Origin of the sequence: Actinopolymorpha sp. B9G3 (assembly GCF_040120725.1) — a bacterium.
Classification (GTDB): domain Bacteria; phylum Actinomycetota; class Actinomycetes; order Propionibacteriales; family Actinopolymorphaceae; genus Thermasporomyces.
On the sequence record NZ_JBEEAB010000006.1, the window covers coordinates 113,982 to 169,859 of the forward strand.

General features: G+C 68.1%; 56 protein-coding genes and 1 tRNA gene (1 of these 57 cut by a window edge). 32 read left to right on the forward strand and 25 right to left on the reverse strand.

What is annotated here, in order from left to right; translation table 11 throughout:
* Positions 1-85: 85 nt before the first annotated feature.
* Entirely contained in the window at positions 86-790 is a 705-nt protein-coding gene (locus ABNF93_RS13005) for an alpha/beta fold hydrolase (protein WP_349328233.1), read from the reverse strand.
* 127 nt (positions 791-917) lie between these two features.
* Positions 918-1,295 (reverse strand): HAD family hydrolase, encoded by a 378-nt coding sequence (locus tag ABNF93_RS13010; RefSeq protein ID WP_349328234.1) that lies wholly within the window; start codon positions 1,293-1,295, stop codon positions 918-920.
* A gap of 40 nt (positions 1,296-1,335) precedes the next feature.
* Between ABNF93_RS13010 and ABNF93_RS13015 the strand changes: the two genes are divergently transcribed.
* Positions 1,336-1,599 carry a phosphoribosylaminoimidazolesuccinocarboxamide synthase gene (locus tag ABNF93_RS13015; RefSeq protein ID WP_349328474.1) on the forward strand — a complete coding sequence of 88 codons (264 nt, stop codon included), beginning with the start codon at positions 1,336-1,338 and terminating at the stop codon, positions 1,597-1,599.
* Positions 1,600-1,740: 141 nt separating this feature from the next.
* Here the strand turns inward: ABNF93_RS13015 and ABNF93_RS13020 are convergent, their stop codons facing one another.
* Complete coding sequence (locus tag ABNF93_RS13020) at positions 1,741-2,319, reverse strand: TetR/AcrR family transcriptional regulator (protein ID WP_349328235.1); 579 nt, start codon at positions 2,317-2,319, stop codon at positions 1,741-1,743.
* 99 nt (positions 2,320-2,418) lie between these two features.
* Between ABNF93_RS13020 and ABNF93_RS13025 the strand changes: the two genes are divergently transcribed.
* The gene (locus ABNF93_RS13025) at positions 2,419-3,291 is read left to right on the forward strand and encodes an NmrA/HSCARG family protein (RefSeq protein WP_349328236.1); all 873 of its coding nucleotides are present in this window, start codon (positions 2,419-2,421) and stop codon (positions 3,289-3,291) included.
* Between the two features lie 680 nt (positions 3,292-3,971).
* Here the strand turns inward: ABNF93_RS13025 and ABNF93_RS13030 are convergent.
* On the reverse strand, positions 3,972-4,265 hold the full coding sequence (locus tag ABNF93_RS13030; RefSeq protein ID WP_349328237.1) for a DUF6247 family protein: 294 nt from the start codon (positions 4,263-4,265) through the stop codon (positions 3,972-3,974).
* Positions 4,266-4,622: 357 nt separating this feature from the next.
* Here ABNF93_RS13030 and ABNF93_RS13035 point away from each other — a divergent pair, with 357 nt between their 5' ends.
* Complete coding sequence (locus tag ABNF93_RS13035; RefSeq protein WP_349328238.1) at positions 4,623-5,588, forward strand: phosphotransferase family protein; 966 nt, start codon at positions 4,623-4,625, stop codon at positions 5,586-5,588.
* A 231-nt stretch (positions 5,589-5,819) separates the two neighbouring features.
* Positions 5,820-6,884, forward strand: a complete 1,065-nt coding sequence (locus ABNF93_RS13040; protein ID WP_349328239.1) for a three-Cys-motif partner protein TcmP — start codon at positions 5,820-5,822, stop codon at positions 6,882-6,884.
* Here ABNF93_RS13040 and ABNF93_RS13045 read toward each other — a convergent pair.
* The 3 genes from ABNF93_RS13045 to ABNF93_RS13055 form a co-directional block, all read right to left on the reverse strand.
* A complete protein-coding gene (locus tag ABNF93_RS13045) occupies positions 6,820-7,626 on the reverse strand; it encodes a DUF5131 family protein (RefSeq protein WP_349328240.1) in 807 nt (268 codons plus the stop codon). The two genes, ABNF93_RS13040 and ABNF93_RS13045, sit on opposite strands and share 65 nt — an antisense overlap.
* Positions 7,627-7,754: 128 nt before the next feature.
* A complete protein-coding gene (locus tag ABNF93_RS13050; protein WP_349328475.1) occupies positions 7,755-8,282 on the reverse strand; it encodes a GNAT family N-acetyltransferase in 528 nt (175 codons plus the stop codon).
* Positions 8,282-9,010 (reverse strand): GntR family transcriptional regulator, encoded by a 729-nt coding sequence (locus ABNF93_RS13055; RefSeq protein ID WP_349328241.1) that lies wholly within the window; start codon positions 9,008-9,010, stop codon positions 8,282-8,284. Before ABNF93_RS13055 ends, ABNF93_RS13050 begins: the two co-directional genes overlap by 1 nt.
* Before the next feature lie 220 nt (positions 9,011-9,230).
* Here ABNF93_RS13055 and ABNF93_RS13060 point away from each other — a divergent pair, with 220 nt between their 5' ends.
* The 10 genes from ABNF93_RS13060 to ABNF93_RS13105 all read left to right on the forward strand — a co-directional run bounded on the left by ABNF93_RS13060 (position 9,231) and on the right by ABNF93_RS13105 (position 19,711).
* Positions 9,231-9,512, forward strand: a complete 282-nt coding sequence (locus tag ABNF93_RS13060) for a DUF6284 family protein (protein WP_349328242.1) — start codon at positions 9,231-9,233, stop codon at positions 9,510-9,512.
* Positions 9,512-9,871: a hypothetical protein gene (locus tag ABNF93_RS13065; protein WP_349328243.1), complete on the forward strand. Its 360-nt coding sequence runs from the start codon at positions 9,512-9,514 to the stop codon at positions 9,869-9,871. The genes ABNF93_RS13060 and ABNF93_RS13065 overlap by 1 nt, the downstream gene beginning before the upstream one ends.
* Positions 9,871-10,947, forward strand: a complete 1,077-nt coding sequence (locus ABNF93_RS13070) for a DUF2637 domain-containing protein (RefSeq protein WP_349328244.1) — start codon at positions 9,871-9,873, stop codon at positions 10,945-10,947. Before ABNF93_RS13065 ends, ABNF93_RS13070 begins: the two co-directional genes overlap by 1 nt.
* A complete protein-coding gene (locus ABNF93_RS13075; protein WP_349328245.1) occupies positions 10,947-13,244 on the forward strand; it encodes a cell division protein FtsK in 2,298 nt (765 codons plus the stop codon). The genes ABNF93_RS13070 and ABNF93_RS13075 overlap by 1 nt, the downstream gene beginning before the upstream one ends.
* A 166-nt stretch (positions 13,245-13,410) precedes the next feature.
* On the forward strand, positions 13,411-13,716 hold the full coding sequence (locus ABNF93_RS13080) for a hypothetical protein (protein ID WP_349328246.1): 306 nt from the start codon (positions 13,411-13,413) through the stop codon (positions 13,714-13,716).
* Between the two features lie 62 nt (positions 13,717-13,778).
* On the forward strand, positions 13,779-14,714 hold the full coding sequence (locus tag ABNF93_RS13085; RefSeq protein WP_349328247.1) for a bifunctional DNA primase/polymerase: 936 nt from the start codon (positions 13,779-13,781) through the stop codon (positions 14,712-14,714).
* A gap of 181 nt (positions 14,715-14,895) precedes the next feature.
* A complete protein-coding gene (locus ABNF93_RS13090; protein ID WP_349328248.1) occupies positions 14,896-15,963 on the forward strand; it encodes an AAA family ATPase in 1,068 nt (355 codons plus the stop codon).
* A 115-nt stretch (positions 15,964-16,078) separates the two neighbouring features.
* Positions 16,079-16,351 carry an excisionase family DNA-binding protein gene (locus ABNF93_RS13095; protein WP_349328249.1) on the forward strand — a complete coding sequence of 91 codons (273 nt, stop codon included), beginning with the start codon at positions 16,079-16,081 and terminating at the stop codon, positions 16,349-16,351.
* On the forward strand, positions 16,352-17,689 hold the full coding sequence (locus ABNF93_RS13100) for a tyrosine-type recombinase/integrase (protein WP_349328250.1): 1,338 nt from the start codon (positions 16,352-16,354) through the stop codon (positions 17,687-17,689).
* 357 nt (positions 17,690-18,046) lie between these two features.
* Positions 18,047-19,711 (forward strand): nucleotidyltransferase domain-containing protein, encoded by a 1,665-nt coding sequence (locus ABNF93_RS13105; protein WP_349328251.1) that lies wholly within the window; start codon positions 18,047-18,049, stop codon positions 19,709-19,711.
* Between the two features lie 198 nt (positions 19,712-19,909).
* On the opposite strand, the gene ABNF93_RS13110 is transcribed toward ABNF93_RS13105, so the two are convergent.
* Positions 19,910-19,983, reverse strand: a tRNA-Gly gene (locus tag ABNF93_RS13110).
* A gap of 286 nt (positions 19,984-20,269) precedes the next feature.
* On the opposite strand from ABNF93_RS13110, the gene dcd reads away from it, so the two are divergent.
* On the forward strand, positions 20,270-20,845 hold the full coding sequence (dcd, locus tag ABNF93_RS13115) for a dCTP deaminase (protein WP_349328252.1): 576 nt from the start codon (positions 20,270-20,272) through the stop codon (positions 20,843-20,845).
* A gap of 90 nt (positions 20,846-20,935) precedes the next feature.
* Here the strand turns inward: dcd and ABNF93_RS13120 are convergent, their stop codons facing one another.
* A complete protein-coding gene (locus tag ABNF93_RS13120; protein ID WP_349328253.1) occupies positions 20,936-21,538 on the reverse strand; it encodes a DJ-1/PfpI family protein in 603 nt (200 codons plus the stop codon).
* A 56-nt stretch (positions 21,539-21,594) separates the two neighbouring features.
* Between ABNF93_RS13120 and ABNF93_RS13125 the strand changes: the two genes are divergently transcribed.
* Entirely contained in the window at positions 21,595-22,269 is a 675-nt protein-coding gene (locus ABNF93_RS13125; RefSeq protein ID WP_349328254.1) for a class I SAM-dependent methyltransferase, read from the forward strand.
* A 32-nt stretch (positions 22,270-22,301) separates the two neighbouring features.
* Here the strand turns inward: ABNF93_RS13125 and ABNF93_RS13130 are convergent, their stop codons facing one another.
* On the reverse strand, positions 22,302-24,248 hold the full coding sequence (locus ABNF93_RS13130) for a heparinase II/III family protein (RefSeq protein ID WP_349328255.1): 1,947 nt from the start codon (positions 24,246-24,248) through the stop codon (positions 22,302-22,304).
* A 226-nt stretch (positions 24,249-24,474) separates the two neighbouring features.
* Here ABNF93_RS13130 and ABNF93_RS13135 point away from each other — a divergent pair, with 226 nt between their 5' ends.
* Positions 24,475-25,374 carry an endonuclease/exonuclease/phosphatase family protein gene (locus tag ABNF93_RS13135; protein ID WP_349328256.1) on the forward strand — a complete coding sequence of 300 codons (900 nt, stop codon included), beginning with the start codon at positions 24,475-24,477 and terminating at the stop codon, positions 25,372-25,374.
* 85 nt (positions 25,375-25,459) lie between these two features.
* Here ABNF93_RS13135 and ABNF93_RS13140 read toward each other — a convergent pair whose 3' ends face one another.
* The 5 genes from ABNF93_RS13140 to ABNF93_RS13160 form a co-directional block, all read right to left on the reverse strand.
* A complete protein-coding gene (locus ABNF93_RS13140; RefSeq protein ID WP_349328257.1) occupies positions 25,460-25,726 on the reverse strand; it encodes a hypothetical protein in 267 nt (88 codons plus the stop codon).
* A gap of 175 nt (positions 25,727-25,901) precedes the next feature.
* Positions 25,902-26,741, reverse strand: coding sequence for a DUF4097 family beta strand repeat-containing protein (locus ABNF93_RS13145; protein ID WP_349328258.1), 840 nt, complete (start codon positions 26,739-26,741; stop codon positions 25,902-25,904).
* Positions 26,742-26,912: 171 nt separating this feature from the next.
* Positions 26,913-27,464, reverse strand: a complete 552-nt coding sequence (locus ABNF93_RS13150) for a toxin-antitoxin system HicB family antitoxin (RefSeq protein WP_349328259.1) — start codon at positions 27,462-27,464, stop codon at positions 26,913-26,915.
* Between the two features lie 152 nt (positions 27,465-27,616).
* A complete protein-coding gene (locus tag ABNF93_RS13155; RefSeq protein WP_349328260.1) occupies positions 27,617-28,177 on the reverse strand; it encodes a dihydrofolate reductase family protein in 561 nt (186 codons plus the stop codon).
* Between the two features lie 59 nt (positions 28,178-28,236).
* Positions 28,237-28,920, reverse strand: coding sequence for an alpha/beta fold hydrolase (locus ABNF93_RS13160; RefSeq protein WP_349328261.1), 684 nt, complete (start codon positions 28,918-28,920; stop codon positions 28,237-28,239).
* Between the two features lie 119 nt (positions 28,921-29,039).
* Here ABNF93_RS13160 and ABNF93_RS13165 point away from each other — a divergent pair, with 119 nt between their 5' ends.
* Complete coding sequence (locus ABNF93_RS13165) at positions 29,040-29,567, forward strand: winged helix-turn-helix transcriptional regulator (RefSeq protein WP_349328262.1); 528 nt, start codon at positions 29,040-29,042, stop codon at positions 29,565-29,567.
* A gap of 218 nt (positions 29,568-29,785) precedes the next feature.
* Here the strand turns inward: ABNF93_RS13165 and ABNF93_RS13170 are convergent, their stop codons facing one another.
* Positions 29,786-31,981 (reverse strand): (Fe-S)-binding protein, encoded by a 2,196-nt coding sequence (locus ABNF93_RS13170; RefSeq protein ID WP_349328263.1) that lies wholly within the window; start codon positions 31,979-31,981, stop codon positions 29,786-29,788.
* Positions 31,982-32,469: 488 nt separating this feature from the next.
* On the opposite strand from ABNF93_RS13170, the gene ABNF93_RS13175 reads away from it, so the two are divergent.
* The 4 genes from ABNF93_RS13175 to ABNF93_RS13190 all read left to right on the forward strand — a co-directional run bounded on the left by ABNF93_RS13175 (position 32,470) and on the right by ABNF93_RS13190 (position 36,085).
* Positions 32,470-33,663 (forward strand): ABC transporter ATP-binding protein, encoded by a 1,194-nt coding sequence (locus ABNF93_RS13175; RefSeq protein ID WP_349328264.1) that lies wholly within the window; start codon positions 32,470-32,472, stop codon positions 33,661-33,663.
* Positions 33,660-34,307: an ABC transporter permease gene (locus tag ABNF93_RS13180; RefSeq protein ID WP_349328265.1), complete on the forward strand. Its 648-nt coding sequence runs from the start codon at positions 33,660-33,662 to the stop codon at positions 34,305-34,307. Before ABNF93_RS13175 ends, ABNF93_RS13180 begins: the two co-directional genes overlap by 4 nt.
* Positions 34,304-35,056 carry an ABC transporter permease gene (locus tag ABNF93_RS13185; RefSeq protein ID WP_349328266.1) on the forward strand — a complete coding sequence of 251 codons (753 nt, stop codon included), beginning with the start codon at positions 34,304-34,306 and terminating at the stop codon, positions 35,054-35,056. Before ABNF93_RS13180 ends, ABNF93_RS13185 begins: the two co-directional genes overlap by 4 nt.
* Positions 35,057-35,155: 99 nt before the next feature.
* A complete protein-coding gene (locus ABNF93_RS13190; RefSeq protein ID WP_349328267.1) occupies positions 35,156-36,085 on the forward strand; it encodes an ABC transporter substrate-binding protein in 930 nt (309 codons plus the stop codon).
* 334 nt (positions 36,086-36,419) lie between these two features.
* Here the strand turns inward: ABNF93_RS13190 and ABNF93_RS13195 are convergent, their stop codons facing one another.
* The 3 genes from ABNF93_RS13195 to ABNF93_RS13205 form a co-directional block, all read right to left on the reverse strand.
* Complete coding sequence (locus ABNF93_RS13195; protein WP_349328268.1) at positions 36,420-37,553, reverse strand: winged helix DNA-binding domain-containing protein; 1,134 nt, start codon at positions 37,551-37,553, stop codon at positions 36,420-36,422.
* A 7-nt stretch (positions 37,554-37,560) separates the two neighbouring features.
* Positions 37,561-38,229: a maleylpyruvate isomerase family mycothiol-dependent enzyme gene (locus tag ABNF93_RS13200; RefSeq protein ID WP_349328269.1), complete on the reverse strand. Its 669-nt coding sequence runs from the start codon at positions 38,227-38,229 to the stop codon at positions 37,561-37,563.
* 88 nt (positions 38,230-38,317) lie between these two features.
* On the reverse strand, positions 38,318-38,740 hold the full coding sequence (locus ABNF93_RS13205; protein WP_349328270.1) for a DUF3224 domain-containing protein: 423 nt from the start codon (positions 38,738-38,740) through the stop codon (positions 38,318-38,320).
* A gap of 354 nt (positions 38,741-39,094) precedes the next feature.
* On the opposite strand from ABNF93_RS13205, the gene ABNF93_RS13210 reads away from it, so the two are divergent.
* Complete coding sequence (locus ABNF93_RS13210; RefSeq protein ID WP_349328271.1) at positions 39,095-40,258, forward strand: helix-turn-helix transcriptional regulator; 1,164 nt, start codon at positions 39,095-39,097, stop codon at positions 40,256-40,258.
* A 123-nt stretch (positions 40,259-40,381) separates the two neighbouring features.
* On the opposite strand, the gene ABNF93_RS13215 is transcribed toward ABNF93_RS13210, so the two are convergent.
* Positions 40,382-41,536 (reverse strand): pyridoxal phosphate-dependent aminotransferase, encoded by a 1,155-nt coding sequence (locus tag ABNF93_RS13215; RefSeq protein WP_349328476.1) that lies wholly within the window; start codon positions 41,534-41,536, stop codon positions 40,382-40,384.
* 297 nt (positions 41,537-41,833) lie between these two features.
* Here ABNF93_RS13215 and ABNF93_RS13220 point away from each other — a divergent pair, with 297 nt between their 5' ends.
* The 6 genes from ABNF93_RS13220 to ABNF93_RS13245 all read left to right on the forward strand — a co-directional run bounded on the left by ABNF93_RS13220 (position 41,834) and on the right by ABNF93_RS13245 (position 47,013).
* Positions 41,834-42,379, forward strand: a complete 546-nt coding sequence (locus tag ABNF93_RS13220) for a hypothetical protein (protein ID WP_349328272.1) — start codon at positions 41,834-41,836, stop codon at positions 42,377-42,379.
* A gap of 85 nt (positions 42,380-42,464) precedes the next feature.
* A complete protein-coding gene (locus ABNF93_RS13225) occupies positions 42,465-43,238 on the forward strand; it encodes an SDR family NAD(P)-dependent oxidoreductase (RefSeq protein ID WP_349328273.1) in 774 nt (257 codons plus the stop codon).
* A gap of 249 nt (positions 43,239-43,487) precedes the next feature.
* Complete coding sequence (locus tag ABNF93_RS13230; RefSeq protein WP_349328274.1) at positions 43,488-44,423, forward strand: M23 family metallopeptidase; 936 nt, start codon at positions 43,488-43,490, stop codon at positions 44,421-44,423.
* 363 nt (positions 44,424-44,786) lie between these two features.
* Positions 44,787-45,314 (forward strand): orotate phosphoribosyltransferase, encoded by a 528-nt coding sequence (gene pyrE, locus ABNF93_RS13235; RefSeq protein ID WP_349328477.1) that lies wholly within the window; start codon positions 44,787-44,789, stop codon positions 45,312-45,314.
* 106 nt (positions 45,315-45,420) lie between these two features.
* A complete protein-coding gene (locus ABNF93_RS13240) occupies positions 45,421-46,113 on the forward strand; it encodes a hypothetical protein (protein ID WP_349328275.1) in 693 nt (230 codons plus the stop codon).
* 213 nt (positions 46,114-46,326) lie between these two features.
* Positions 46,327-47,013 (forward strand): LemA family protein, encoded by a 687-nt coding sequence (locus ABNF93_RS13245; protein ID WP_349328276.1) that lies wholly within the window; start codon positions 46,327-46,329, stop codon positions 47,011-47,013.
* A gap of 62 nt (positions 47,014-47,075) precedes the next feature.
* On the opposite strand, the gene ABNF93_RS13250 is transcribed toward ABNF93_RS13245, so the two are convergent.
* Positions 47,076-47,774 (reverse strand): DedA family protein, encoded by a 699-nt coding sequence (locus tag ABNF93_RS13250; protein WP_349328277.1) that lies wholly within the window; start codon positions 47,772-47,774, stop codon positions 47,076-47,078.
* Between the two features lie 168 nt (positions 47,775-47,942).
* On the opposite strand from ABNF93_RS13250, the gene ABNF93_RS13255 reads away from it, so the two are divergent.
* Positions 47,943-48,623 carry a TrmH family RNA methyltransferase gene (locus tag ABNF93_RS13255; RefSeq protein WP_502877582.1) on the forward strand — a complete coding sequence of 227 codons (681 nt, stop codon included), beginning with the start codon at positions 47,943-47,945 and terminating at the stop codon, positions 48,621-48,623.
* A gap of 78 nt (positions 48,624-48,701) precedes the next feature.
* Here ABNF93_RS13255 and ABNF93_RS13260 read toward each other — a convergent pair whose 3' ends face one another.
* The 3 genes from ABNF93_RS13260 to ABNF93_RS13270 all read right to left on the reverse strand — a co-directional run bounded on the left by ABNF93_RS13260 (position 48,702) and on the right by ABNF93_RS13270 (position 52,485).
* Positions 48,702-49,442: an HAD-IIA family hydrolase gene (locus ABNF93_RS13260; protein WP_349328478.1), complete on the reverse strand. Its 741-nt coding sequence runs from the start codon at positions 49,440-49,442 to the stop codon at positions 48,702-48,704.
* A 783-nt stretch (positions 49,443-50,225) separates the two neighbouring features.
* Positions 50,226-51,146, reverse strand: coding sequence for a ribosomal RNA small subunit methyltransferase A (locus ABNF93_RS13265; RefSeq protein WP_349328279.1), 921 nt, complete (start codon positions 51,144-51,146; stop codon positions 50,226-50,228).
* A gap of 295 nt (positions 51,147-51,441) precedes the next feature.
* On the reverse strand, positions 51,442-52,485 hold the full coding sequence (locus tag ABNF93_RS13270) for an SIS domain-containing protein (protein ID WP_349328280.1): 1,044 nt from the start codon (positions 52,483-52,485) through the stop codon (positions 51,442-51,444).
* A gap of 322 nt (positions 52,486-52,807) precedes the next feature.
* On the opposite strand from ABNF93_RS13270, the gene ABNF93_RS13275 reads away from it, so the two are divergent.
* Together ABNF93_RS13275 and fbaA are read left to right on the forward strand one after the other, a co-directional pair.
* Positions 52,808-53,575 carry a GntR family transcriptional regulator gene (locus ABNF93_RS13275; RefSeq protein WP_349328281.1) on the forward strand — a complete coding sequence of 256 codons (768 nt, stop codon included), beginning with the start codon at positions 52,808-52,810 and terminating at the stop codon, positions 53,573-53,575.
* A 297-nt stretch (positions 53,576-53,872) separates the two neighbouring features.
* Positions 53,873-54,901, forward strand: a complete 1,029-nt coding sequence (gene fbaA / locus ABNF93_RS13280; RefSeq protein WP_349328282.1) for a class II fructose-bisphosphate aldolase — start codon at positions 53,873-53,875, stop codon at positions 54,899-54,901.
* Positions 54,902-55,473: 572 nt separating this feature from the next.
* Here fbaA and ABNF93_RS13285 read toward each other — a convergent pair.
* On the reverse strand, positions 55,474-55,878 hold the final stretch of the coding sequence (locus ABNF93_RS13285; RefSeq protein WP_349328283.1) for a vWA domain-containing protein. It continues 1,416 nt past the right edge of the window; only the last 405 of its 1,821 coding nucleotides appear in the window; the start codon falls outside the window, past its right edge — the gene reads right to left on this strand; its stop codon occupies positions 55,474-55,476.

Here is a 55,878-nt window from a genome sequence, read left to right on the forward strand (position 1 = left end):
CTTCTCTGCCGTTGGCGGCGCCGGCCGGATGGCTGCCGATCAGGATGTTTCTTGTCCGGCAAGCTGCACCCTTCGTAGGCGCTGGTTAGCCATGGTTGCGGCAAGCCTTCGTTACGACGTTGACCCAGACGTCCGGGTCGGTCCACCACATGTCGTGCGGAACGTCGGGGGCCACGACGAAGGCGCCTCGCTGGACCAGGGCTGCGAGCTGACGCAGCGGCCACGATGGGCGGATGTCGTGCTCGGCGGCGACGATCGTCATCGGGACCCGGCAATCAGCGAGGCGTCGGAGCAGGTCGGTCTCGTGGATCCACTCCAGGAAGGACTCGCTCAGTGCTTGGTGGACCGTAGGGTTCCAGTCGATGTCGATCTTGGGTTCGGTGTGTTTCAAGGACTCGTAGGTTTGGGACCAGCTGCGGTCCTTGTGAAGGCCGTGACCAGCTACACCGACGACCGAGCGGACACGTGAGGGGTGGTCCAAGGCGTAGCGGACTGCCAGGTCCGCGCCCCAGGAGTGGCCGAGCACCACCCAGCTATCGATCCCCGCGGCTCGTCTGACTGCTTCGAGGTCGGCGACTGCCTGACCGAGGGTGTGCGGGCCGCCGGCGGAGCGCCCCACGCCGCGTGGTTCGGGATACCAGGCCCGCATTCCGCGCGGTGCGATGTCGTCGTGCTCGAGGTAGTGGACGCAACCCGGGCCACCTGACAAGACCACGACGTCAGGACCGTTTCCCGTCACGCCAACGTGTAGGCAGGTCTGGTCATCGGCTCGGACAGTCACTGAGCGCATTCCCTGATCCTCCCAGCTCGCCTTGCTCAGGACCCGATCCAGTCGTCGGCCAGGTTTGGACGAGTGCGCATCGCGGGCTCGAGCGTGCGACCCTGAGCCGATGGAGAGGCAGGCTGCGGCCGCGTGGTCAAGGGTCACCTGGCACACGACCGCCAGAGACTGGTCGCTCGTCCAACTCGCTCAGTGTGGCCGGTAGCTCGCTCAAGGTCGTGACCTCGGGAACCTCAGGATGGCTGCCACTGCGGGACCGGCCGAACCGATTTACCCATACCGCGCCGAGACCTACGGCGCGAGCTCCCTCGACGTCGCGAGCAAAGTTGTCGCCGACCATCACGGCTTGGGGCTTGCGCGCGCAGGCGCGCGCCCCGGATGCCAGCGCCGAAGTCTCCACTTCGTAGCACGCGTCCGCGACGGCGGCGGTTGCCTCGAAGGCCGCCACCGCTGCCGCCTCCTCGGCGACAAGCGTGTCATCGAGGTCGAACAACAGCGCGCCGGTCCGCAGCAAGGTCCGGGACGTCTATTCCGATGGCGACGATGTGATCTTGGTGGCGTCGGATCGGGTTTCGGTCTATGACGTCGTCCTGCCGACGCCGATTCCTGACAAGGGCAAGCTGCTCACCGCGCCCTCGGTCTGGTGGTTCGAGCAGCTCAATGAGCTGATAACGAACAATCTGCTGAGCGCCACGGATGTCCCCGAGGACTTCGCCGGCCGGGCCATAAGGTGTCAGCGGCTTGAGATTCTGCCTGTGCAGTGGGTCGCCCGCGGGTACCTGGCCGGCATGGGTTGGGACTCGTACAGGGAGGGCTGATCTCCGGGTAGACGATGACGTCGAACATTGGCCGCGTGCCGATCCACCGATGGCATGTTCATATGGACCGGCGCCACGACACAAACTGCTTCGACGGCGCGAGCTCCGTGAGTTCCTTCTTCACGCCGTACGGACGCATGCTCATGTCCTTCCCCTCTCGGTGGCGAGACCGTCATTGGCAAGCGTCAGCAGTCGGTCGACGAGCGCGGCGCCTCCGGGCGACTGCTTGCTGACCCAAGCGACGCCCGCCGCGAGCGCCAGCAGTTCGTCGGCGGTGACATCCGCTCGCACCGCACCTGACCGCTGGGCACGATCGAGGAGCTGCGCTCCCGCCGTACGCATCGCCTGGCAGGAGGCGTGCAGTTCGGAGTCCTCGTCGTGGAGCGCGGCCATGACGGATTCGGGGAGTCCGCGGAAGGTGGCGGAACCGGCGGCAAGCTGACGCAGCCAGGTGAGCAGGGCGTCGCGCGGCAATTGCGCGCCCAACAGCTCCTGCGCGCTGGTACGCAGATTGTCGAATCCGTCGCGCACTATCGCCTCGAGCAGGGACTCCCGCGTCGGGAAGCGCCGGTAGAGGGTGCCTATACCCACGCCAGCACGCCGCGCGACGTCACGCAGCGAAGCATCGGTGCCGTGCTCGGCGAAGACGTCCCTCGCCACCGCCAGCAGGCGTTCGTAGTTGCGGCGCGCGTCCGCGCGCATCGCCTCCGCCATACGCATGCCACCTTGAACCTTGACAATCGGAGCCCCGCTCCGAATACTCCCTTACCGGAGCACCGCTCCGAATAGTGGTCGACCACGCTACCAGCAGGAGAAGACATGGCCCCGGCAGACACCAGCCGCGCAGATCAGACCGTCCTCGTCACGGGCGCCACCGGCCAGCAGGGTGGCGCGACCGCCCGGCGAATGTTGGCCGACGGCTGGCCGGTGCGAGCCCTGGTCCGGGATCCTTCGAGCCCCGCCGCGGAGGCACTCGTGCGGGCGGGCGCCAAGCTGGTGCGTGGCGACATGGACGATCGAGCATCACTCGACGCTGCCGTCAAGGGCGCGTACGGCGTTTTCAGCGTGCAGCCAGCAGGCGGCGCGCCGGAGCTGATCGAGGCAGAGGTACGGCTCGGCTGCAACGTGGCCGACGCGGCTCATGCGGCCGGCGTACGGCACTTCGTGTATTCGTCCGTGGGTGGCGCCGATCGGGATTCCGGCATCAGCCACTGGGAGACCAAGTGGTTGATCGAACAGCACATCCGGAAGCTCGGCTTGCCGGCCACCATCCTGCGGCCGGTCATGTTTATGGAGAACCACGCCGACCCGGACCACGGGGTGCTGGGTGAGACCGCGCTTATCCGAAGAATCTCACCGCACGCCACCGTTCAGATGATCGCCGTCACCGACATCGGGGCGTTCGCCGCCCTCGCCTTCGCCCACCCAGCCACCTACCTCGGCAAGGCCATCGAGATCGCAGGCGACGAGCTGACGGGACACGAACTCGTCGCCGCCATCAGCCAAGCGACGGGACACCCCATCACCGGCGACGCACTTCCACTCCCACCCGAGACCCAGTCATTCGGCGGTTGGCAGGCCGACATACCGGCCTTGCGCACCCTCCACCCGGGCCTGATGGACTTCGACAGCTGGCTAGCCACTGAAGGCAAAGCGAAGCTCAAGGCTCTCTTCGCCACCCGCCCCGCCTGACAACCGCTACGCACAAACGGATGTGCCGTGAATAACGCGCCAGGCCCCGGTCCAGTCGCGCCGTTCACACGTGTGCCGTCCGTCCGGCGTTCTCACCGAGGTCGGCTAATGGCCCGCCCATGGCCCGCCGGTCACTATCCGTGCCTCATGACGAAGGCGAGCCGAACATGGCTCTGAACTGGGCCTTTGTCGTGGAGCGGGTGAGGAGAATCGAACTCCCACTGTCAGCTTGGGAATTAAGAGGAGCCCAGCCTTCGATGCCTCTGACGAGCGCTACGGGTCTGCCCACGAGTAACCCCCGTTGACCCCTGTTCACCCTGGCTAGTTGCACGCTAATTGCACGCCGCGGATGACCTGGGCGCACGGCAACGCGGCCAACTCCGAGGAACGCGCAAAAGCCGTGCTCGACGTGTTCAACCACCGTTCATACGGTGGTCAACCGGCCCATGTGACGTCGTGGACGGTGATGAGGTTGGCAGCGTCATCAACCCAGTATGTGACAAGTCCGTGGCCCCCGAAGATCGCTTGGCGCTCCTGGGGGTGATCAGTCGGGAATGTGCGGAGTGGGTCGTCAGGACTCTCCGATACCTCGCCCATGGTCGCGATCAGGGCGTCGAAGGCCGCATCAGGTAAGCCGTCAAGCTGCCCCAGGGCCTTCCCGGCAAGCCGAACCCGGTAGATCACGACTTGCGCTGCCGCCTGGCGATGGCACCTTCCAAGGTCATGTACTCACCAATCCCCCGCCCGGCGTCCTCGCGCGCCTCGTAGTAGCCAGGGGCACTGACGGCGAGCGCGATCAGGCTCCACCTGTGGAGGAGTGCGGTGAGTTCCTTGTACCGCCAGATCTCGTGCGCAGCGGCTTCTGCTGCCTGGCGATACTCCCGAAGGAACCGCTCCCGCTCGCGCTGCGGCAGCTTGTGCATGATCTTCTCAGGGTCGTACGAGTCGTGGTAGTCGCTCGGCTGAGCGGTCATGGACTCTGGCCCCCTCGTGTCTGGTCCTCGTCGGCCCAGTGTAGACGCCCAGGCGCGTCCCTCAGGGTCGCGGTGTATCCCGGCTGTATCCCGTATCTCCGCAGGTCAACGGCGTCGGGATACGTGGGACACACCGGACACACCTTGGCACGGCCGTCCGCAACGAGGGGGTCGGACGAGTACAGGCGCTTGGCTGTTCATACCGACCGTATCGAAGCGCAACAATCGGGTTCGTCAGCCATGGACCAAGGTCGGCGCACGTCCTGGTAGTCCTCACCGGTGCCGCAACAGCTGTCTAGCGCGTCATAGCAAATATCGATTGGATCGCACGATGCGTCGCCGTACGCTGTGCCGGTCATGCCATCGTTGAGCGGTTACGGTCACGTATCGGATCCTGCAGAGGCACTCGCCTACCGGCTGTTGGAAAAGCACGGGTCCGATCCTGCGCAGGCGAGCCGGCCAGAGCACGGTTGGGCGAACGAGGTGTGGCTCGGCGAGACGGCCGTTGCTCGTATCAAACGTGCTGTCCACGGCGCATTCGCGCGCGAGGTTTCGCTTGCCGCCATGCTGCCACCTGATGTCGGCTATCCCAACGTGCTCGATCTGGGAGTCGCCGACGGGATGGAGTGGATGGTCACCAAGCGACTGCCCGGGGAGAATCTGAAGGTCGCCTGGCCAACGCTCGATGCGTCGGTGCGGGTGAAGGCGGCGACCGACCTCTGGGCCAGGTTGGAGGCGGTCCACCGAACCGACGTCGCTGCCGCTCGGACGCTCGGTTGTACATCCACGCCGTTCTATGCCCTGGACGAAGGGGACGCTCGGCAGCTCCTGGACTGGCTTCTCCAGAACGAAGCCATCGAGCCGACACTGCACGATCAGCTCAGCGACATGCTGGACCGGTTGTTTCGAGCCATCCCCGAGGTGCCCACAGTGCTCAGCCACACCGATGCGGGGCCGCACAACACGGTCTGGGACGGCACGAACGCCATCCCGATCGACTTCGAGACCGCCTCGGTAGCGCCGGCAGACCTCGACCTGGAGTGCATCCTTCGAATCATGGCCGAGCAGGGCGAGCCCAACCCGGCTTCAGCCCTCCTGGAGCAGGCTGCCGGGCTTCTAGCCCTGCCGGGTGCAGCGTCGCGACTCTGGGGCTACGCCGTCCTGCGCGACTTGTGGGGTCTCCGCGGATGGCTTCTCCACGCACGGTCCGGTGGCGACCTCCAAGAATGGGGAGCCGAGCCTCACGACCTGCGTACGTGGGAGCCCTGGCGCTACCTCCATGGCCACGCGTCCCGAACCAGCTGGCTTGCAGACCTCCTGTAGTAACCGGCGGAGAGCGTTGCACTCCGAAGCCCTGCAGGGAGCCGCCAGGTTCCGGCCTCCTCAGTCATGGCGACAGCGAGAGAGGAATGGCCGCACTCCCTCGATGGCCGATGATGGCCAAGGTGTGCGCCAGGGCCTGCAACGGAGCGGAGTCTTCGCGACGCTATACGTAAGGCTGGCGCACTAGAGAGGCTTGGGGGATCTACCGTGCCTGATACGACCGTTTGGCCGATGTATCCGCACACCCGAGCCAAGCATGACCTCCTCGTGAGATATCTGGGCGGCTGGTTCCCGGTATTGAGCAAGTACCGAGGGCGGATTCTCTTCTTCGATGGGTTCGCTGGGCCAGACATCTATGAAAATGGCGATCCGGGATCTCCGACCAAGGCGCTAAACACACTCCTAGAACATCGATTCAAGATGAGTGATTGCGAGTTTGTATTCGTATTCAACGAGCAGGATCCGGACAGGTTTGAATCTCTGAGAGAGCGGCACAAGGCCCTCACAGACTCCGTTGGAGAATTGCCGAAGAACGTGACCGTTCACTTTCTTAATGAGAACTTTGTTGACGTGGCAGAAGGCATACTGGAACAGTTGGAGAGAAACGGAAAACAGCTCGCACCAACCTTCGCCTTCCTCGACCCGTTTGGTTACAAGGACATTCCAATAAAACTGATTCAGCGATTCCTTGCTTTTGAACGGTGCGAGTTGTTTATCTACTTCGACTTCAATAGCACCATGCGATTCGCAACCGCAGGGAACGTAGACAAGCGGTTCGAGGAGTTGTTCGGAACTGACGAATTTAAGAATGCCCCACCCTCAGGTGATCCTCAGCGGGGCCCCTTCCTCCGGGACCTCTATGAGCGCCAACTCAAAGAAGTTTGCCAATTCCCGTACGTGCAAAGTTTTGAAATGGTGCGCCCCGACAACAAGGTTGGCCACTACCTTTACTTCTGCACCCGTAACATAAAGGGACTCGAAGTTATGAAGGAGGCGATGTGGAAGGTGGCACCTGGCGGCGACTTTAGGTTCTCCGACGTCCTTGCGGGTCAACCGATCCTCTTTGAGGAGAACCCCGACACATCTCCCCTTCAAGCGAATCTCTTGTCCCATTTTGCCGGGCGGCTAGTGAACATCAAAGAGGTGCAGGACTACACGCTGGTCTACACTCCGTTTGCGCTCTCACACCTCAAGGCACGGACACTCGCCCCTATGCAGCGCGAGGGCATGATCAGCTCGCCGAACCAGCAGAAAAAGAACACCTTTCCTGACGGGACGTTGATCCAGTTTCGTTAACAACAACTCGGGGCGGCATCTCATCCCATGTCCTGCCCTCAAGTAGCCTTCCGCCCGACTTGGCAGTTCGGCCACCCCATTGCTTGAAGAAGAAGGGAACGCCTGCACTCTGGCATCCATCTCGGATCTCCACTACCCAATGCGGTCGCATCGGTCGGCACCCGACTCCAGATTCGCCACCGACGATAATCCAATCGATTGCAGCGAGATCAAGGTTAGGTAACGGACCTAGTAGCGGTTCGCATGAAAGAAACTTGACAGCTGCAGGTAGCTGACTTAGGTCTTTCGCACGGTGAACCACACTCATGTCCTCGACGGAGCAGCCAACCCACAGATTCCTTGGCCAATCCAGCTTCCCTGCCAGCCGAAGGGCACGCCTTGGGCGCTTAGTCAACACTTGGTACGTGTGCCTTGGCGTATCTTCCATGACTTGAAAGACGTCCCTGATAAAACCCAACGGCACCTTGGCATGGAAGAGGTCGCTCATCGAGTTAACGAAGACGACGCGAGGAGATCGCCATCGCTTAGGTTGGTCTAGGGCCTGAGGATGAAGTGCAACGCCGAACCCAGGTCCGGACGTAGAAGGATTGCCGTCGCTCTGGTACTTCTGCGCACCCATCGACTTCAGGCGACTGGCAAGGGTTAGCGCGTAGCAGTTGTCACAGCCTCTTGAAATTCGATCGCATCCTGTAACAGGATTCCAGGTTGCTTCGGTCCATTCGATCTTGCTGTTTATTGACATCGCCTGCGTCCCCCTATGCCGCCTCGGGCCTGCCACCCACGATCGATCATCTGTTCGATCGTGTCAATGCGACACGCTACTCAAGGGCCTTCTTGGCCGGCCGGCCATGCCGGCTAGGGTTCCCCGACTCATCTAGCCCCACCGCGAGGCGAGTAGCCGGTTCGCAGTGCCCTCTGGAAAAGGGCGCCACTCATACGGCCGGGGATGTCGACGGTTCGTACGTGCTCGAAGCCGTGGGCTTCGTAGTAGGCGTGGAGCCGAGTGTTGGTCGTCCAGCAGTTGAGCCGAATCCAGCGGTCGCCACGCTCACGCCCCTGCTCGCCGACAGCATCTAGCAGGGCAGCCCCGTAGCCCTTCCCGTGCTGGTGCTCCGCGACCAGGAGGCGGCTGATGTAGGTCTGTGGCTCCTTGACTTCTTGTGGCGTCCAGAGTTCGGCGTCGGCCTCGATCAGGGCCACGATCGCGACGATCTGGCCGTCCACGCACCAGCCGACGAAGGCGCCGGTGTCGATCTGGTGGTCGATGCTTCGGCGTACGGCTTCTGGGTTGACCCCGCGCCGGTACTGATCCGTGCCCTTGTCCGCGAGCCAGCCTTCTGCGTGACTCCGTATCCGGTGGACGAGCTCGCGGTGTGTCTGGTCGAGCTTGACCAGCATCACGCCTCCAGGTTGTACGAGACCTGAACCTGGTCGGCGGCCATCCGCGTTACCAGGTAGCGCACGGGCCGGTCTTCGGCGTCGAAGCCCGTTCGGGTGTGCACGAGCAGCGGCGTTCCCAGTGCCATGCGGAGCTGTTGCGACTCCTCCGCGGTGGGCATCCGCGAAGTGATGGTGTCGTACCAGCGAGCCTGCTTGTGGCCGGTGGCGGCGAGCAGGCCACCTTGCACGCCGACGTCGCGTGGGTCCCAGAACAGCTCGTTGTCGTCGGTGACAAAGGGCGGGAAGTAGGACTCGCTCAGCTGGTGAGGTATCCCGTCGACGCTTCGGACTCGATACCGCGCCTGGATCGGGGTCCCCTCCGGGATCTGGAGAACTTTGGCTACGTCGGCGGGGGCCTCGATGGTGGTGATCCGCATCTCGTTCTTCGGCTCGCCGCCCTGGGCCCTGATTGTGTTCGCCCAGGCGTCGCCGTCGTTGGAGTGTGCGCGCTCCCACTCGCTCATGGGCCACTCCCAGCGGCGACCATCCCGCACGGTCCGCCGGTTGCCCTGACTGCTGGTGATCAGGCCCTCGTACTCCAGGGTCGCGAGAGCTTGCCTGATGGTTCCGCGACCGACTTCGTACTTCTCCACCAGCTGCGCCTCACTGGGGAGCGTCGAGCCCGGTGGACCCAGCGACTCCCGTATGAGCCTGGCGATTCGCTCGTGTTTGTGCTCAGTGGGCATTTTTCCTCTCTTTCGTACTTGACAAGCTTATCCACCTTGTTCGAACATGTCACCTATCCGGCTTGTTCGAACAAGCCGAATGAGATGGACAGTCGAAGAACGCTACCGGAGAGGCAGGGCCGTGCGAACGACCGGAGGAGACAGGAGGGGCCCCGCAGGTGCTGGCACACCCACGGGGCCCGGGATGAAACCGCGTACCAGACGAGAGGAACAACGGTTCATGTCCATCATCTCTCGCCGACCTTCGGGTTGGTACGAACGCGATGCAGGTGGCTCGGCTGAGGACCTGGAGCCGACCCCAGCCGAGCTGGCCGCGATCGAGGCCGAGTGGCCGCTGATCGAGGCTGAGCTGGCGCTGCTGGATGCCGAGATCGCTGCTCTGTCGGCCGCGGGCGGTCCGTCGCCGCTGGACTGGCGCCGGGTCGGTCGGGCCGAGGCCCACGTCACTCGTGTCGCAGCGAGGCTGGCGGCCGACGCCGCTGCCCGAAAGGGGGCAGCGTGATGGCACGCATCTGTCGCAAGCACTGTCCGGTGCCGAGCGGAGTGCCGTGGGGCTTGCTCCTTGCTGCCGCCGGCGTGTGGGGCACCGCCCAGGTCCTGATCGCGGCCGGCAAAACAGCCCTGATCGTCATTCTCGGCACCGCGCTGGCGGCGGTCGGCACGACAGTGACCGTCGCGATCTGTGGCGCGATCCGCAACCTCGGCACAGCCGCAACGGCGGCCGCGTCGGTTGCCGACGTGGTGCCTGAGCAGACGCCAGCGCATGAGCCGACGCCCGAGGCGCCAGCCAGCAACTCACCGTGTGAGCCGCCGTCGGAGCGACCGCAGCTCCGACTGGTACGTGACGAGGAGGCTGCCTGATGACCGTCTACGAACAGCAGCTGCCAGGCCAGCAGCGCAATGGGCAGGTGTCCGGTCTGACGGCGCCGTCGTCGTCCCTCCAGAACAACCAGGACGGCGGGAGCGGAGGCAGCGTACGAATCGATCCGCGGAGCCGGGCCCTGACGGCCCGCGAGGTTACGGCGGTCAAGGGCGTAGCGACCGCCACGCTACTGCTCGGCGTGATCGGGTTGGTGAACTCGTTCCACGCCGTTGCCGAGGCCGCGCAGGCCTCGTTCGGCGGCCTGGCGTGGACGGTGCCGCTGGCGGTCGACGTCGGCATCCTCGTGTTCTCCGCGCTGGACCTGGTGCTGGCGCGGCTGGACATGCGGGTCGCATGGCTACGGCTCCTGCCGTGGTCCCTGGTGGCGGTCACGATCTACCTGAACGTGGCGGACGAACGTACGTGGTTCGGCCGGATCGCCCATGCGGTCCTGCCCGCCCTGTGGGTGGTCGCGGTCGAGGTCGGCACGCACGCGGTACGGGTCCGTGCCGGACTCGGGTCTGTACGTCGGATGGACAGCATCCGTACGTCGCGCTGGCTGCTCGCACCGGTGTCGACGGTGGGCCTCTGGCGCCGGATGGTGCTGTGGGAGATCCGCTCCTACCCGGACGCCCTTGCGCGCGAGCGAGACCGGCTGCTCGCGCTCACCAGGTTGCAGGACGCGTACGGCCGGATCGGCTGGCGGTGGAAGGCACCCCGCCGGGAACGGGCCCTGTACCGGCTCGGCGAACACACTCCCACCGGCAACGAGCCCGCGACTACTCCACAGCGCCAGGCCGCAAACCGGATGGGCGACGCACCAGCTGCCCTGACGAAGACGAGCAAGTCGACGCGCAAGCCCGCAGGTCGGAAACCGGCGGTGCGCAAGCTCCTGGCCGACTACGTGACTGAGGCCCGCTCCGCTTGGACACCGGACACCGAGGTCACTCCGGCATGGGTCCGCAGCGTGACCGACTGCGCTCGCGGCACCAGCAAGGCCGTAGCCGACGCGCTTCGCGCCGAGCTGTCGACGCCAACTCCAGCCCGTTCGGAGAACGCGAAGGAGATCGGCTGATGAACACCAACGGCGAACACGGCACGAACGACGACTCTGGAGGGTTCGTGAACACCCCACACTCCGACAGCACGAACGGGCCTGAGGACCAGGCCGCGAACGGCGCCCACAACAGCGACGTGAACGGCTCGGATGCCACCGGCAACGTGGTGCCGTTCCGGCCAAACATCCCCCGGCAGGGCCGAAACAAGGGCGCGGACGTGAACGGTCCGGACCCATCCGGTTCGGACTCGGGAGATACGTCGGCGACATCGGCGGTGTCGTACGAGGTGGAGCTCGACGACTCACAGGAGACGAGCACCGGCCCGGTGCCGGTGGACGTACCTGCGTCGTCCGGCGAGCGTCGGCCGATCATCCCTCCGTCGCTGCAGCCTCAGAACCTCGGCACGACGGTCAAGCGGACGGCGGGGCGGTGGGCCTACAACGCCGGTTTCCACGCGGTGCGGTCGCCCTGGTACGGGCTGAAGATGGTCGCGTTCTCGGTCCGTGGCCTGGTCCGGCTGATCAAGCTGCAGCTGACCTGGTGGTGGGTGCACCACCACTTCCAGCTGCTGCAGAACGCCGCGAACGCCAACGACGCCAAGGAGTGGGCAAAGACCCTGATCTTGATCAAGTCCACCCGGCTGTGGCGCGGCATCGTCCTCACGGCCGAGCTCGTTGCCGTCGCTGTGGGCATCCCGGTTGCCTGGCACACCGTTCCGCACCCGTACCTGTGGACCGCTGCCGGCGTGGCGGCGTTCGGCCTTGCGCACTACGGCAGGCCGATCGGGCACAACATCCTCGGCACGGCAGTGGTGGCTCCGCGGTTCCGGAAGCTGAACTCCGACATCGTGTTGCGCGCCTACTACGCCGCTGGTCTCGGACGTGCCGACCGTCCGGACCAGGAGGTTAGGTTCGGGACGTCGATGTCCCGGGACGCCCGGAACACCGGATCCCAGGTCGTGATCGACCTGCCGTACGGCAAGGGTTGGTCCGACGTGCTTGCGGCGAAGGAGAAGATCGCCTCTGGCCTGGACGTTCACGTCAACCAGGTGTTCCTGACACCAGACAAGACGTCCTCGCGTCGGCATCTGTTGTTCGTGGCCGATCGTGACCCGCTCGCCGTGTCGGTGGGACGGACGGACATGTTGGACTGCAAGCCGCGCAACATTTGGCACCCAATCCGGTTCGGCAAGGACGAACGCGGCCGGCTGGTCACACTCGCCCTGATGTGGGTGTCGGTGCTCGTCGGCGCGCAGCCCAGGAAGGGTAAGACGTTCGCCGCCCGCCTGCTGGCCCTGTACGCGGCACTGGACCCGTGGGTGCTGCTCGTCATCGTGGACGGGAAGAACTCCCCGGACTGGTCGAAGTTCCGGCTGGTGGCGCACCGGATCGTGTTCGGCACCCACCCAAACCCCAACGATGACGACCCGATCGGCCACTTGCTGAACGTGCTGGACGAGATCCTCGCCCACATCGACCGGGTGAACGAGCAGCTCGCCAAGCTGCCCGTCACGCTGTGCCCGGAAGGCAAGCTCACCGAGCAGCTCGCTCGGGACCCCCGGTTCCCTGACCTGCGGGTGATGGTGCTGGTCATGGAGGAGTTCCAGGTCTACTTCGAGACCGAGGACCAGGCCGTGAACAAGGAGATCGCTGCCAAGCTCTCCCGCATCCAGGCGGTCGGACCGTCGGCCGGCGTCATCATTCTGTCCAGCTCGCAGAAGCCCTCCGGCGTCGGCGCGGGCGATGTGGGCCGGTTGTTCAACCGGTACCGGGACAACCACGCAGTCCGGTTTGCGCTGCGCTGCGGAAACCGGCTCGTCTCCGAGGCGGTACTTGGTGGCGATGCATACGCCGAAGGGTTCGACGCCTCGTCCCTGCCGGTCGGGGACGAATACCGCGGTGTCGGCTACCTGTACGGCATGTCCGACCACACACCCACGGTGCGGACGTTCCTGGCCGACCACGGCGACGCCGAGAAAATCCTCAAGGCGGCGCGAGCACACAGGGAACGCCACAACACCCTGACCGGTATGGCCGCCGGTGAGGACATCGCCCGCCAGGTCCGCGACGTGCTCGCCGACGTCGCCGACGCGATGGCCGGCGAGACCGGGCTGCAATGGCCCACTCTCGCCGCCCGGCTCGCCGAACGAATGCCCGAGCACTACGCCGATGTAACGGCCGACGCCCTGTCCGCACAGCTGAGGGCGCTCGGTGTCCCGTCGGTCGACGTCAAGCGGGACGGCCAGGTGCTCAAGGGCGCCAAGACCGTCGCCGTCACCGCAGCCATCAACCGCCGAAGGATCAACGGAGAGTAGCCGCCGGGCGGGGCGGGTGAGGTAGCGCCCGCCCCGCGACCGGTAGCGGCGGCGCTACCCGCCCCGCTACCACCCCACAACACACCTGATCAGGCCGCACGTCGCCAGGTAGCGGGTCGCGGCCTCAGCCGACCTCACCCAGAAACAGCCTCAGGAGGCGCCCCTCATGCTCCACAACGCCGCGACCGCAACCCAGCTCGCAGCTACGCACGGTTACAGCGCCGATGTCGGCGCCTGGCTCGTCCTCGCCCTGGCCGCATGGGGCGCTGGCTACCTGTTCCTGTGCTGGATCTGGCCCTTTACCAACTGTCGCCGCTGCCATGGCTGGGGCAAACGCCGCGCACCTATCGGACGCGGATTCCGGCACTGCCCCCGCTGTAGGGGCACCGGCTACCGACTCCGCATCGGTCGTCACGTCCTCAACCGCCTCCGTGACATCCGCGGCGCCAGCACCAGGAGGCGACTCCCATGACAGGCGCCACATCTGAGATCGGCGACGACACCCCGACATCCAGACGAACGAGGAGCACACCCATGGCCGCTCAAGCAGATGCCGCGCTGGGCGCCGCCGGGCGCGGCTGGCACGTCCTCCCACTACGCCCCGGCGTCAAGCTTCCGGCGTTCCCCGACCACACCGAGGACCGCTGCAACCAGCGCGACCCACGATGCCGGAACGGCCACACCGGATGGGAATCACGAGCGACCACCGACTTTGACCGGATCCACCGAGCCTGGCGGCATCGTTCGTACGGCGTCGGGATCGCCACCGGACCGTCCGGCCTGGTCGTCATCGACCTGGACGTACCCAAACCCGACGACCAGACGCCCGAAGAGTGGCGACTGCCCGGCATCGTCGACGGGCACGACGTGTTCGCCACCATCTGCCACCAGGCCGGCGAGCCGCTGCCCCTGGACACCTACACCGTCACCACGCCGTCCGGCGGAACCCACCTGTACTACCAGCACCCTGACGGACCACAGCTACGCAACACCACCGGAGGAACCACAGGTTCCCTCGGCTGGAAGATCGACACCCGCGCCCACGGCGGCTACGTCGTCGCCGCTGGCACCGGCCTCGCCAAAGGGCGCTACGCCGTCGCCCACGACGTCGACCCCGCGCCACTTCCCGACTGGCTCGCTGAACGCCTCACACCGCCCCCACTACCGCCACAGCAGCCCGTCCGCATCGAACTGGGTGGCGACCGGGGCGGACGTTACCTCGCCGCCGCGGTCAACGGCCAGGTCGACCACATCAGGAACGCGCCCGACGGAACCCGCAACACCGTCCTGTACCGATCCGCCGTCGCCCTCGGGCAACTCGCCGCAGGCGGCGCCCTCGGTACCGAGGAGGTCACCGCCGTACTCACCCGCGCCGCACTCGACGCAGGCCTGCGACCCCGCGAGGTGGACCGCACCATCGCCTCCGGCCTCAAAGACGGCGCCCAACGACCCCGAAGCGTGGCCGCATGAACGCCCTCGAGCGGTTCGCCGGGATCTGCCTCAGGTTGGAGCACGCAGCGATGCACGTCAAAACCCTGCTGAAGCAGAGCGATGGGTACATCGCGGCCGCTGCCTGCAGCCGAGCTGAGCCACGTTGCACCATCCGCTCCGGCCTGTGCGCAGGAGCTAAGCGGACAAAGGAGGTCGCCGTATGAACGCCATCCACGACTCCAACCAGCGTCCTAACCACTCCAGCGAGGAGCCCACTGTGCCTGCGATCAACCCGACTGACGCACCGTTCCTGCGACCCGTCCGTGACGGTCGCGGCGAGGCCTCCAAGCCCGACGGGCGGCTACGGACGCACTGGACGGCCGATGAGCTGATGGCGATGGAGTTCGTCCCACCCGTGTGGGCCGTCCCCGGAATCATCTGCGAAGGCGTCTCCCTGCTGTGCGGGCCACCCAAGGTCGGCAAGTCCTGGGCTTCCCTGGGACTGGGCCTTTCTGTGGCAGCCGGAGGCCAAGCCTTCCACGCGATTCCCGTGCAGGGCGGCCCGGTTCTGTACCTGGCGTTGGAGGACACGCCACGCCGGCTGCAGTCCCGTATGGGCAAGATCCTGGGTGACAGGTCTGCACCCTCGACGCTCACACTCGCCACCGCCTGTCCGCTGATTGGGCAGGGCGGGGACGACGCCATTGCCGGATGGCTTGACCGTAACCGTGGCGCCCGGATGGTCATCATCGACGTGTTCGCCAAGATTCGGGGAGCTGCCCCGCCGGGGGCATCCGCCTACGAGGCCGACTACGCCGCTGTCGGGGCCATCAAGCGACTTGCCGACAACTACGCGGTGCCGTTCGTGCTCGTACACCACGTCCGCAAAGCTGGCTCAGATGACTTCCTTGCGGAAGTGTCTGGCACTAACGGGGTCGCTGGAGCCGCCGACGCCACGCTCGTCCTCAAACGGGGCCGAGGACAAGCCGACGGCGTGTTGTACGTCACCGGCCGAGACGTCGACGAGGCCGAGTACGCACTGTCGTTCAACGCCGCATCGGGCGCGTGGATGCTGCTCGATGGCCCCGCCGACGAGCATCAGACCACTGACACTCGTGCGGCGATCCTGCGGTACCTGCGGGCCAACACTGGCAGCGGGCCACGCGCCATCGCCCAGGGCACCGGGCTCGGCGAACCTAACGTCAAGGCAACTTGCCGCCGGATGCTCGCCGCCGGGTTGCTCACTGCAGACGGCAAAGCCCGCTACAGCGTCCCGGACGGTGCCTGATGAGTGCCCGGCGTATCCCCTGTATCCCGTGTATCTCTGACCCGCTGACCAGTACGAACGCGAGACACGCCAGCCGCCGCATGTATCCCCGACCGCTACCACGGGGGAGCCGCCAGTGACCGCCCAGACCCGCCCGCCCTCTGTTTCAGCACGCTCGAAAGGAACCGAGAGCATGATCCAGCGCCCGGATGAAGATCCGCTCCTCGATGTGAAGCAAGCGGCGGCGTTGCTCGGAACGTCCGAGCGCTTTCCACGTCGTCTGATCGCAGACCGCCGCATCCGCTTCGTGCGGGTGGGTCGCTTCGTACGAATCCCCATGTCCGCCCTGACGGAATTTATGGAGCCGGTAGAACCCATGACCGCACACGACGCTTGGAGGGCAGCGTAAATGGCGCGCGGAAACAAGCACGGACATCGCCGGTTCGGACTGATCCGGCAACTGCCGTCCGGCCGGTATCAGGCGAGCTACCTCGGCCCGGATGGTCAGCGGAAGTATGCGCCTGAGACGTACGCCCGCAAGTCCGAGGCTGAGCGGTTCCTGTCACTCGCCGAGGTCGCGCTCCTCCGGGGTGACTGGACCGACCCCGAGCGGGGCAAGATCAGGCTCGGCGACTATGGCACCACCTGGATCGCTCAGCGCCCGAACCTTCGGATCAGGACTCGCGAGCTGTACGCCTGGCTGTTCGAGAAACACATCCGACCTGGCCTGGGCAACATCCCTCTCGGCAAGCTGTCCACTCAGGTCATTCGCGAATGGCGTGCTGAACTCATCAAGAGTGGAGTCTCGGAATCCATGGCCGCGAAGGCGTACCGGCTGCTTCGTGCCATCCTCATGACGGCCGTGGAAGAGGACGGCATCCTTCCCCGCAACCCGTGCCGCCTCAAGGGAGCGGGCACCGAGAAGGCCCCGGAGCGTCAAGTCCTAAACATCGCCCAAGTGATGGCCCTCGCCGATCTGATTGGCCGTCGCCCGGTCGGCAACATCCGCAAGATAGAAGGAGGATTCCGGCTCCGCTACCGGGCGACGGGTGGCCTGATGCAGGCCTTCCCGCAGACGTTTACCACCCGCGCCCATGCCGAACGATGCCTCTTCAAGCTCATGCACGACGGCCGGGCCGACCACACCCGCGATGATCGGCTGCACGCCCTTGTGCTGCTCGCGGCGATCGCGTCGCTGCGATGGGGTGAGGTCACCGCCCTTCACCGTCAGGACCTCGATCTCGCCAACGCCACCGTGCGCGTTCGGGTCGCCTTCACCGAGCAGAGCAACGGCACGATGGTCCTCGGTCGACCCAAGTCCCGAGCGGGAGTTCGAACGGTCAATATCCCGCGCACTCTCATTCCCCACCTGCAGGCCCACCTCGATCGGTACACGGAGAACAAGCCGAACGCCCTGGTCTTCACCGGCATCATGGGCGGGCCGCTGCGGCGAAGCGGTTTCAACAAGATCACCCGGTGGACCCATGCTGTCGCCGTCCTAGGCATGCCAGGACTGCACTTCCATGACCTCCGGCATACCGGCAACATGCTCGCCGCGTCGACCGGCGCGACGACGAGGGACCTCATGCGGCGCATGGGCCATGACAACGAACGGGCCGCTCTCATCTACCAGCACGCCACCAACAAGGCGGACCAAGCCATAGCGCAGGGCCTCGATGAACTCCTGAAGGCCCAGCACGACGACCCCGACGACGGCGTTGCGGGACGGCTGGTCCCAGTGGCGTAAGTACACGGAGGCACTCCAAGGCCCTTTGAACGATCAGGGCCCAGGTCGGGACTCAACGTCTGACCGGGCCCTGGTCGTGGAGCGGGAGCCGCTCGTCCGCGCACTGAAGGTCGTAGACGTGGTGCTCATCGTTGCCTGGTGTTGCAGCTCGTTGGAGTCAGACTGCGGTCAATTGGAGCTGCGTTAATGGGTGATCGTTGCTTACCTGCCGTGCTAGCCTGACCTGGATCTCGGGGCACGAACGGAGGTGGTCTCCATGCGCGATCTGTTCAGCGCGGTGACGCCTCCTAGCGACTCCTAGCCACCCCGGATCCCTTCGGGCTCACCGCGTCACATTCTTGCGGAGGAGTCCCTTCCATGCAGAGCCTCGTCGAAGATTCGACCCCGCTCGTCATCGTGCGTGACCTGTTCCGTTCCTACGCCCGCCCGTACTGGGTAGCTGGCGGATGGGCTGTCGACCTGTTTGCCCAGCGTGTCCGTCGACCGCACGGGGACGTGGACATCGCCGTCCTCTATCGCGATGTCGACTATCTGGCCGAGACATTCCGTGATCCGCGGCCCGTCCTGGTCCATCCTGCGACCGGTGAACGCCGTGAGTGGACGCCGGATGAGGAGTTGAGGCCCGGCCCCCATGGTTTCGTGATACCTGATGACTCCCATCCTTGCCCCATCACGATCATGCTCACTGCCTCCGATGGGGATGAGTGGGTGTACCACCGTGGGACCGGCAACGTCCGCCGCCCACACACGCGGATGACGCTCACCACTGAACGTGGTCTACCCTTCGTCGGGCCCGAGGTCGCGCTGTTGTACAAGTCGCCTATGTTGCGGCCCAAGGACTGGCAGGACTTCGATGACATCCACGAGATGCTCGACGACGAGCGTCGCGAATGGCTCATCGACAACATCGCGCACCGCCGCCCCGACCACCCCTGGCTGCCACGGCTTCGACGAACAGCCCAGCGACGTCGCAACAGCCTTACTGGTTCCGCTGTCTCAGCGTTCCCGCAACCAGCCCGGACGAACGGTGACGGCCCCAATCACACCGGCCGGGACAGTACGACCCCGCTAGCTGTGCCGGCGCCATCCAACGCGGAAACCGCCGAGCAGGCGACGGACGCGATGCAGGCTCGGGTCGACCAGATCCTTGCGCGGTTTGATACGAGTGTGGCACGCGCTTCCCGCGTCCCCTTTGCATGGTCCAACGAAGTATGGCTGGCAGAGGAAGTCGTCGTACGCGTGGGCAAGCTCGGGCGCAACTCACTTTCCAGGGAGGTCGCCCTCGCACGGCACATACCCGCCGGCGTCGGGTACCCCGCGGTGCTCGGCTACGGGATCATCGACGATCGCGAGTGGATGGCCAGTGCCCGCCTACCCGGCCGCAATCTCCACGAGACCTGGCCCGAGTTAGAGCCGGCGGTCAGGAAGGATGCGGTAGGAGATCTGTGGTCCCGGTTACAGGTCCTCCACGCCACCGACATCGCAGCAGCCCGAGCGGCTGGATGCACATCGACGAGGTACTACGACCTCGACTCGGCACAGGCTCACATCGGGCTCGCAGAACTAGTGGACCGTGGCGCCCTGGAGGTGAGCATCGGCAACCGTCTCGCCGCACTGCTCAGCGAGGCGTTCGAAGCGATACCCCTCGCACCACTCGCTCTCAATCACACCGACGCGGCGCCAGGAAACGCCGTTCTGACACCGAGCGGTCAGGCGATACCGATCGACCTGGAGTCCGCCTGCGTCGCCCCGGTAGATCTCGACCTGGAGAACCTGTTCCGCTACCTGCACTACATGGCAGACCAAGCCACGTCCAACCACATCGCCATGCTCGCAGCCGACTTGCTCAACCGCCCAGGCGCCGACGCCAGACTGCGGGGATACGCCATCCTCCGTGACCTGTGGGCATTACGGCGCTGGTTCCGCCAAACCCGCGACACCACCGACCTCTCGACCTGCGCACCGATCCAACGGCTACACAGCCACGCCACCGGCACGAGCTGGCTACACACCATCTTCTAACTGAGGTCCGAACAGATCCACTGCGAGGCACGTCATGAGGCCTCTAGAAGCCTCATACGGCGCATGGGCACGACGACGGGGCTGCGGGACGGCTGTCCCCGTGGCCTAATTGCACGCTAATTGCACGGAGGCACACCAAGGCTTCTCAAACGATCAAGGCCCAGGTCGGGACTCACCGCCTGACCTGGGCCTTTGCCGTGGAGCGGGTGAGGAGAATCGAACTCCCACTGTCAGCTTGGGAAGCTGATGTTCTGCCATTGAACTACACCCGCACGACGCCGCCCCACTCCGAGTCCGCATGGACCGGAACGGACGACGACCGGCTAAGGATACTACCCACCTCCGCCCGTTCGCGGACCGCAACCGACACGTTCGCTCCCAGCCGGCACCACCACCGCCTGCCACCAGTCGCCACGCCCGCGCCACGCCCGCGCCGCGCACCTCCGCGCCGCGCGCCCCCGCGGCGCGGACCCTGTGCCGCGGCCGCCACCCCGCGCCCGGCGCGCCGAGCGTCGCGCCGGGTCTACCCGGGCGGGTGGTGTTCGGTAGGTTGCGAATGTGCTCCTCTCCGATCGTGATATCCGCCTCGAGCTCGACAAGGCCCGGGTGGTGCTCGACCCGTTCGACCCGACGCTGGTCCAGCCGTCCAGCGTGGACGTACGCATGGACCGGTTCTTCCGGGTCTTCGAGAACCACCGCTACCCCCACATCGATCCCGCCGAGGAGCAGCCCGACCTGACCAGGCTCGTCGAGTGCGAGAAGGGCGAGGCGTTCATCCTGCACCCGGGCGAGTTCGTCCTCGCCTCGACGTACGAGATCATCACACTTCCCGACGACATCGCCGCCCGGCTGGAGGGCAAGTCGAGCCTCGGTCGGCTGGGCCTGCTCACTCACTCGACGGCCGGCTGGATCGATCCCGGCTTCTCCGGCCACGTCACGCTCGAGCTGTCCAACGTTGCCACATTGCCGATCAAGCTCTGGCCGGGCATGAAGATCGGGCAGCTGTGCTTCTTCCGGCTTTCCTCACCGGCGGAGTACCCGTACGGATCAACCCAGCACGGGTCCCGCTACCAGGACCAGCGGGGGCCGACGCCGTCCAAGTCGTACCGCAATTTCTACCGTGCCGACATCTGACCCTGCCTGACATCTGACCCGGCACGACATCTGACCCGGCCCGACATCTGACCCAGCCGAGATCTGACGCCCAGGGGCCGCGGCGGCACGTCAGACCGGAGGCGCCGGGTCGTACTGGATGCCGCGCCGGACCTGCCGGGCCCGCTCCACCCCGGCCAGCCGGGAGACCAGGTGGAGCGCCATGTCGATACCGGCGGAGACTCCCGCCGAGGTGATCATGTCGCTGTCGTCGACGAACCGTTCCTCAGCGCGAACCGTGACGCTCGGATCGAGTTCGCCCAGCTCGTCGACCGCGCCCCAGTGGGTGGTCGCCGGGCGCCCGGCGAGAAGTCCCGCGGCAGCGTAGACCAGCGAACCAGTACAGACACTCGTCATCAGCGCGACGTTCTCGCGCTGCCGCCGTACCCACGCCAGATGCGCCTCGTCCCGCACCAGCGGTCGGGTGCCGCGCCCGCCGGGGTGGAGCAGAACCTCGAACCCAGGAGCATCGGCGTACGAATGATGGGCGCGGACCGTCAGGCCCTTCGCACACTCGACCGTGCCGCCGTCGCGGGAGACGCAGGAGACGGCGAACCCGTCGTCGGGATATCGGCGGGTCCAGTGGGCGAGGACGTCCCACGGGCCGATGGCGTCGAGTTCCTCCACGCCGTCGAAGAGCACGATGCCGATGTGACGTGGTTCAACCGTGGCCATGGCGCCCATGACACCACACCTTTCGTCATCCGTACCCTGGCAGCCATGGAGTCAGCGTGACGACCCCGGAGCCCGACGCCGAGGCGCGACGCCTGGCCAGGGAGTCCCTCGCGGCCGACGATCCGACGGGCTGGTTCGAACGCCTCTACGCGGCGGCCGAGCAGGGCGCAGCGGTGGTGCCGTGGGATCGCGGAACGCCGCACCCGATGCTCGTGGACTGGGCGCGGGCGCGTGGCCTCGACGGCAGGGGCGGGCGCGCGCTCGTCGTCGGCTTCGGCCCGGGCCACGACGCCGAGTTCGTCAGCAGCCTCGGCTTCACCACGACAGCTTTCGACATCGCGGAGTCCGCGGTGCGCGCCGCCCGGGAACGCTTCCCTGACTCCACCGTGCGCTACCTCACCGCCGACCTGCTGGCGCCGCCGCCGGAGTGGTACGGCGCGTACGACCTGGTGGTCGAGAGCCTGACCGTCCAGTCCCTGCCGGACGCGTTCCGCCCCGATGCGATCCGGCAGGTCGCGCGCCTCGTCGCTCCTGGCGGCACGCTGCTCGTGATCGCCGCCGCCCGCGAGGAGTCCGAACCCGCTGTCGGCCAGCCACCGTGGCCGCTGACGCGCGCCGAGGTGGAGGCGTTCGCCCACGACGGACTCGAGGTCGTACGCATCGACGACCTGTACGATGCTGATCGACAGGTTCGTCGCTGGCGGGCGGAGTTCAGCGGGCCGGCGGCCTGACGGCCCGGACCGTTCAGCGTCGGCGTCGGCTGCTACGCGGGATCGAGGACGAGACGCACCGCGCCGGAAGCCCGGGGCGTACGCACGACCAGGGCGAGCCGCCAGAGGTACGACCCACCCCAGACCCGCTCGAGCCGCCGGTCGTCGAGCGCGATGCGTTCGGTCGAGACGTCGACGAGCGCAGGGTCGTAACCGATCGTCAATCCGCGCTTGACACCCGGCACGCGGACGACGCCGGATCCGGCCGTTATGTCCGGTTCGCCCGACGTGATGAAGTGCAGACGTACGTCGGACGGCGATCCGTCGAGCTCCCACGCGTCGGACAGCACGACCCGGCCGTCGCCGACCGACCGGTCCAGCGTGACCTCGCGTACCCATGACCGGCAGCCCGCCTCGGCCGGATAGGCGCCGGCGAGATCCAACCGCAGGCCCACCCGGCCAACGCCGTCGCGGGTCAGTTCGACGTCCCGCGCGGCGAACTCAGCACCGGGCGGCTGGTCGTGGCCGTTGATGAGCGGCACGTTGTGGTGGGTGCTGCGCAGGCTCCAGATCTCGTAGCGGCGAGCGGAGAACGTCTTCGCGGTGTACTCCCCGACACCGGCGTCAACCAGCACCGGATGCCCGTCGACCGCGACGAGCACCGTGCCCACGTCGTTGTGGTTGTGGTCCTCGGCGTTGTGCCCGCCCTTGATCGAGAGCAGCAGGCCGTCGTCGCGTCCGGCGTACGTACGGGCGACGAGCAACTGGGTGTCCGGCCACCATGTCTCGGCCACCAGTGGCGCGGGACGCGCCGGCTCGGCCCGCCACTCGGCGTCGGCGAGAGCGAGCAGGCAGCGCCCGAGCGGGGTTCCGGGTTCGACGACGGGGCCATCCGGCCCGCGCAGGGAACGCCCGTGCGCGACCACCTCCTCGTCGCCGATCCGTACGCCGTAGCGGTAGAGGACGTGCCCACACGCGGCCCGGCCGTCGATGCTGGCCGGGCCGTCGGAGACGTTGACGTACCACCGGTCGGCGATGTGGACGCCGTGCGGATAGCGGCCGATCTTCTGGACGAGCGGTACGCCGAATCCATCCAACGCACCGCCTGTCGCGGAGTACAGCGTCTCCAGGCACTCCGCGAGCGACGCACCTGCCCGCCACCAGTAGCTGTGCCCCTCGGTGCAGGCACCGTCGGGGAGGTAGCCGCCGACGAACACGTCCAGCCCTTCGACCGCGCGTTCCACGGTGAGCTTGATGTCGGCGGGATCGTCGTCGAGCAGCAGAGAACACGCGAGGACGTTGGAGTTGATCCACGGGTTCCAGTTGTTGACATGCGGGCGTACCCTGCCGAACCACACCCAGCTGTCAACCGTACGTTGCGGGACGAGGATGCGCGTGCGTACCTCGTCGACCATGCGCTGCACCGCCGAGTGGGAACGTTCCCGCAACCGGTCGGCGAGCACGGCGTACGTCCATGCCAGCAGCGAACCCGTCTCCGCCGCGAAGAGGTCCAGCGTCGGGTTCCCCGGATCCGGCAGATCCTTGCCGCGATCGGCGCCCTCGGCATTGTCCCCACTGTGGGAGAGGTCGTGCGCCGGGATGCACCACGACGTCTCCTCGCAGAGCAGCCAGACACCGTCGAGAACCTCCTCGTGCCAGCGGTCGTCGTCGGTGAGGCAGGCGGCGATGACGGCGGCGGCGAGCCGCGAACGCCTGGCAAAAGAGGGGTCCTGGTAGCGCACCCGGTTCCCGGTACGCCGGAAGTCCAGCCACAGTGTGGCCGGCAGCTCCGGCCACGGACCCCGGCAGAGCTCCTCGGCAGCGGCGAGGTGCGCGCGCCGGGTCGTGTCATCGATGCCGGACCAGAAGGCGCGGTCGTCGACGTCGGGCACCGGACGCCACCCTCCCGGCTCCGGCAGGTGGGTCGCGAGCGCGTCACTCGTGAAGATCTCGGTGAGCATGTCGGTAAGGCCCTTCGGCCGGCGACGAGGCAGGTTCACTGTTGACCTTGCCCACATCCGCGGGTCGCCGTGGAGTGCGCTAACCGGTCTCGGCCAGCCTGCCCACAAACGCCCGACGGGTGTGCCGACCGCGAAGCCGGCTGGCGGGACACGGCCGGCCCGAAGGTGTCCAGTTCAGGCGTTCGACCGCGTCGAGTCCACCTACGGTGTCCAATTGTCAGGCCTCGGCTGGCCGACAGTCGAACGACCTGGCTTGACTGGGATCGTGCCGAGACACCAGGAAACCACCCCGTCGACCGTCGACCCGGGCCCCTCCGCGGACCCCTCTGCGGACTCCGCCAACGGGCCACGTCCCGAGCCCCTCATCGGGCCAAGCGAGGCGCCCGCCGTGCACGTCATGTCGTTCAACGTGCGGGTGGGAAGCGACGGGCTCCACGATCCGTGGGCCGACCGGCGTGCCGCGACCGCCGCGGTGCTGCGGTCCGAAGCGCCGACCGTGATCGGTACGCAGGAAGGGCTCTATCACCAGCTGCGCGACATCAGCGCCGACCTGCCGACGCACTACGAGTGGATCGGCACCGGACGCGAAGGCGGCAGCCGTGGAGAGTTCATGGCCGTCTTCTTCGACGTCCGCCGGCTCGACCCACGGGAGTTCGACCACTTCTGGCTCTCCGACACTCCGGCGGAGATCGGGTCGTCGTCGTGGGGCAACAAGGTGGTACGCATGGCGACCTGGATCCGGTTCCGCGACCGGGTGACCGGGCGGGACTTCGTGGTCCTCAACACCCATCTCGACCACGCGGTGGACAAGGCGCAGCGCCTGGGCGCGGAGCTGGTGGCCGAACGGCTCGCCGCCTTCGACCTCGCCCTGCCGGTCATCGTCACGGGCGACTTCAACGTCGCGGCCGAGGCGTCCACGCCGTATGACACGTTGACCACCGGCGCCGGCCTGGTCGACACCTGGTCGGCAGCGAACGACCGCCTGACACCCGCGTACGCGACCTACCACGGCTACGAGCCGGCGGTAGAAGGCGGCGACCGGATCGACTGGATCCTCGTCCGGCCGGATACGCGGGTGCAGGCGGCGGCGATCAACACCCGCACGGTCGACGGTCGGTGGGGGTCGGACCACTGGCCCGTGCAGGCGCTGCTCGCCCTCGACTGACCGCGGCAGGTCGCGCCCGCCGCGCCGGCCGATCACGCCCCGGCTGAAGGCGGCAGGTCGCAACCCGCGAGACGGCGCCGGCGGCTCACGCCCGACTGACGACGGCCGGCCGGTCGCCACGCCGGCGCCGTTGTGCCGGCAGGGTGGCGCGCTGCGGCGGATGGGCGGGTTCGACCCGGTTGGCCAACCGGCGGAGGGCCAGCGCGAACGTCCGTCTCAGGCCGCGCAGCACGCGTTCGTGGCGGGTGCGCCGGTGGAGGCGCGAGCGGCGTACGGACCGGCTCATGGTTGCTTCGGCGAGCAGGTCGGCCTGGCGGGACTTGGCGAGTTCGTAGATGGCGTGGTCGTTCATCGTCGTGGGACAACTCCTTCTGGCGGAACTTGCGGTGGGAGGACAGGGCGCGGCTGTCCAGGTGGGCGGGCAGCGCCCGCCCACAGGACGGCGAAGGTCGATATCGGGTTCGGTGGGAAGGTCGGTGGCGTCGAGCCGGACGGTGCCCGGCGGTTGGGCAAGGAGCAGGTGCGGCTCAGCGGGCTCGCACGATCGAGATGTCTCCGCTGAGCGTACGAGCACGCACCGACACTGTGAGCTCGCTGTCATCGGGCTCGTCGGCCTGGTCGAGCGCCGAGCTCACGTCGCCTGACAGTGAGGACAGGTCGAGCCAGGCGGCTGTACCCGCGGCGATGCCGACCTGGATGTCGCCCGAGGCCGCGTCGACGGACGCCTCGCCCTGGCGTACGGATCCGATGCGTACATCTCCTGAGGCGGTTTTCGCGTCGACCGACCCACCGATGGTGCCGACCTGGAGGTCGCCCGACGCGGCCTGTAGGCGGAGGTCTCCGCCTACGTCGTCGAGGCGTGCATCGCCAGAGGCCGTGGAGAGCTGCGCGCGTCCGGCCACCGTGGCGATCTGGAGGTCACCGGATGCCGTCTGGACCTTGGCGTCACCGTCGACCTGGCGGCAGAAGACGTCGCCACTCGCGGTCTGGATCGTCACGTCGCCGGCGTGATCGATGCGAAGGTCGCCGGACGCGGAGTGCAACTCCACAGCACCCAGCCGCCCGTCGGCGCCGACGTCGGCGGATGCCACCGACCCCCGTACCGCGGACCCGTCCGGGAAGGAGACCCGGACGGTGATCGAGCCGGTACGACCGAAGCTCCGGTCGTCCGGTGCCTCGACGACGACCACGCCGTCGCGGTGCTCGACCGCTGTGTGCTGGGCGGTTTCGACGTCGCGCGAGTTGCTCGGGTTGCTCGGGAGGACCTCGACCTCGGTCTCGGTACGGGGTCCCGCGCTGATGTGGGCCTCGCCGGAGTTCAGCTTGAGCCGCAGGGTGATGGGTTCAGGGGTAGGAAAAGTAGGCATGACGAACTCCGCTCTCGGCGTCGTGGTGTGGGGACGGGCGAACCTGCCGCGTGGTGCCGGCGGCTGTCGTGCGGGCGCTTGCGGTGCGGGGGTTGTGCTCGCCTGCTGCGCAGGCGCACACGGTGCGGGGGTGCGAGGCTGTGGTGCGGGCAGCTTGTGTGGCCGGTCCGGTCAGCGGGCCCAACCGGAGAAGTGTTGGCCGATCTGCGGGCCGCGACGTCCTCGCATGCGGTCGTCTCGGTCCCGTCGACCGCCCCGGCCGCCTCGGCTGTCGGCTGCCGACGCTTCCTCCAGTGCGACGCCCACCGCACGGACGAGCCAGGTGTTGACCGACATGCCCGCGCGGGCGGCGGCCTCCTCGGCCCGCGTCTTCAGTGACTCAGGGAGCCGGAGCGTCACGCGGGCGGTGCCCTGCTCGGCGTCGGGGATGGGGGGCGGTCCGGGCGGCGGGCCGGGTGGGCCCGGCGGTTCCGGAACGCTCGGGGGCATGGACACCACGAACTCCGGCTCGCGTCCGCGGAGCCTGACCTCCACCGAACCGGGGGCGAGTTCACGGGTGACCTCGTCTGCGGCAGTGGAGAGCGCATCCATGAGCGCGAGCCGTACGGCGGCGTCCAGCGCGGCGGTCAGTCGCTCCGCGGCGGCACGGGCGTCCTGACCCGCCACTTCCGCGGCGACTGTCAGGTCGCGGCGAATGCTTTCGACGTACGGTGTAAGTTCCATGACGCCATGGTGGCGTCATAACGACGTCATGTCAAGCGTCGAGTGACGTCGGCGAGGCGGCACGCCTGGAGATGCGGCCTCGACTTCCTGACCGGGCGGCGTCGACCGACCTCAGGAGGCCTGCGGGCCGATCCTCAGGGGGCGGGCCGACCTCACGTCCCGGTGCGGTAGCGGAGGTACATCACGCCGTTGCCGAACCGGCGCTCTTCGAGCAGGTCGAGCTTCAGGCGTACGCCTTCGGGAAGAGACCGCTTCCCGCCTCCGACCATGATGGGTGAGACGAACAGATGACACTCGTCGACCAACCCGGCCTTGAACGCATGAGCGGCGAGTTCGGGGCCCGAGACGGCGAGATCCCGGGTGGCCGCCTGCCTTAGCTGCCGGACCGCTTCGGGATCGAAGTCCCGCTCGATCCGCGTCCTGGCGGTGGAGACCTGCTCGAGCGTCCTGGAGTACACCACCTTGTCGGCGGCCTGCCAGAGTTCGGCGAAGTCCCGCATGAGCGGCGACTGTTCGGCGAGCGTGGGGTCGGTCTCCCAGCCGGCCATGGTCTCGTACATCCGGCGCCCGTAGAGATAGGTGCCGAGCGGCCCCTCATGCTCGTTGATGAAGGCGTGTACCTCCTCGTCGGGCATGCTCCAGTCGAACCTGCCGTCCTCGTCCTCGATGTAGCCGTCGAGCGACATGATCGACGTGTAGATCAGCTTGGCCATGACGCGACCCCTCTCTCGGGTGCCGATTCTGTCCGTACGGTGACTTGCTCGTACGGCGTCTATCGCGGCGCGACGTAGCTGGCCAGCATGTCGGCCAGTTCCTTCGGGCGGCTGAGCGCGACGCAGTGGCCGGCGGCGATCTCGTCGGGGGTGATGCCGAGTCGCTGGGCGGCGTGCCGGCGAAGGAACTCCGGCGGGAAGAAGCGATCCTCGGTGCACAGGACGAATCTCGTCGGTACGTCCGGCCATGAGTCCAGCGGCCACGGCGCATCGCCAGGAGTCGTCGACTGCCGGCGTTCCCTGGACAACGCCTCCTCCGCCAGGTGATGCGGTACGTCGTGGTAGAAGCTGACGAACGGGTCCTTGTGACCAGTCCTGCCAGCGTCGCGCGCCGCCTGCTCCCGCACCGCCGGCCCGCACCCCGTGTTGCCCCACCAGTCGCGCGGTGGCTCGCCGGGGGCGGGGATCATCGCAGCCACCAGGACCAGCACCTCGACCGGAAGCCGATCGGCGACCAGCGGTGCGGTGAACCCGCCGGCCGACTGCGCGACCAGGACCAGATCCCTCCGGTCCCCGACGGCCGCGACCACTGCGTCGGCGTACTCCTCGAGACCTGCCGCGTCGTCGTCGATCGGCAGGTCGGGAGCAACGACGTCGTGTCCCCGCGCGCGCAGCTCAGGCTCGAGCAGGTGCCAGTACCAGCCGGTGTCACCGGCGCCATGGATGAGTACGAACGTGGCCATGTCAGCGAACCTCCTGGCCGCTCGACCTGTTGGCTTCCGGAGACCGCTTGCACTTCGCAAGCAGTTGCGATGCTAGATAAACTGCTCTCGAAATGCAACCAGTCGGGTGGAGGCTCCGAATGACCGAGGCGCACCGGTCGGGATGCCCCATCAACCTGTCGCTCGAGATCTTCGGCGACAAGTGGAGCTTGCTCATCCTTCGCGACATGATCTTCGGCGGCCGCCGACACTTCCGCGAACTCCTGAACGGATCGCAGGAGAAGATCGCCTCCAACATCCTCGCCAACCGGCTGAAGCGGCTGGTCGAGGAAGGCATGCTCACCAAGCGCGACGACCCCACCCACAAGCAGAAGGCGATCTACAGCCTCACCGAACCCGCGATCGAACTCGTACCGATCATGGCGGCGCTCGGCGCCTGGGGAAGCAAATGGCTGCCGGTCAGCGAGGAGCTGTCCGTGCGGGCACGCTTGTTGGACGAAGGCGGCTCCGAACTGTGGGACCGGTTCATGGCCGAACTCCGCGAGGAGCACCTGGACAGCCCGGTTGGCAGCCCGGAGCGTCCCGGCGGCACTCCGCCTGGCAAGACCGTTCGCCAGCACCTGCAGGAGGCCTACCTCGCGGTCGTCGCCAGCACTGAGGCGTCCTGATCCGTAACGGTTCGCCGTGCACCCTCGATCAGCTGAGCCGATCAGCCGACCGTTCCGCCGAGCCAGTAGCTGAGCCGATCAGCCGACCGTTCCAGCCGAGCCAGCAGCTGAGCCGATCAGCCGACCGTTCCATGATCATGAAGGAAAAGCGACGTAGACACCGACAAAACGTTCATGATCACGATCATGATCACGGGAGAGGGCGCGGGCGGCGCGGTTCAGTCGGTCGACGCGGCGGCGTCCTGGTCTTCCCGGGGAGCAAGGGTTCCGCGGCGTACGGACTCCAGCAGCAGTTGCGCCACGTCGATCACCTCGACGTTGTCCCCCGCCGTACCGTCCGACTGCTTCTGCGTCAGCCCGTCACCCAGCATCACCGAACAGAAAGGGCAGCCGGTCGCGATGCGTTCGGCACCGGTGTCGACCGCTTCGGTCGTACGGGCGAGGTTGACCCGGGTGCCGATGTTCTCCTCCATCCACATCCGCGCACCGCCCGCACCACAGCAGAACGACCGACTCCCGCTGCGCGGCATCTCGCGGACCTCCACCCCGGGCAGGGCGCCGAGGAGTTCACGCGGTGGTTCGTACACCTGGTTGTGCCGGCCGAGGTAACACGGATCGTGGTACGTGATCGGCTGGGACGCCGAGCCGCTGCCCGCGCCGGCCTCAGGCGCGACCGGCGTCAGCCGTCCCTCCCGCACAAGCCGGTTCAGCAGCTGCGTGTGGTGCACGACCTCCAGTTCCAGACCAAGCTGGCGATACTCGTTCTTGATCGCGTTGAAGCAGTGCGCACATGTCACGACCGCTTTCGTCGCGCCGGCTTCGCGGAGCGTCTCGACATTCTGCTGCGCAAGCATCTGGTAGACGAACTCGTTGCCCGACCGGCGCGCCGGATCGCCCGTGCACGTCTCCGCCTCGCCCAGCACCGCGAACGACACGCCCGCCGTGTGCAACAGCTCGGCCACCGCGCGCGTGGTCCGCTTCGCGCGATCGTCGTACGCACCCGCGCACCCGACCCAGAACAGATACTCCACCTCGCCGAGGTCGTCCACCCCGCCACCCAGCACGGGCACCTCGAAAGGCAGCCCCTTCGTCCAGTCAAGACGCGCCGACGGCGGCATGTTCCACGGGTTCCCCTTGCTCTCCAGGCCGCGGAAGAGTTGGTTGAGCTCGCTCGGAAACTCCGACTCCACCAGTACCTGATGACGGCGCATGTCGGCGATGTGGTCGACGTGTTCGATGTCAACGGGGCATTGCTCCACGCAGGCACCGCACGTGGTGCACGACCACAACACGTCGGAGTCGATGACGAAACCCTCGTCGACCGGACCGACCAGGCCGCGGTCGGCCTCAGCCTTCACAGCATCGGGCAGCGCCGCCCGCGCCTCCTCCGAGGCCTGCAGGAAGGGCGCCTTCGCGTACGCATGATTGCGCAGATCCATCACGAAACCCTTGGGCGACAAGGGCTTTCCGGTGTTCCATGCCGGGCACACCGACTGGCAGCGCCCGCACTCGGTGCACGTCGTGAAGTCGAGGAGCCCTTTCCAGGTGAAGTTCTCGACCGCGCCGGCACCGAAGATGTCGTCCTCGCCGGGATCCTCGAAGTCGATCGGCTTCCCCGCCGAGTGCATCACCGGCAACGCACCGAGGGCATCCCGTCCGTCGGCGTTCCGTTTGAACCAGACGTTGAAGAACCCAGTGAACCGGTGCCACGCCACCCCCATCGTCGGGTTCACCGCGATCACGATGAACCACGCCATCGACACCGCGATCTTGACGGTCGCGACGGCGATGATCGCGGTGGCCAGCGCGGCCGGGCTCAGGCCCGCGAAAGCAATGGCCAGCGGATAGCTCACCACGTGATGCAGCGACCAGCCGCCACCCGCGAGCGCTCCCTCGAGGCCGCGCAACACCAGGATGCACGCGGCAATCGCGACGATCGTGTACTCGACGTAGTAGGCCTGCCAGAACGTCGATCCCGCGAACCTGCTGAGCCGCCCGAGCCGCCGCGGATGCGCCAGCTGGCGGACCACGATGAGGAAGGCGATGCCGAGAAGTGTCAGGAGGGCAACGAGTTCGGCGACGATTTCGTACGGCCACCAGTGTCCGATCAGCGGCAACGCCCAGTCGGCTCCCGCATAGATCTGGCCGTACGCAGTGACCAGGGTGAGGAACAGGAACCCAAACCCGACAAAGACGAACCAGTGGGCGGCCCCCACCAGCGACCACTTCCGCAGCCTCGTGTGGGTCAGCGTCTCGACCAGCATGGTCCGCCAGCGCTGTGCCGGTTCATTCGTACGACCGATCGCCGGCTGGCCGAGCCGGATCACGCCGACCATGCTGGCGACGGTTCGCGCGACGAGCGCGACCGCGACCAGGGTGAGCACCGTCGAGAACACGATCGCGGCGACTCGCATCGGGTCACTCCTCGCGGAAGATAGGCCAGGACAGCGCTGGTAACGCTGGTGTACCCGAGAGTAGGAGGTCCCGCCGTCTCCCGTCGTCGCCAGCCCGGCGTTTTCGCGATCCTCGCGGGAAATGACCACGCTGCCCATGCGGTCGGAGCCGTGACAGGGCGTCGACACCCCGCCTGGCGTCAGTACGCATACCCAGCGTGGTCACTTCCTCGCCGACCGAAAGGTGAGAAAGGCGGGACCCACTCCCTCACTGCCTCGCCTCACTACCTCGCGTGGTCCTTTCCCGTGCTGCCCGGTAGGTTCGACTGGCTGTTGCCGCTCCTGGGCGACCTTCGCGCAGACCGGTTTGTCCGTACGCACCGTTATGGTGGAGCCGGTGCACGTGATCCGGAGCCCACCCCGGCGCCGCGACCACGGTGGCTGTCAGGCACGGCGACCAGCGGCAGAGTGCGGACCGCCATTCCGCCCGTCGACCGAGGAGGGCCGACGTGATCGAGTTCGAGTCCGTCACCAAGCGCTACCCCGATGGGACCGTGGCGGTCGATGGCGTGGACCTGCGCGCCGAGTCAGGTGAGATCACCGTTCTGGTCGGACCCTCCGGCTGCGGCAAGACCACGTCCCTTCGGATGATCAACCGCATGGTGGAGCCGACCGGCGGCCGGATCCTCGTCGACGGCGCCGACAACACCGCCACTGACGCGGCCAAGCTCCGGCGCGGCATGGGCTACGTGATCCAGCACGCGGGGCTCTTCCCGCACCGTACGGTGATCGACAACATCGCGACCGTTCCCTACCTGCTGGGCTGGAACCGCGCGAAGGCCCGCGCCCGGGCCATGGAACTCCTCGACCGGGTGGGCCTCGACGCCCAGCTCGCCAAGCGCTACCCCGCGCAGCTCTCCGGCGGCCAGCAGCAGCGGGTCGGAGTCGCCCGCGCACTCGCCGCCGACCCGCCGGTCATGCTGATGGACGAACCGTTCAGCGCGGTGGACCCGGTCGTACGCGAAGGCCTGCAGGACGAGTTCCTCCGCCTCCAGAACGAGCTCGACAAGACCATCGTGTTCGTCACCCACGACATCGACGAGGCGATCAAGCTCGGCGACAAGGTGGCCGTCCTGCGGACCGGCGGCACGCTGGCGCAGTTCGCCGCGCCCAAGGAGCTGCTCTCGCGACCGGTCGACGAGTTCGTCGCGGGCTTCGTCGGCAAGGATCGGGGCTATCGCGCGCTGTCGTTCACGCCCGCCGACGGCATCACCTACGACCCCGAACCCGCCGTCGCGCTTGGGGCGAGTGCCGAGCAGGCCCGCGCCACGGCCCGCGACGGCTGGGTTCTCGTCGTCGACGACAGGCAACGCCCGCAAGGCTGGGTTGACGTCGGCCGGCTGACCAGTGAGGTGACGCCCGAACTCCTCCACCGCGGCGGCACGGTCGGCAGCGTCACCGGCTCGCTGCGCAGTGCCCTCGACGCCGCCCTGTCCTCACCGACAGGTCGCGGCGTGATGGCTGACGACGACGGGCGGTTGGTCGGCGCGGTCAGCACGGCGACCGTTCTGGCCCTCCTCGACCCGCCGACCTCCGATGCCGCCGGCGGCAACGGTGGTGGTACGACTGGCAACGGCAGGAGCAACGGAGGTTCCGGTCGCGGCGGGCACGACACCGGCTCCACGACAGGAGCCCCGCGGTGATCGAGTGGTTCACCAGCAACGCCGGTCAGGTGGGCGGCTATTTCGCCTGGCACGCCTGGCTGTCGGTGCTGCCTCTCCTTCTGGGGCTGGCGATCTCGATCCCGCTGGGCTGGCTCGCCCGGCGCCACCGCCACCTCTACCCGCCGATGATCGGCGTGACCGGCCTGCTCTACACCATCCCGTCGCTCGCGCTGTTCGTCGCGCTGCCCGTGATCCTGGGTACCAAGATCCTCGATCCGATCAACGTCGTCGCCGCGCTGACGGTCTACACCGTCGCTCTGCTCGTACGCACGGTCGCCGACGGCCTCGCCACCGTCCCTGACGACGTACTCCAGGCGGCGACCGCGATGGGCTACCGCCGGCTGCGGCGGCTGGCGAGCGTCGAACTGCCGGTCGCGGTGCCGGTGATCGGCGCCGGGCTTCGGGTCGCCGCGGTCTCCAACGTCAGCCTGGTCGCCGTCTCCGCGATCATCGGCACCCCTGAACTCGGACTGCTGTTCACCGACGGCTTCTCGCGGAACTTCATGGCGCCGCTCATCGTCGGCATTCTCGGCTGCGTCGTGCTCGCGTTGGCCCTGGACGGCATCATTCTCGGGCTGATCAGGGCACTGACCCCGTGGCAACGGGCAGGGAGCGCAGCATGATCGCGGAACTCGCTGCCTGGCTCTCCGACCCCGCTCACTGGAGCGGCCCAGAAGGCATCACGCAGCGGCTGATCGAGCACACGGGCTACTCCCTGCTCGCCCTGACGCTCGCCGCCCTCATCGGCATCCCGCTCGGCATGTACATCGGGCACACCGGTCGCGGCACCTTCATGGTCGCCGGGCTGGCCAACGCGCTTCGCGCGCTTCCGACGTTCGGGCTGCTGATTCTCGTCACCCTCCCGCTGATCAGTCGGCTGCCCGGTGACCTCGGATTCCTGGTGCCGAGCATCGCCGTGCTGGTCGTCCTCGCCGTTCCACCGATCCTCACGAGCACGTACGCCGGTGTGCAGGGCGTCGACCTCGCCGCCCGGGACGCGGCGTACGGCATGGGCATGACCGGCCACGAGGTGCTCGCGAAGGTCGAGGCGCCGTGCGCGCTGCCGCTGGTCTTCTCCGGCCTGCGCAGCGCGATGCTGCAGATCGTCGCCACGGCCACCATCGCGGCGTACGTCGGGCTGGGCGGGCTCGGCCAGTTCGTCATGGACGGGATCGCGATCCGCGACTATCCGCAGATGCTCGCGGGAGCGGTGCTGGTGGCGGCGCTCGCCGTCGTGGTCGAACTGGTGCTGGCGGCGGCGCAGTGGCTCGCGGTGCCGCGGGGGCTCCGCCGTCGCACGGCGCGGCGCCGAACGCAGGACGCAGGAAAGGTCGAGGCCGACCCGACCGAGCACGAACCCGTCGCGGCGTAGCGGCGGGACGCGGGGGCAGCCGGAGTTCCGTACGACACCCATCCGAGTCCATCCATCCATCCGATTGCGCAAGGTCCGTACCCGAACAGGAGACACCTGATGAAACCGACAAGGACGATCTTCGCGGCCCTCGCGGTCAGCGTCCTCGCACTCGCCGGGTGCGGTGGCGGCGGCGATCCGCTGGCGGAGGAGACGGCCGAGGCGCCCAACGGCTCCGATGCACCTGCCGACACGATCACCGTCGGCTCGGCCAACTTCCCCGAGGCGGTCCTGCTCGGCGAGATCTACGCCGGCGCCCTGGAAGCCAAGGACGTCAAGGTCGAGAAGAAGCTCAACATCGGCGCCCGCGAGGCCTACATCAAGGGCCTCGAGGACGGTTCGATCGACCTCGTGCCGGAATACACCGGCGTGCTGCTGCAGTACTTCGACGAGGAGGCGACGGCCGCCAAGCCGGACGAGGTCTACACGGCCCTGCAGTCTGCCGTGCCGAGTGACCTGACCGTCCTGGAGAAGTCGTCCGCGGAGGACAAGGACGCGGTGGTCGTCACACAGGAGACTGCCGACAAGTACAAGCTGAAGTCCATCGGCGACCTTGCGCCGCACTCCAAGGACCTGGTGCTCGGCGGACCGCCGGAGTGGAAGACCAGGCCGACCGGCGTGTCCGGGCTGAAGGAGGTCTACGACGTGGAGTTCAAGTCGTTCACATCTCTCGACGTCGCGGGCCCGCTCACGATCGCCGCGCTCAAGGGCGGACGCGTCGACGCCGGCAACCTGTTCACCACCCAGTCCGCGATCGCGCAGAACGACTTCGTGGTCCTCGACGACCCGAAGCTGCTCTTCACCGCACAGAACGTCGTGCCGTTGATCGTCAAGGACAAGGCGTCCGACACGGTGACGGAGGCGCTGAACGGCGTATCGGCCAATCTCGACACGCCGACGCTGCGCGACCTCGTAGCGAAGGTCGAGGTGGACAAGCAGAACCCCGCCGCCGTTGCCGAGGAGTGGCTCACCCAGAACGGCCTCTCGTAGGCGGCACGCTCCGGGAGGTCTTCGCCCGGGCGGGGCCGGCGGTAAACGACCACGCTGCCCACCAGTGCCGGCGGTAAGTGACCACGCTGCCCATGCCTTTGGTCGTTGGACAGGTACCGACACCTGTTCCGGCTTCCACAGGCATGGGCAGCGTGGTCATTTGCGGTTCTGCCCCGCCCCGCACTGCCCTGCCCCGCACCGCTCGGTTCCCGCTTGGGGCCCGCTCACCGGTGCCGCGCTCACCCAGTGCCGCGCTCACCGGCGCCGCACTCACCCGCCGGCGCGCTCACCGAGTGTCCCTCTCACCCGCCGGCGAGCTCGCTGGGTGCCGCTCTCACCCGGAGCCGTACGACACCGCGACGTCGCTCGCTTCGCGGAGCTGAGCGATCCGACCCGCCTCGCCGTCGATGGCCGCCCGCACCTTCGCCGACAGCTTCCCGAACGCCTCGACCGTCACCGTCAACCTCTTCTTGCCCGTACCCCGGACCCGCCACGTCCCGGCAACCTCGCCGTCCACCAGCAGGGCCCCGGGGTTGCCGAGGATCTTCCACAACGCCTTCTGCTGCCCAGGATCCGGCACGAGCAGGTCCCGATCGCGCGACTGCAGGAACGGATCGAGCGCCGGCAACAGTCGGACGAAGGCGGCCCGCGAAGCCTTGCGCAGCAAGGGCAGCTGCTCCTCCGGAAGCCAGGACCGGCGCCCCTCGACGCTCACCTCGGCGAGGCCGTCGGGCCAGACCGTGCGGACCTTCGCCTGTGTCGTACCCAGGTAGCTCGCCGCCTCCGCCGCGGACGCCGGACCGTGCAGTCGCAGGTACGTACGTACGACATCCACCGTCCCAGCGGCCTTGGTCGGCACGCGCGAGCGCCCCTCCAGCGGTACCAACGTCAACGGAGCCCGGTCGGGTACGTGCCGCACCCCCGCCGGCAGCCCGACCAGCTGGAAGATCGACCCGTAGACATGCGTCGATGCGCATGACCGGCAGGCGTAGGCGTACGCGTCCGGCAGGGCCGCCGTCACCCCGGCGCTCACCTCGCCCTTCGGCAGGGCCTTGGTGACGACGGCACGCATCGCCTTCGCGGCGGCCGTGAACGCCTCCAGCCCGGAGATGCCCGCCTGCGCCATCGGCTTCCGGGCGGACGCGAGCCGGGTCATCGCGTCAGCGTCGTCGAGCGGCCAGAGGGCGGCGGTGAGCGCCGGCAGGTCCGTACGCCGATGCAGGTGAGGGGCGCCGCGGAACGACCACAGCAGGGCGTACGTCGTCTCGTCGCTCACCGGGTCGCCAGCAGCGGCCGTGGGTACGAACGGCAGCCGGGCGGTGAGCGCCAGCCGGGCCGTGCCGAACTGCGAGTCCTGGATGCCCAGGTCGAGCACCCCGAGGTCGCGCGGATCCTTGACGTCCCGGGCGAGTCCGTGCGCCGCGACGCGGTACGCCAGCACCTGCCGGCGGTCAACCGTCAGCACCATCGTGACCTCACTCCTCGAGCGGCGTGTCGCGGAACCCACCGAACATCGTCAGCGCATCAAGGTACGGCTCCGGATCGTCGCCGGACCAGTCGAGTTCCCGTGTCTGTGACCGGCTCCGCCGCCCGCCGACGATCCTCAGCAGGTCGAACGCCGACACCGTGAGGGTGGCACCGGGCTCGCCGACGCCGACCAGCCGGGGCTCACCGTCGAGCACCAGCCGCACCGCCGGGCGGCTCGCCTCCCGCGCCTTACGCTCGATCTCCTGCAACGGGCGGACGAGAGCCTCCAGGAGAGCCTCGGCGTCGGGGACGCGGGACGCGCCGACCGCCTGCCGGACGTCCTGCTCGTGCGAGATGACCTCCGCGACGAGAACGCCACCCATCGGGCCGGCGAGGGTCTCGTCCGCGGTCGCCCGGTTCCGCTCCCATTCGGCGAGCGAGTCATCGATGGACTGGTGCCGGCGTTCGCGGACGGTACGTTCGCCGAAGTCGTCTCCCTCGTCGACCGCGAACCTGCCGGCGAGGAAGTCGCCGAGGCACCCGGCGAGGTGCGCCACCAGGTCGCCGATCGTCCAACCCGGGCATGCGCCGACGGGGGTGGTGGGGTCAGCGTCTCGCACGAGGCCGGCGATCCGTGCGCGGCTGGCGTCGTACTGTGCGGCATTGTCCGTCGTCATCGCCTTCTCCTCGGCTCGGATCGACCCTCGCCGGCGGGGAGAGCCTCCCTCGACCGTGTCATCAGAGCGGATGTCATCAGGGCCGGTGTCATCCGGCGAAGGTGTACGCAAACGTGTAGGGCGTGCTCTGATCGCCATGGGTACTGGTGAAGCCGCCCACGCCGGAAATGCCGGCAAGCTCTCCGGTGCCGGAGTCGGTGACCACGGTCCACCGGCCGCCGACATTCGCGCCGTCGAACTCGCCGACGTGCCGAAGGACGAAGGTTCCCGTGCGGCCGGCGACGGTCCCGGTCACCTGCTCATAGCCGGCGTAGGTCCCGGAACCCCAGCCCTCACCCTGGCCGGAGTAATACATCACGTAGTCGGACTCGCTGGTGCCCTCGATGACGCCCTCGAACGTGCTGGTCGTGTACGCATGGGCCAGGCGCGGCCCGGACCTTGCCTCGTCGGGCTGCTTCTCCTCCCAGCTGGTGGTGGTGAACCTGCCGGTACCGCTCGGCTGCGTCGTCATGGTGCGTACTCCGTTCCTCGTCATCTGTCTGCTGGTCCCGTCGGGCCGCCGGCACGTGGGAGGTGCGGGCCCGCGGGTTAGGCTCACTCTGGCCGGTATACCTGTCAGTTCTTGTCAGATACCAGGGACGAAACTGTGGTTGATCCGGCGGTCAGGCACCCGGTCAGCGGCCAGCCAGGCGGTCGGGGTTCAGCCAGGCGGTCAGGGTTCAGCCAAGCCGTCGGGGTTCAGCCAAGCCGTCGGGGTTCAGGCGGCAATGCTTCGGCCGGCGAGCCGGGCAGCGGTCAGACAGAGGGTCGCCCCGTCAGACAGAAGTCAACGTCACCGGCGATCTGATCCGGAGGGAGCAACGCGATGAGAGCGAGCCGGTTACTCTCCGTCCTGCTGCTGCTCCAGGGTCGCGGGCGGATGACGGCGCGTGAGCTGGCGAGCGAGCTGGATGTGTCCGTCCGTACCGTCTACCGGGACGTCGAGTCCCTGTCCGCCGCGGGCGTCCCGGTGTACGCCGACCGCGGTCCGGCTGGCGGCTACCAACTGCTCGACGGCTACCGCACCCGGCTGACCGGACTCACGGGTGACGAGGCGGAGTCGCTGTTCGTGGCGGGGATCCCGGAACCGGCCGCCGCGGAACTCGGCCTCGGCAGCGTCCTGGCGGCGGCCCAGCTCAAGATCATGGCCGCCCTGCCGCCGGAGCTGCGGACTCGGGCGGGTCGGATCCGCGAGCGGGTGCATCTCGACGCACCCGGATGGTTCCACGAGGTGGAGCGCCCCCGGCACCTCACCGGTGTGGCCGACGCGGTGTGGAACCAGCGGGTGATCGAGATCCGGTACGTACGCGCCGGATCGGCGCGCAGGGAGGTGACCCGCACCCTCGAGCCGCATGGTCTGGTCCTCAAGACCGGCGTGTGGTACCTCGCGGCCCGGCCCCACACCGCGCCGCTGGAGGAGGGGACTTCTCATCCAAACGCACCGGCTCAGGGCGCCCCCGATCCAAACCCACCGGCGCAGGGCGCCCCCGACCCGAACCCATCGGCGCAGGGGACCCCTCACGCGAACCTACTGGCGCAGGGGACCCCTCACGCAACGGGGCAGCCCGACCCGCCCGCTCGTGCCGCCGCGGGCATGCGTACGTACCGGATCTCGCGGATCGTTGCGCTCACCACCCGCGACGAGCACTTCGCGCGGGTCGACGACTTCGACCTGGCCGCGTACTGGCAGGACTGGTCGGACCAGTACCGCGAGCGGCTCTACCGAGGCGAGGCGGTCGTCCGGTTCTCGGAGCGTGGCCTGTTCCTGCTCGGCTACTACCTGGGCCCGGTGGCGGCACGGGCGGCACGGGCGAATGCCGGACCGCCCGACGCCGAGGGATGGGTACGCACGGTGATCCCGATCGAGTCGCTCACCCACGCGCGACATGAGCTGCTGCAGTTCGGCGTCGACGCCGAGGTCCTCGAGCCAGTCGAGCTGCGTACCCTCCTCGCCGAAACCGCCCAAGCAGTCGCCCGCCTCTACGCCTGATCCGGTACCCGACCCGCCGGCAGCCGAGGGGGTGGCGGGGAGCTGGAGGTTGTCAGTGAACTGACAACCCGCGCCACGGGACACCTGTTGCGCAACGGGGCGGTGCGCGCGATGCGGGAACCGCTAGCGCCGCAGACCGCGACCCAGGCGATCGACGGCCTCGGCCAAGACCTCGTCCCGCTTGCAGAACGCCCACCGCACCAGGGGACGGCCGGCGGACTTGTCGTCGTAGAACACCTCGTGCGGGATCGCCACCACCCCGCACCGCTCGGGCAACATCCGGCAGAACTCGACACCGTCGTCGTACCCGAGCGACCGTACGTCGGTGGTCACGAAGTATGTGCCCTGCGGTACGAACACCTCGAACCCCACGTCGGCCAGCCCAGCGCAGAGCAGGTTTCGCTTTGCCTGCAAGGAGTCTCGCAGTTCGACATAGTACGAATCGTCCAGCGCCAAGGCCGTCGCCACCGCCGGCTGGAACGGCCCACCCGACACGTAGGTGAGGAACTGTTTCGCCGTCTTGACCGCATCCACCAGCTCGGGCGTCGCGCACACCCAACCGATCTTCCATCCGGTGACGGCGAACGTCTTGCCCGCACTGGAGATCGTGACCGTCCGCTCGCGCATGCCAGGGTACGAAGCGAGCGGGACATGCGGAGCACCGTCGTACGCCAGATGTTCGTAGACCTCGTCGGTGATCACCAGCAGGTCGCGCTCACACGCCAGGGCCGCCACCGCGGAGAGCTCGTCCGGCGTGAGCACCGTGCCGGTCGGGTTGTGCGGCGTGTTGACCAGCAGCACCTTGGTCCGCGGGCCGACGGCCGCCCGCAGGGCGTCCAGGTCGAGCCGGAACTCCGGCGGCCGCAGCGTCACCGGCACCCGCTGCCCGCCGGCCATCGCGATGCAGGCGGCGTAGGAGTCGTAGTACGGCTCCATCGCGACGACCTCGTCACCCGGTTCGACGAGCGCGAGCAGCGCGGCCGCGATCGCCTCGGTCGCCCCGGCGGTGATGAGTACCTCGGTGTCCGGGTCGTACGACAGGTCGTAGAAACGCTTCTGGTGATCGGTGACCGCCGTCCGGAGTGCGGGAATGCCGATGCCCGGCGGGTACTGGTTGTGCTGGCCCGACCGGATCGCCCCGACCGCCGCCTCCAGCATCGACGAGGGCCCGTCGGTGTCGGGGAACCCCTGGCCGAGATTGATCGCGCCGGTACGTACGGCAAGAGCGGACATCTCAGCGAATATCGTCGTACCGAGGCCGTGCAGCCGGGCAGCCATGCGTGGATGGGTCACGTTCGCTCAGCCTAGGCTGTGTACGTAGCGGACGCGGTGCCGCGGCCGGGGCCGACCAGCGCCGGGCGGTCGGCGCGTCCGAGGTTGGCCGCCGCCGCACCTACCCGATGATGGCAAGGTTGCCCTGCACAGTGAGTGGATCAAGGGTGGATCGAGACCGGCGCGGACGTACGGCGGCGGAGCACATGCCCAGGAGGACATCATGAGCGAGTGGAGCGAGCGCCCACGTGAGCGCGGCGCCCACCGGGCCTCATGCGGGTTCGCGGTGAAGCGAGGACGCGCATGAGTGAGTCGAAGCCACCGGAGGAGCAGCCGGAGCGCCGGGATCCGACGCCCCCGCCGCCGATGCCGTCCTGGCCGGTCAGCGAGAAGGATGCCGCGGCCAGTCCCGTCACCAAGCCGCGGGAGATCAGGATCGCCGTCATCCTGATGTACGTCGGTGCCGCGCTGTCCGTCGCCTCGCTCCTGTCGCTGTTCAGCTCAGGGACGCGACAGCAGATCCGCAGCGAGGCGGAGAAGGCGGTCGAACGGCAGAAGGGCACGCCCGAACAGGCCGAGGCGCTGGCCAACAACACGTTCACGTTCATCATCGTGCTCGGCATCATCATGATCGCGCTCTGGATCTTCCTCGCGCTGATGAACGACCGGGGCAAGAACTGGGCCCGCCTGACCGCCAGCATCCTCGCCGTGGCCAACGTGTTCTTCAACCTGCAGGGGCTGTCCTTCGTCGGCTTGGCGCTGGTCGTCGTCGGTATCGCGGCCGTCGTCCTGCTCTGGCTGCCGGCGTCCCGACCATGGTTCGACGGGTCCCGGAAGGTATCGGCGTAGACGGTCAGGCGGTGCCGGTGAGTCGACCGGACAACCCGCAGGGCAGGCGGCTCCTCCTGGAATTGGCCATCTAGGCTGCCTCCTCATGCCGACCGCCCTGATCACCGGACCTACCTCAGGTATCGGCCGAGCCTACGCAGAGGCCCTCGCCCGCCGCGGCTACGACCTCGTGCTGGTGGCTCGCGACGTCGCCCGGCTCGGCTCCGTCGCCGAGACGCTCAGCACCGCACACGGGATCAGCTGCGAGATCCTGCCCGCCGACCTCGCCGACGCCGCTGCTCTGCGTACGGTCGAGGAGCGCCTGTCCGTTGGCGAGCCCGCCATCGACCTGCTCGTCAACAATGCCGGCTTCACCCTCGCCAGCACCATCGTCGCCGGCCCGGTCGAGGACGAGGAGCGGCTGCTCGACGTCCACGTCCGGGCCGTGCTGCGGCTCACGATGGCGGCCCTCCCGGGAATGGTCGAGCGGCGGACCGGCGCGGTGGTCAACATCTCCAGCATCGCCAGCTTCGTGCCGTACGGCACGTACGGCGCGGTGAAAGCGTGGGTGACGAGCTTCAGTGAAGGGCTCGCGGCTGAGCTCATCGGCACCGGCGTCCGGGTGCTTGCCGTGTGTCCGGGCTACGTCCGTACGGAGTTCCATGACCGCTCCGGCGTGCGGGTGCACGGCCTGCCCGGCTGGATGTGGCTCCAGCCGGAGGAGATCGTGGAGCCGACGCTGCGGCATCTTGAGGCCGGGCGTACGTCCCCGGTGCTGATCCCGACGCTGCGCTACCGGGTGCTGGCGACGGCGAGCCGCCACAGCCCGCGTGTCCTGGTACGCCGGTTCGCTCGTGCATTGCGGATGCGCCGCCGGTAGAACCGCCCGGTGGGTGCCGCAGGTGGGATGCGGCGGGCGGAGGCGGCGGGAACCCGCACGGGAACGCCGCCCGTACGAACCACAGAGGCGCGCGACGCGTAGGGGCCTGTAAGAGATGGGTGGCGCGAACCGTCCGGCAAGGTCGGGCGCGAAGACCGCCAGGGCGTACTGCGGGAACGGGAAGCGCCACCTGGGTCGTTCCACCCATGATCATGAAAGGTAACGGGCCTATGGAGCCACGAATCCTTCATGATCACGAACATGATCATGGGGCAGGCGCGAGTGGGAGCGGGGCTGGGCGTGATGGGCGAACGCAAGCGGGACGCCCCGCAAGATCGGCCGCCGGCTTTCAGACAAACCCATTACGCACCACCCAGGCAGGACCAGTACGACGCCGCAGGGCCGAACGCCGTCACACAGCAACACCAAGTCGCACCGCAACACCAGGTCGCACCGCAACACCAGGTCTCACGGCAACACCAGGTCGCACCGCAACGCCAGGTCGCGCGGGAATACCGGGGCGAGGGCGCGAGCCAGTATGAGGGTCGAGCCATCTGGCAGGACCGGCGGAGCAGTGCGACCCGGCAGGGCCGGCGCGGGGCCGCGCTCGCGATCGTTCTCGCAGTCCTCACCGGGATCGTCGCTTTCGCCTGGGCCGCTGATCGTTGGTTCGGTGTGAGTGGCGCCTTCGGGCCGATCCCCGGTCTGAGCGTCGACGAGCCGGGGCCCCGACCGGGTTTCGCCCTCCCGTTCGCCTGCGGCCAGCGGTGGCGGCTCAGTACATATCGCGGGCACAATCCCGACGACGCGAAGATCGACATGTTCCGCATGGACGGGGCCACCCAGGGCGCCGTTGTCCGCGCCTCCGCCTCCGGCGAGGTGCGCCAGCTGGTCCGCCCGGGCGGAGTGAAGATCGACCACGGCGGCCGGTGGTACACGCTGTACCTGCACATGGACGACATCTCCGTCAGCCCCGGCGACGAGGTGAGCCGGGGGCAGCCGATCGGGCGAGTGGGTGCGGTGGGCACGCAGGCCGCACACCTGCACTACGAACAACTCTTCGACGAGAACGGCGACGGCAACGCGCGTCCGCCCGAGATCGTCCCGCCCGTCATCCAGGGCGCGGCTCGCCGACTCTCACCCGACGGACCGTTCCCGCTCGTACGCAGCACGAACGGCTGCTGACCACGCGGGCCATCACCGGTCTCGCAGCGCCTCGATGCGCCGTTCCACGCCCGGCACAGCTGCACTCGCACCACTCCCGGACGCCGCCGCGCCGCTCACCTGGCTCGCTCTGCGACGCCGGGCGACCATGATCATGCGCGGGAAGTCGGGGCGTTCTGCGGCAGAAAACACGCGAGACGCCGCGCATGATCATGGACGAGGCCCCTCGGCCCTCTAAGCTTCCTGGTCGTGTCCACTGCGTCCCGCCCCCACGCTTCCGAAGCCGTCCCTCACCACCCCGGCCCCGGGTCCGGTCCTGGTACCGACCCTGACCAGCGCGCACCCGGCTCAGATCCCGACGGTGACCGCGACCGGCTCCTCGTACTGATCAAGGCCCGCGCGATCGTCCACGAGCGGGTGGTCCTGTCCTCCGGTCGTACTGCCGACTACTACGTCGACCTCCGCCGGATCACCCTTGACGGCGCCGCCGCCCCGCTCGTCGGCCGGCAGATGCGCCACCTCACCGACGGCCTCGACTACGACGCGGTAGGGGGCCTCACCCTGGGCGCGGACCCGGTGGCCACCGCCATGCTGCACGCCGCCGCAGCCGAGGACCGTCGGCTCGACGCGTTCGTCGTACGCAAGTCCGAGAAGCAGCACGGCCTTCAGCGCCGGATCGAAGGCCCCGACGTCGCCGGGCGGCGCGTCCTCGCGGTCGAGGACACGTCCACGACCGGCAACTCCGTCCTCACCGCCGTCGAGGCACTCCGAGAGGCCGGCGCCGAGGTGGTCGCGGTCGCCGTCATCGTCGACCGCGACACCGGCGCGCGCCAGCGGGTCGAGGAGGCCGGACTCGAGTACCGGTACCTCTATGGCCTCACCGACCTCGGCCTGGCCACCGACCGACGCTGACCACCCGCCAGCACCGACCGGCCCACCAGCACTCACCGGGCCCACCAGCACTGACCGGCTCACGAGCGCGGATCGGCGATCGCCGGAACCGCAACGGGAGGCCCGCATGCAGATCGAGTCCGCCCTCATCGTCGTGCTGTTCGCCGCCGTTGCCGGCATCTTCTGGTACCTGCGCTGGAAGGCCGACCAGGAGCGCATGAGGGCCATGCAGAAGCTCGCCGCCGACCACGGCTGGACCTGGTACGAAGAGGACTCGCGGTTCGTCCGCGACGACAGCGGCACGCCGTTCGGACAGGGCCGGTCGCGACGCGCGGAGAACGTCCTTGTCGGCACCCATCGTGGCCGGCAGATCGTGGCGTACGACTACGAGTACAAAACCGACTCAGGCAGCGGCAACAACCGGAGCACCAAGACCCACGACTACGCCATCTGGCTGGTGACGCTGCCGCACCGGCTCCCCGACCTCGAGGTACGGCCGGAAGGCATCTTCGGCGGCCGCGTCGCCGGCGCGCTCGGGTTCGGCGACCTGGAGCTGGAGAGTGAGGCATTCAACCAGGCGTACCGGGTCGACTGCGACGACAAGCGCTACGGCACGGCCATGCTCCACCCCAGGATGATGGAGCTGCTGCTCACCGCCGCCGCGTCAGGCGCGGTCAGCTGGCGGATCGAGAGCGACGTCCTGGTCTGCTGGGAGCAGGATCGCGCCGATCCGGCGTCGATCGTGGCGCGCCTCGACCTGCTCGCCGACATCATCGAGCTGGTGCCCTCCTTCGCGTGGAAGGACTTCGGCTCCACCTGACCGGGCGCGGATCCCTGGGGCCGCGGGTCGGCAGGGGTGATGGCCTCGGGCGAGTGTGGGGGGCGGCGCTCGAAGCCGGACGGGCGAGGTCGACGCTCCATGGGAATGGACGGAACACAGCGTGACCGCACCACTGCCCGTACGCCACAGAACGTCCGCCAGCGGGCACTAGTATCCGCAGGTGCCAGCCAGTCGAGCAGCAGAGGATTCCTCGTGATCTGGATCATCGTCGCCGTCGCCGTGGTCGGGTTGCTCGTGATCAGCGGCATCGTTTCGTACAACCGCTTCATCAGCCAACGCAACCTCGTCCAGGAGTCGTGGCGACAGGTCGACGTCGAGCTGCACCGGCGCTACGACCTCGTTCCCAACCTCGTCGAGACCGTGAAGGCCTACGCCGCCCACGAGCGAGCGATCTTCGAGGAGGTGGCCCGGCTCCGCAATGCCGCCGTCGCCGGGGATGCCGGTCTCGTCGACAGGGCCCAACAGGAGTCGGCGCTGTCGGGCGCGTTGCGCCAACTGTTCGCCGTGGTCGAGAACTATCCGGTGCTCAAGGCCGACCAGAACTTCCTCGGCCTCCAGCAGCAGCTCGCCGAAACCGAGGACCGCATCGCGGCCGGCCGGCGGTTCTACAACGCCAACGTGCGGGGCTACAACACCCGGGTCGAGGCATTCCCGTCCAACCTCGTCGCGGCGCAGTTCCGGTTCGCGAAGGCGGAGTACTTCGAGGTCGAGGAGGCACAGGTCCGAGCGGCACCCGCGATCGACTTCGGCGGCTCCACCGCGTCCGGGGGTGCGGCGGGGTCTGGCCAGACGGCCGTCCCCGGAGCGCCGGGAACGACGCCGCCCCAGATGGGCCCGGGTCCCGGCTCCGGCGCCACGCCAGGAAGCCAGCCCACGTAGCCCCGCGGCCAACTCTCATCACGCACAGAGGCGTACGGAAGCCAACCGCACCGACGAAACCCTCAGCGGCGGTCGTGGAGCGAGGATGCCGGAGCCTCGCCGCTCTCCGATTTCGCGTTCTCTCGCCGGTTGTGGCTCCACGCCCGGAGGAACTCGACCCCGATCGGGATCACCGACACGAAGACGATCAGGATCAGCATCGCCTCGATGTTGTCCCGTACGAACGCGATCTGGCCCAGGAAGTACCCGAGCACCGTCACCCCGGCCCCCCACAGGATCCCGCCCACCGTGGTGTAGATGGCGTACCGACGGAAGTCCATCCGGCCCACGCCGGCAATGACGGTGATGAAGGTCCGCACGATGGGAACGAATCGCGCCAACACGATCGCCCGGGCGCCGTAGCGCTCGAAGAACGCGTGCGTCTTGTCGACGTACTCCCTCTTGAACAGTCGCGAGTCGGGCCGGTTGAAGATCGCCGGCCCCGCGCGGTAGCCGATGCCGTAGCCGACCAGGTTGCCGGCGCAGGCGGAGATGACGATCAGGACGCACACCAGCCACAACGGTGCATCGATCGAGCCGGTGGCGACCAGCAGGCCCGCCGTGAAGAGCAGGGAGTCACCGGGAAGGAAGAAGCCGATCAGCAGTCCGCACTCGGCGAACACGATGATCAGGACGCCGATCAGGGCGTAGGGCCCCAGCGAGTCGAGGATGTGTTGGGCATCGAGCCAGTCAGGGAGCAGGGCGAGATTCGTCGTCGACACCTGGCGAGCCTATCGGTGGCGCCTGTCCGGAGCTGCCCGCTCGGGGCATCTCGCCGCGTCGCGGCAGCCCTGGTCCAGGATGGGCAGGTGAGCTGTGAACATGACCCCGCTGCCGACGGCGGAGGACCGGCGGAGGCCCGTTCCATGATCATGAAGCCGGGCGGGGCCATGGAGCCTCCCAGCCTTCATGATCACGATCATGATCACGGGGCTCAGGCGGTTGTGGAGGACGACCTCCGCCTCGAGGTGGGTGTGGGACCGTGGCAGGGGGAGCGGCCGAGTGACCCGCGCTACGACCCCGACCTGCTCACCCATGGCGATCGGCGCAACGTCGTCGACCGGTACCGCTACTGGCGTCGGGAGGCCGTGGTCGCCGACCTCGACGCGCGCCGGAACGACTTCCACGTCGCGATCGAGAACTGGCAGCACGACCTCAACATCGGCTCGGTCGTACGTACGGCCAACGCATTCCTGGCGCGGGAAGTGCACATCGTGGGGCGGCGGCGGTGGAACCGCCGGGGAGCAATGGTGACCGATCGTTACCAGCATGTCCGCCACCACCCCGACCCGGCCACGCTGGCAGCCTGGGCGCACGAGCAGGACCTGAGCGTCCTGGGTGTCGACAACCTGCCGGGCGCTGTGCCGCTGGAGACGTACGACCTGCCGCGCGCCTCCATCCTGCTCTTCGGCCAGGAAGGCCCAGGTCTCTCGCCCGATGCCCGGGCTGCCTGCGACGCCGTACTCTCCATCGCGCAGTACGGCTCCACCCGGTCCATCAACGCCGGTGCCGCAGCGGCGATCGCGATGCACGCATGGATCCGGCGTCATGCGTTCGACCAGAAACCGTGATCATGATCGTGATCGTGAAGGTTTTCCGGCGTATGGGCGACTTTCCTTCATGATCATGGAAGACGGGAGAGGCCGACGCTAGATCTCGTCGAGCAGGTCGGCGACGGAGTCGACCACCCGCGAGGGGCGGTACGGAAAGCGCTCGATCTCCTCGCGCCGCGTCACCCCGCTGAGGACGAGCACGGTACGCAGGCCCGCCTCTACCCCCGAGATGACGTCGGTGTCCATCCGGTCACCGATCATCGCCGTCGTCTCCGAGTGCGCCTCGAGCCGGTTGAGCGCGCTGCGCATCATCAGCGGGTTGGGCTTGCCGACGAAGTACGGATCGGCACCGGTGGCCTTCGTCATGAGTGCCGCCACCGCGCCGCAGGCCGGCAGTACGCCGGCCGGTGACGGTCCCACCGGGTCGGGGTTGGTGGCGATGAACCGCGCTCCATCCTTGATCAGCCGAATGGCCGTCGTGATGGTCGAGAAACTGTAGGTCCGGGTCTCGCCGAGCACGACGTAGTCGGGGTTGCGATCGGTCAGCACGTAGCCGATCCCGTGCAGGGCGGTGGTGAGTCCCGCCTCGCCGATGACGAACGCCGTACCTCCCGGCGACTGGTCCTCGAGAAACCTCGCTGTCGCCAGCGCGGAGGTCCAGATCGCCTCTTCGGGAACGTCCAAACCAGCCGAGCGAAGCCGGGCGCGCAGATCGCGCGGGGTGTAGATGGAGTTGTTGGTGAGGACCAGAAACTTCTTGTCCGACTCCCGTAGCCGCCGGACGAACTCGGCGGCGCCGGGGACCGGTTGGCCCTCGTGGACGAGTACGCCGTCCATGTCGGCCAGCCAGCACTCGATCGCCCTGCGTTCCGACACCCGCCAACCTCCGTACCGTGGCCGCGCCGCGCAGTGTCAACTCGGCAACCACCGTGCCGCACAACGCCCAGGGCTGCCACCGTAGCCGTTCGCCTCGGCCGGCACCCTGGCGGCGCCGTTCGCCAGCGGCGGCGGCGCCAACCTCAGCGGCTGGCACGAGCGGATCCGCCTCCGAATTCGCTCGTGCCAGCCCACCGGGCCGGCGGACGTCCCCCGAGTGTCGACCAGGCGGGCCGGAAAGCTGACGCGGCAACCAACCTCGCGATCAGCGGTCACCCCCCTCCTGTGACCGCTGACCCGTGAGGTCGTGCCGGGTGCATTCCAGCGCCGTGGACGCCTGGCGCACATGTCCGCCGCTCTACCCGGGTACTGCGACCGTCGGTGGAACGCCAAGGGCGCAAGGGTGTTTCGGGCCGAGGAAAGCCCGCCTTGACACCCACCTCTGGACGCAGCCGGGTGGCTGTGGTTCACCGGCCCGCCGGGACGGACCGTTGCAGGGATGAGACTAACGCGCACAGTAGTCATATCGAAACCCAGGGTGTCCGAATTCTTCGACAGCACCCCGGCGGGCCCGCGAAGCCTCGATCGGCAGAGAACGCACCAGCGGCACGAATCACCACAATCGTGCAGACGATCGAGACGATCGTTCGCCGGCGTCGAATCCCACGCTTCCCGAACCCGTGTTGCGCCGAGTGCGTCGCCGGCCTGCTCATCACCGGTGCCAGCCGGACGAGGAGTCGGATGTCACCACCTCCGCCGGGCGTTCAAGGAAGGTCCCCGCTCGAGCGACCGTGGAAGCGGCGGGTTCGGCAGGGTCGGGTCGGCGGCGATGCGGCGGGCGACGTCGGCCCACTGGGCAACGTCGATCTGCCCCGCCGCGGCCGTCGGCGGGAGCGAGGCGAGGGAGAGCAGACCGTTCACCCGTTTCTTCGGGACGACCGTGGCCAGGACCTCCCGGGTCGTACGACGAGGGTCCCGGTAGGCAGCCGCCAGCACACCGTGCAAGGCGCCGGCGACCGGTCGCCGCGCCATGCCCGGCCGCCTGCGTACCTCGAGATGCGCGCCGTCCACCGCCGGCGCGGGTGAGAAGGCCGCCGTCGGGATCTTGCGGACGATCCGGAGCTCGAACCGCCCACCCCACCAGGCCGTCTCGAGGTCACGCGGAATCCGCCTGGTCATGCGCTTCGCGAACCCCCACTCCACCACCAGGTCCGCCGCGTCGATGGCGGTCTGAGCGGGATCGAGAAGTCGGCGGAACAAGCCGGTCGACAGTGCGTACGGGATCGAGGCCACCACCTGGAATGCCTTCCTGGGAAAGGGGACCACCCGCAGGTCGGCTTCGACGACGCGGACGTTCGGGCAGTCGCCGAACCTCTTGTGGAGGCGGGCCACGAAGCCGGCCTCGCGTTCGATGGCGAGTACCCGGGCTCCCGTCTCGGCCAACGGAGCGGTCAGCGTGCCCGGGCCGGCGCCGAGGTCGAGCACCAGGTGGTCGGGACCCAATGCCGCCGATGACACCACGCCATCGATGATCGAGCCCGAACGCAGCAGATGGATACCGTGCCAGTTGCCGCCACGCGAACCCGCGTGCCGGTGGGCGCCGGTGGTGCGACTACTCGGCGGGACCCGGTGGGAGCGGCCGGTGTGGTAGGGGCGGGCAGGCATGAAGACCTCCTCGAGTGGCATGCGGACAGGGCATGAAGAAGCCCCACCGAGATCACTCGGGAAGGTCGTACGGAAATGATGTGCGTCAGTCGCCGCGCTCAGCGCGGCGGAGGAATATCACGCACTCCGCGCGGCGTCCTGGACGGCAGCGCGGATGCAGGGTCCGGTCAGACCCTCACCGGGCGTCGGTGAGGCGTTCTGACCGCAGACGAATGAAGAAAGCGCACATCACGCTTTATCGTAACCGGCCCGCGCGTCAGGATCCCCACACCCCAAGCCACCGCGAAGAGGAACGTCAGGTGGCGTCGGTCTGGGTGATCTTGGACAGGCCGCGCGGCGAGTCAGGATCGAGCCCGAGCTGGCGGGCGAGCGCCTCGACGATGAGTTGCCCGGGTACGACGGTGGCGAGCGGGGCCACCGGCTCCGGCAGGTCCGGCCCGGGTACCCACAGCGCGCAGGACTCGGCGAAGGTCGCGTTCCCGCCGATCCCGATGGTGCGGGCCCCACGTTCCCGCAGGTCCACGGCGACCTCGGTGAGCCCGCCCACGACCGGACCGTCAGGTGCCGCCACCACGATCGCCGCCACATCGGCGTCGACGACCGCGATCGGGCCGTGCCGGAGGTCGGCGTACGACAGTCCACGCACCGGCCGCAGACAGGTCTCCTCCAGTTTGAGCGCGACCTCGAGCGCGGTGCCGAAGAGCAGGCCGCGACCGGAGACCAGCGTCTCCGCGGACGAGACCAGCGACTTGGCGGCCTCGTCGACGCCGGTACGCAGCTCGACCAGCCGGGCCATCTCGCCCGGCACCCGTGCCAGATGTGCGTCGAGCGCCGTGGGATCGGGCGCGAGCGCGGTCGCGAGCACCGCCATCGCGGCGAGCTGCGTCGTGTAGGTCTTGGTCGCCGGGACGGCGCGTTCCTCGCCGGCATGTGTCTCGAGGGTCAGGTCGGCAGCCCGCGCGAGAGCGCTCCCTCCCTCGTTCGTCACCGCGACGGTCCGGGCGCCGCGGGAGGTCGCCCATTCCAGGGTCTCGACGATCTCCCGGGTCTCGCCCGACTGGGAGACGCACACGACGAGGGCGTCGGTGAGGTCGACCTCGGCGTGGTAATGGGTGGCGACACTCGGCGCCGCGAGGCCGGCCATCCGGTGGGCGTGGATCTCGACGAGGTACCGCCCGTAGACACAGGCGTTGTCCGACGATCCACGCGCGACGAACAGGATGTGCCGCGTCCCCGCGGCAAGCCGGGCCAGGTCGCCCCGGAGCGGACGCAGGACGTCCAGGGTGCGCGCGACGGCGTCCGGCTGCTCGCCGATCTCCCGGGCCATCTGGGTGGTCATACCAACGCCTTTCGAGTGGTCCGGCATCCCTCGCGTGACAAGATGCGTCCGTACATGCCTGGGCGGACGATAACCGGGCACACTTCTCGGAGCGAGGACGCCCCTGCGACAGCGGACTGCCGGCAGCTGCCGGCGACCAGTGCCGGGTGGCAGGGCCGGGTGGCAGGGCCGGCTGGCGGCCTCGGGTGGCAGCGCCGGGTGGCAGGGCCGGGTGACAGGGCCGGGTGACAGGGCCGGCTGGCGGCCTCGGGTGGCAGCGCCGGCTGGAAACGCCGGGGGCACCCTGATCGACGAGCCGGGCAGCCGGCAGGAGGAGTCAACCGTGGGTGACCGGCCGCGCGTCGTCACCGACGGGCCCGTGCCCAAGCATCTCCAGCTCCGGCACATCCTCGAAACGCTCATCACCGAAGACCTCACCTCCGACGCACCGATCCCGTCCGAGCGTGAGCTGATGGCCAGCTACCACGTCTCCCGGCTGACGGTGCGCGAAGCGATCGGGCAGCTGGTGGCGGAGGGTCGGCTCTATCGCGTACGCGGGAAGGGGACGTTCGTCGCGGCACCCCGGGTCGACTCCATGCTGGAGCTCACGTCGTTCACCGAGGACATGCGCCGACGCGGCCATGAACCCTCGACGGTCGTGCTCCGCTCGGTCGAGCTCGTCCCGCCGGTCGCGATCCGCCAGGCGCTCGGGCTGTCGGCGAGCCAGCAGGCGTACCGGATCGAGCGGCTGCGGATCGCCGACGGCATCCCGATGGCCTTGGAGAACGGGTGGTACGTCGCGGAACCGGCACCCGGGTTGCTCGACCGGGACCTGTCGGAGTCGCTGTACGGCATCCTGGCTCGTTCGTACGGCGTGGTGATCGACGCGGCCAAGCAGACCCTGCGGTCGGAGATCGCCGACGCCCAGACCGCGCGGATCCTGGGGGTGGCGGCCGGGTCGCCGCTGCTGGTGCTGGATCGTACGTCGACCGCCGGCGGGCGGCCGGTCGAGCGGATCACGTCGTGGTACCGCGGTGATCGCTACCAGGTCCACATCGACCTCGCCCGGGCGAGTGACGCCGGCCAGGTGCCCTGGCTGCGCCCGCGCTGAGCGTGCCGCCGGTATGAGCGGTGCTCGACCATGAGCCGTGGCCGACCATGAGCCGTGGCCGACCATGAGCGCTGGCCAACGATGAGCGATGGCCGACGATGATCATGCGGCAGAGTTGGCGGTTCCGGCAGCCGAATTGCCGCCATTCGTGACGCATGACCATGGTCGCCTTGTCGGAGCTGTCTTGCCAGCGGCGGAGCCGGTCGTCGAGCACGGCGAGGGCGAGAAACGTCTGACCAGTGGGCTCGGGGATACTTGGAGTGACGCGAGGATCGATGAACCATCCGAGGAGCGCCCATGCCTATCGCCACTCCCGAGGTCTACGCCGAGATGCTCGACCGCGCCAAGGAGGGCGCGTTCGCATACCCGGCCATCAACGTGACCTCCTCGCAGACACTCAACGCCGCGCTTCGCGGGTTCGCCGAAGCCGAGAGCGACGGGATCGTGCAGGTCTCGACCGGCGGGGCGGAGTTCCTGTCGGGCGCCACGATCAAGGACATGGTGACCGGGTCGGCCGCCTTCGCCGCGTACGCCCGCGAAGTCGCCAAGAACTACCCCGTCAACATCGCCTTGCACACCGACCACTGCCCGAAGAACAAGCTCGACGGCTTCGTCCGGCCGCTGCTCGAGATCTCGGCGGAGCGGGTGGCCCGGGGCGAGGACCCGCTGTTCCAGTCGCACATGTGGGACGGGTCGGCCGTGCCCCTGGAGGAGAACCTCGAGATCGCGAAAGACCTGCTGGCGAAGGCGTCCGCGGCCAGGATCATCCTGGAGATCGAGGTCGGCGTCGTCGGCGGTGAGGAGGACGGCATCGTCGGCGCGATCGACGAGAAGCTCTACACCACGCCCGGCGACGGTCTGCGTACCGCCGAGGTGCTCGGTCTCGGTGAGCAGGGCCGCTACATCACGGCGCTGACGTTCGGCAACGTGCACGGTGTCTACAAGCCGGGCAACGTCAAGCTGCGTCCGGAGATCCTTAAGGACATCCAGGACGAGGTGGGGGCGAAGTTCGGCAGGGAGAAGCCGTTCTCCCTGGTCTTCCACGGCGGGTCCGGGTCGCTGCTGTCGGAGATCCGGTCCGCGCTCGACTACGGCGTGGTCAAGATGAACATCGACACCGACACGCAGTACGCCTTCACCCGCGCCGTCGCCGACCACATGTTCAAGAACTACGACGGCGTGCTCAAGGTCGACGGCGAGGTCGGCGACAAGAAGGTGTACGACCCGCGCTCCTACGGCAAGGCTGCCGAAGCGTCGATGGCGAAGCGGGTCGCGGATGCCTGCGAGGCCCTGCGTTCGACGGGTACGACCCTGGCGAAGAACTAGGACTCCGACTCCGCCCGAGCGCGGGATCGCCCTGAGCGCGGGTTGGCCCACGGGCTCGCCGCCCTGGCAGGCGGTTCGCTTGGGTGAATGACCACGCTGCCCATGCCGGTGATCTCCGGACAGGCGCCGATGCCTGTTCCAGGTACCAGAAGCCTGCTCAGCGTGGTCATTCACCGACGAGACGGGCCCCGGATGCCCGATTCACGGAAAATCGTGACTGTTCGTACGCGGCAAGCGCTTGCCGCTACCAAGGGTGGTGTCCGAATCTGGCCTCGATTACCTGGAACTCCCGCTGAGACACGTATTGCGAGGCCGTCCGGCGTACCACAAAACTTGCTCCAGCGGCGGCGCTCCGGACGAACCGTTCCACGGGACTCGATGAGGGGCGCTGCCGCGACCACTTTCTGGATCTCCCCGCCGGTGCCCGATACCGCGCAGCCGGGCCATGATGTGGCCATGGCAGCTGGTTGGACCTGCCCCGAGTGCGAGCGCCGCTTCGGACGCCGACTTACGCGGCTGGCTCACCGAGGCCTACTTCGCCTCACTCACCTGATCGGCCGGCGCCACCAGGGCTAGATCAGTTCGCCCGCGCGATGGATGAGGCCGGCGAGGGTCGCGGCGTCCGGATCCTCGGTCGCCGCCGCCAGAGCGTCGGCCTCAGCCGCGAGCTGCTGCCACGACACCAGCTCGGGTACGGACGGACCCGGCAGCGGGTGACCCGGCGGAACGTCGCCGCCCACCCCGCCATGGCCGCCCAACCCGTCACCGCGACCGTCGAAGCCGGCCCCGCCGCCATCCAGCGCGCCGTCCGGCTCGACGTCGCCACGGTCGTACACCACACCTCCACCGCAGCCATAGACGTACTCCCGGCCCGACCCGACCACTCCGTAGCCGGCACCGCGCAGACATACTGCGAACGTCGCGGCTACGTAGTCGAGCCGGAGTCGGGTGGACGCGGCGGCGTACGGCAGATCCAG

Coding starts and splice junctions, on each gene's coding strand:
- ABNF93_RS13025 (WP_349328236.1), top strand. CDS start 2,419: ATGGCCCCGGCAGACACCAGCCGCGCAGATCAGACCGTCCTCGTCACG.
- ABNF93_RS13170 (WP_349328263.1), bottom strand. CDS start 31,981: ATGCGAGTCGCCGCGATCGTGTTCTCGACGGTGCTCACCCTGGTCGCG.
- ABNF93_RS13225 (WP_349328273.1), top strand. CDS start 42,465: ATGCCGACCGCCCTGATCACCGGACCTACCTCAGGTATCGGCCGAGCC.
- ABNF93_RS13045 (WP_349328240.1), bottom strand. CDS start 7,626: ATGTCAATAAACAGCAAGATCGAATGGACCGAAGCAACCTGGAATCCT.
- ABNF93_RS13195 (WP_349328268.1), bottom strand. CDS start 37,553: ATGGTGCTGACGGTTGACCGCCGGCAGGTGCTGGCGTACCGCGTCGCG.
- ABNF93_RS13105 (WP_349328251.1), top strand. CDS start 18,047: ATGCAGAGCCTCGTCGAAGATTCGACCCCGCTCGTCATCGTGCGTGAC.
- ABNF93_RS13155 (WP_349328260.1), bottom strand. CDS start 28,177: ATGGCCAAGCTGATCTACACGTCGATCATGTCGCTCGACGGCTACATC.
- ABNF93_RS13265 (WP_349328279.1), bottom strand. CDS start 51,146: ATGCCTGCCCGCCCCTACCACACCGGCCGCTCCCACCGGGTCCCGCCG.
- ABNF93_RS13150 (WP_349328259.1), bottom strand. CDS start 27,464: ATGGAACTTACACCGTACGTCGAAAGCATTCGCCGCGACCTGACAGTC.
- ABNF93_RS13100 (WP_349328250.1), top strand. CDS start 16,352: ATGGCGCGCGGAAACAAGCACGGACATCGCCGGTTCGGACTGATCCGG.
- ABNF93_RS13075 (WP_349328245.1), top strand. CDS start 10,947: ATGAACACCAACGGCGAACACGGCACGAACGACGACTCTGGAGGGTTC.
- fbaA (WP_349328282.1), top strand. CDS start 53,873: ATGCCTATCGCCACTCCCGAGGTCTACGCCGAGATGCTCGACCGCGCC.
- ABNF93_RS13165 (WP_349328262.1), top strand. CDS start 29,040: ATGACCGAGGCGCACCGGTCGGGATGCCCCATCAACCTGTCGCTCGAG.
- ABNF93_RS13270 (WP_349328280.1), bottom strand. CDS start 52,485: ATGACCACCCAGATGGCCCGGGAGATCGGCGAGCAGCCGGACGCCGTC.
- ABNF93_RS13050 (WP_349328475.1), bottom strand. CDS start 8,282: ATGCTGGTCAAGCTCGACCAGACACACCGCGAGCTCGTCCACCGGATA.
- ABNF93_RS13085 (WP_349328247.1), top strand. CDS start 13,779: ATGGCCGCTCAAGCAGATGCCGCGCTGGGCGCCGCCGGGCGCGGCTGG.
- ABNF93_RS13065 (WP_349328243.1), top strand. CDS start 9,512: ATGGCACGCATCTGTCGCAAGCACTGTCCGGTGCCGAGCGGAGTGCCG.
- ABNF93_RS13030 (WP_349328237.1), bottom strand. CDS start 4,265: ATGACCGCTCAGCCGAGCGACTACCACGACTCGTACGACCCTGAGAAG.
- ABNF93_RS13090 (WP_349328248.1), top strand. CDS start 14,896: ATGAACGCCATCCACGACTCCAACCAGCGTCCTAACCACTCCAGCGAG.
- ABNF93_RS13215 (WP_349328476.1), bottom strand. CDS start 41,536: ATGGCTGCCCGGCTGCACGGCCTCGGTACGACGATATTCGCTGAGATG.
- ABNF93_RS13185 (WP_349328266.1), top strand. CDS start 34,304: ATGATCGCGGAACTCGCTGCCTGGCTCTCCGACCCCGCTCACTGGAGC.
- ABNF93_RS13020 (WP_349328235.1), bottom strand. CDS start 2,319: ATGCGTATGGCGGAGGCGATGCGCGCGGACGCGCGCCGCAACTACGAA.
- ABNF93_RS13070 (WP_349328244.1), top strand. CDS start 9,871: ATGACCGTCTACGAACAGCAGCTGCCAGGCCAGCAGCGCAATGGGCAG.
- ABNF93_RS13210 (WP_349328271.1), top strand. CDS start 39,095: ATGAGAGCGAGCCGGTTACTCTCCGTCCTGCTGCTGCTCCAGGGTCGC.
- ABNF93_RS13035 (WP_349328238.1), top strand. CDS start 4,623: ATGCCATCGTTGAGCGGTTACGGTCACGTATCGGATCCTGCAGAGGCA.
- ABNF93_RS13260 (WP_349328478.1), bottom strand. CDS start 49,442: ATGGACGGCGTACTCGTCCACGAGGGCCAACCGGTCCCCGGCGCCGCC.
- ABNF93_RS13120 (WP_349328253.1), bottom strand. CDS start 21,538: ATGGCCACGGTTGAACCACGTCACATCGGCATCGTGCTCTTCGACGGC.
- ABNF93_RS13055 (WP_349328241.1), bottom strand. CDS start 9,010: ATGCCCACTGAGCACAAACACGAGCGAATCGCCAGGCTCATACGGGAG.
- ABNF93_RS13240 (WP_349328275.1), top strand. CDS start 45,421: ATGCAGATCGAGTCCGCCCTCATCGTCGTGCTGTTCGCCGCCGTTGCC.
- ABNF93_RS13060 (WP_349328242.1), top strand. CDS start 9,231: ATGTCCATCATCTCTCGCCGACCTTCGGGTTGGTACGAACGCGATGCA.
- ABNF93_RS13255 (WP_502877582.1), top strand. CDS start 47,943: ATGGAGCCTCCCAGCCTTCATGATCACGATCATGATCACGGGGCTCAG.
- ABNF93_RS13040 (WP_349328239.1), top strand. CDS start 5,820: ATGTATCCGCACACCCGAGCCAAGCATGACCTCCTCGTGAGATATCTG.
- ABNF93_RS13230 (WP_349328274.1), top strand. CDS start 43,488: ATGATCACGAACATGATCATGGGGCAGGCGCGAGTGGGAGCGGGGCTG.
- ABNF93_RS13080 (WP_349328246.1), top strand. CDS start 13,411: ATGCTCCACAACGCCGCGACCGCAACCCAGCTCGCAGCTACGCACGGT.
- ABNF93_RS13145 (WP_349328258.1), bottom strand. CDS start 26,741: ATGCCTACTTTTCCTACCCCTGAACCCATCACCCTGCGGCTCAAGCTG.
- ABNF93_RS13205 (WP_349328270.1), bottom strand. CDS start 38,740: ATGACGACGCAGCCGAGCGGTACCGGCAGGTTCACCACCACCAGCTGG.
- ABNF93_RS13220 (WP_349328272.1), top strand. CDS start 41,834: ATGAGTGAGTCGAAGCCACCGGAGGAGCAGCCGGAGCGCCGGGATCCG.
- ABNF93_RS13005 (WP_349328233.1), bottom strand. CDS start 790: ATGCGCTCAGTGACTGTCCGAGCCGATGACCAGACCTGCCTACACGTT.
- ABNF93_RS13200 (WP_349328269.1), bottom strand. CDS start 38,229: ATGACGACGGACAATGCCGCACAGTACGACGCCAGCCGCGCACGGATC.
- ABNF93_RS13140 (WP_349328257.1), bottom strand. CDS start 25,726: ATGAACGACCACGCCATCTACGAACTCGCCAAGTCCCGCCAGGCCGAC.
- ABNF93_RS13190 (WP_349328267.1), top strand. CDS start 35,156: ATGAAACCGACAAGGACGATCTTCGCGGCCCTCGCGGTCAGCGTCCTC.
- ABNF93_RS13160 (WP_349328261.1), bottom strand. CDS start 28,920: ATGGCCACGTTCGTACTCATCCATGGCGCCGGTGACACCGGCTGGTAC.